Annotated in this window: 50 protein-coding genes and 1 tRNA gene (1 of these 51 cut by a window edge); 36 read left to right on the top strand and 15 right to left on the bottom strand. The window is 54.8% G+C overall.

All coding sequences use genetic code 11. The features are described from left to right. From ABD920_RS20935 to cysK, 7 genes are all read left to right on the top strand, one after another. Positions 1–174 carry the end of a hypothetical protein gene (locus ABD920_RS20935; RefSeq protein ID WP_345161930.1) on the top strand. The gene continues 303 nt to the left of window position 1, outside the view, so the window shows 174 of its 477 coding nt (coding positions 304–477); its start codon lies beyond the left edge, outside the window; the stop codon is at positions 172–174. Positions 175–200: 26 nt separating this feature from the next. Further along, positions 201–701 (top strand): hypothetical protein, encoded by a 501-nt coding sequence (locus ABD920_RS20930; RefSeq protein WP_345161928.1) that lies wholly within the window; start codon positions 201–203, stop codon positions 699–701. A 308-nt stretch (positions 702–1009) separates the two neighbouring features. After that, positions 1010–1372 carry a hypothetical protein gene (locus tag ABD920_RS20925; protein WP_345161926.1) on the top strand — a complete coding sequence of 121 codons (363 nt, stop codon included), beginning with the start codon at positions 1010–1012 and terminating at the stop codon, positions 1370–1372. A gap of 334 nt (positions 1373–1706) precedes the next feature. Continuing rightward, positions 1707–2438 (top strand): MFS transporter, encoded by a 732-nt coding sequence (locus ABD920_RS20920; protein WP_345161924.1) that lies wholly within the window; start codon positions 1707–1709, stop codon positions 2436–2438. A gap of 33 nt (positions 2439–2471) precedes the next feature. Then, positions 2472–2882, top strand: a complete 411-nt coding sequence (locus ABD920_RS20915; RefSeq protein WP_345162381.1) for an MFS transporter — start codon at positions 2472–2474, stop codon at positions 2880–2882. 414 nt (positions 2883–3296) lie between these two features. Then, positions 3297–4130: a serine O-acetyltransferase EpsC gene (epsC, locus tag ABD920_RS20910; protein ID WP_345161922.1), complete on the top strand. Its 834-nt coding sequence runs from the start codon at positions 3297–3299 to the stop codon at positions 4128–4130. Between the two features lie 140 nt (positions 4131–4270). Continuing rightward, entirely contained in the window at positions 4271–5188 is a 918-nt protein-coding gene (cysK, locus tag ABD920_RS20905) for a cysteine synthase A (protein ID WP_345161920.1), read from the top strand. 71 nt (positions 5189–5259) lie between these two features. Here the strand turns inward: cysK and ABD920_RS20900 are convergent, their stop codons facing one another. From ABD920_RS20900 to ABD920_RS20885, 4 genes are all read right to left on the bottom strand, one after another. Next, the gene (locus ABD920_RS20900; RefSeq protein ID WP_345161918.1) at positions 5260–6036 is read right to left on the bottom strand and encodes a hypothetical protein; all 777 of its coding nucleotides are present in this window, start codon (positions 6034–6036) and stop codon (positions 5260–5262) included. A gap of 175 nt (positions 6037–6211) precedes the next feature. Continuing rightward, positions 6212–6285: transfer RNA gene (locus tag ABD920_RS20895), tRNA-Ala, on the bottom strand. Between the two features lie 124 nt (positions 6286–6409). Continuing rightward, positions 6410–9691: a TonB-dependent receptor gene (locus tag ABD920_RS20890; RefSeq protein ID WP_345161916.1), complete on the bottom strand. Its 3282-nt coding sequence runs from the start codon at positions 9689–9691 to the stop codon at positions 6410–6412. Between the two features lie 346 nt (positions 9692–10037). Further along, positions 10038–10679, bottom strand: a complete 642-nt coding sequence (locus ABD920_RS20885) for a C40 family peptidase (protein WP_345161913.1) — start codon at positions 10677–10679, stop codon at positions 10038–10040. 78 nt (positions 10680–10757) lie between these two features. On the opposite strand from ABD920_RS20885, the gene ABD920_RS20880 reads away from it, so the two are divergent. Further along, complete coding sequence (locus tag ABD920_RS20880) at positions 10758–12161, top strand: FAD-binding oxidoreductase (protein WP_345161911.1); 1404 nt, start codon at positions 10758–10760, stop codon at positions 12159–12161. A 60-nt stretch (positions 12162–12221) separates the two neighbouring features. On the opposite strand, the gene ABD920_RS20875 is transcribed toward ABD920_RS20880, so the two are convergent. Beyond that, positions 12222–12470, bottom strand: coding sequence for a hypothetical protein (locus tag ABD920_RS20875; RefSeq protein ID WP_345161909.1), 249 nt, complete (start codon positions 12468–12470; stop codon positions 12222–12224). Between the two features lie 12 nt (positions 12471–12482). Next, on the bottom strand, positions 12483–13379 hold the full coding sequence (locus ABD920_RS20870) for an alpha/beta fold hydrolase (RefSeq protein ID WP_345161907.1): 897 nt from the start codon (positions 13377–13379) through the stop codon (positions 12483–12485). A gap of 156 nt (positions 13380–13535) precedes the next feature. Here ABD920_RS20870 and asnB point away from each other — a divergent pair, with 156 nt between their 5' ends. From asnB to ABD920_RS20855, 3 genes are all read left to right on the top strand, one after another. Then, on the top strand, positions 13536–15440 hold the full coding sequence (gene asnB / locus ABD920_RS20865; RefSeq protein ID WP_345161905.1) for an asparagine synthase (glutamine-hydrolyzing): 1905 nt from the start codon (positions 13536–13538) through the stop codon (positions 15438–15440). A 92-nt stretch (positions 15441–15532) separates the two neighbouring features. Continuing rightward, positions 15533–16882 (top strand): UDP-glucose dehydrogenase family protein, encoded by a 1350-nt coding sequence (locus ABD920_RS20860; protein WP_345161903.1) that lies wholly within the window; start codon positions 15533–15535, stop codon positions 16880–16882. A gap of 3 nt (positions 16883–16885) precedes the next feature. Next, positions 16886–17848, top strand: a complete 963-nt coding sequence (locus ABD920_RS20855) for a UDP-glucuronic acid decarboxylase family protein (RefSeq protein WP_345161901.1) — start codon at positions 16886–16888, stop codon at positions 17846–17848. A 58-nt stretch (positions 17849–17906) separates the two neighbouring features. Here the strand turns inward: ABD920_RS20855 and ABD920_RS20850 are convergent, their stop codons facing one another. Further along, on the bottom strand, positions 17907–19142 hold the full coding sequence (locus ABD920_RS20850) for a polysialyltransferase family glycosyltransferase (RefSeq protein ID WP_345161899.1): 1236 nt from the start codon (positions 19140–19142) through the stop codon (positions 17907–17909). Between the two features lie 22 nt (positions 19143–19164). Between ABD920_RS20850 and ABD920_RS20845 the strand changes: the two genes are divergently transcribed. The 3 genes from ABD920_RS20845 to ABD920_RS20835 are packed head-to-tail and all read left to right on the top strand — an operon-like array spanning position 19165 to position 22516. Next, complete coding sequence (locus tag ABD920_RS20845) at positions 19165–20241, top strand: glycosyltransferase (RefSeq protein WP_345161897.1); 1077 nt, start codon at positions 19165–19167, stop codon at positions 20239–20241. Further along, positions 20238–21455, top strand: a complete 1218-nt coding sequence (locus tag ABD920_RS20840) for a glycosyltransferase family protein (protein ID WP_345161895.1) — start codon at positions 20238–20240, stop codon at positions 21453–21455. Before ABD920_RS20845 ends, ABD920_RS20840 begins: the two co-directional genes overlap by 4 nt. Next, a complete protein-coding gene (locus ABD920_RS20835; RefSeq protein ID WP_345161893.1) occupies positions 21452–22516 on the top strand; it encodes a glycosyltransferase in 1065 nt (354 codons plus the stop codon). Before ABD920_RS20840 ends, ABD920_RS20835 begins: the two co-directional genes overlap by 4 nt. On the opposite strand, the gene ABD920_RS20830 is transcribed toward ABD920_RS20835, so the two are convergent. Then, entirely contained in the window at positions 22500–23786 is a 1287-nt protein-coding gene (locus ABD920_RS20830; RefSeq protein WP_345161891.1) for a tetratricopeptide repeat protein, read from the bottom strand. The genes ABD920_RS20835 and ABD920_RS20830 overlap by 17 nt on opposite strands. Positions 23787–23898: 112 nt before the next feature. Here ABD920_RS20830 and ABD920_RS20825 point away from each other — a divergent pair, with 112 nt between their 5' ends. From ABD920_RS20825 to ABD920_RS20780, 10 genes are all read left to right on the top strand, one after another. Next, a complete protein-coding gene (locus ABD920_RS20825) occupies positions 23899–24813 on the top strand; it encodes a M20/M25/M40 family metallo-hydrolase (protein ID WP_345161889.1) in 915 nt (304 codons plus the stop codon). Positions 24814–25401: 588 nt separating this feature from the next. Next, positions 25402–27666: a sodium-translocating pyrophosphatase gene (locus tag ABD920_RS20820; protein WP_345161887.1), complete on the top strand. Its 2265-nt coding sequence runs from the start codon at positions 25402–25404 to the stop codon at positions 27664–27666. Between the two features lie 159 nt (positions 27667–27825). Further along, complete coding sequence (gene hpt, locus ABD920_RS20815) at positions 27826–28368, top strand: hypoxanthine phosphoribosyltransferase (protein WP_345161884.1); 543 nt, start codon at positions 27826–27828, stop codon at positions 28366–28368. A gap of 119 nt (positions 28369–28487) precedes the next feature. Next, positions 28488–29084, top strand: coding sequence for an adenylate kinase (locus ABD920_RS20810; protein ID WP_345161882.1), 597 nt, complete (start codon positions 28488–28490; stop codon positions 29082–29084). A gap of 21 nt (positions 29085–29105) precedes the next feature. Further along, positions 29106–30104 carry a GTPase ObgE gene (gene obgE / locus ABD920_RS20805; protein WP_345161880.1) on the top strand — a complete coding sequence of 333 codons (999 nt, stop codon included), beginning with the start codon at positions 29106–29108 and terminating at the stop codon, positions 30102–30104. 250 nt (positions 30105–30354) lie between these two features. Beyond that, positions 30355–30915 (top strand): nucleotide exchange factor GrpE, encoded by a 561-nt coding sequence (locus ABD920_RS20800; RefSeq protein ID WP_345161878.1) that lies wholly within the window; start codon positions 30355–30357, stop codon positions 30913–30915. A 3-nt stretch (positions 30916–30918) separates the two neighbouring features. Then, entirely contained in the window at positions 30919–32067 is a 1149-nt protein-coding gene (gene dnaJ, locus ABD920_RS20795) for a molecular chaperone DnaJ (protein WP_345161876.1), read from the top strand. A gap of 501 nt (positions 32068–32568) precedes the next feature. Further along, entirely contained in the window at positions 32569–33480 is a 912-nt protein-coding gene (locus ABD920_RS20790) for an ABC transporter ATP-binding protein (RefSeq protein WP_345161873.1), read from the top strand. After that, complete coding sequence (locus ABD920_RS20785) at positions 33473–34834, top strand: ABC transporter permease (protein ID WP_345161871.1); 1362 nt, start codon at positions 33473–33475, stop codon at positions 34832–34834. Before ABD920_RS20790 ends, ABD920_RS20785 begins: the two co-directional genes overlap by 8 nt. Positions 34835–34961: 127 nt before the next feature. Next, a complete protein-coding gene (locus ABD920_RS20780) occupies positions 34962–35804 on the top strand; it encodes a ChaN family lipoprotein (RefSeq protein ID WP_345161869.1) in 843 nt (280 codons plus the stop codon). Positions 35805–36080: 276 nt separating this feature from the next. Here the strand turns inward: ABD920_RS20780 and ABD920_RS20775 are convergent, their stop codons facing one another. Next, positions 36081–36428: a HesB/IscA family protein gene (locus tag ABD920_RS20775; protein ID WP_345161867.1), complete on the bottom strand. Its 348-nt coding sequence runs from the start codon at positions 36426–36428 to the stop codon at positions 36081–36083. A gap of 159 nt (positions 36429–36587) precedes the next feature. Between ABD920_RS20775 and ABD920_RS20770 the strand changes: the two genes are divergently transcribed. Continuing rightward, entirely contained in the window at positions 36588–37121 is a 534-nt protein-coding gene (locus ABD920_RS20770; RefSeq protein WP_345161865.1) for a DUF7935 family protein, read from the top strand. Positions 37122–37230: 109 nt separating this feature from the next. Here the strand turns inward: ABD920_RS20770 and ABD920_RS20765 are convergent, their stop codons facing one another. The 4 genes from ABD920_RS20765 to ABD920_RS20750 all read right to left on the bottom strand — a co-directional run bounded on the left by ABD920_RS20765 (position 37231) and on the right by ABD920_RS20750 (position 44559). After that, complete coding sequence (locus ABD920_RS20765) at positions 37231–38319, bottom strand: aminotransferase class V-fold PLP-dependent enzyme (protein ID WP_345161863.1); 1089 nt, start codon at positions 38317–38319, stop codon at positions 37231–37233. A gap of 109 nt (positions 38320–38428) precedes the next feature. Next, positions 38429–40321 carry a phosphoglycerate dehydrogenase gene (serA, locus tag ABD920_RS20760; protein WP_345161861.1) on the bottom strand — a complete coding sequence of 631 codons (1893 nt, stop codon included), beginning with the start codon at positions 40319–40321 and terminating at the stop codon, positions 38429–38431. Between the two features lie 137 nt (positions 40322–40458). After that, on the bottom strand, positions 40459–41595 hold the full coding sequence (gene bshA / locus ABD920_RS20755) for an N-acetyl-alpha-D-glucosaminyl L-malate synthase BshA (RefSeq protein ID WP_345161860.1): 1137 nt from the start codon (positions 41593–41595) through the stop codon (positions 40459–40461). Positions 41596–41667: 72 nt separating this feature from the next. Then, positions 41668–44559 (bottom strand): serine hydrolase domain-containing protein, encoded by a 2892-nt coding sequence (locus tag ABD920_RS20750; RefSeq protein ID WP_345161858.1) that lies wholly within the window; start codon positions 44557–44559, stop codon positions 41668–41670. Between the two features lie 488 nt (positions 44560–45047). Here ABD920_RS20750 and mutL point away from each other — a divergent pair, with 488 nt between their 5' ends. From mutL to ABD920_RS20730, 4 genes are all read left to right on the top strand, one after another. Then, positions 45048–46904 (top strand): DNA mismatch repair endonuclease MutL, encoded by a 1857-nt coding sequence (mutL, locus tag ABD920_RS20745; protein ID WP_345161856.1) that lies wholly within the window; start codon positions 45048–45050, stop codon positions 46902–46904. A gap of 139 nt (positions 46905–47043) precedes the next feature. Next, a complete protein-coding gene (locus tag ABD920_RS20740; RefSeq protein WP_345161854.1) occupies positions 47044–47826 on the top strand; it encodes a rhomboid family intramembrane serine protease in 783 nt (260 codons plus the stop codon). A 6-nt stretch (positions 47827–47832) separates the two neighbouring features. After that, entirely contained in the window at positions 47833–48744 is a 912-nt protein-coding gene (locus ABD920_RS20735; RefSeq protein WP_345161852.1) for a rhomboid family intramembrane serine protease, read from the top strand. Positions 48745–48751: 7 nt separating this feature from the next. Further along, positions 48752–49249, top strand: a complete 498-nt coding sequence (locus tag ABD920_RS20730) for a barstar family protein (protein WP_345161850.1) — start codon at positions 48752–48754, stop codon at positions 49247–49249. Positions 49250–49525: 276 nt separating this feature from the next. Here the strand turns inward: ABD920_RS20730 and mdh are convergent, their stop codons facing one another. Beyond that, positions 49526–50464 (bottom strand): malate dehydrogenase, encoded by a 939-nt coding sequence (gene mdh, locus ABD920_RS20725; RefSeq protein WP_345161848.1) that lies wholly within the window; start codon positions 50462–50464, stop codon positions 49526–49528. An 87-nt stretch (positions 50465–50551) separates the two neighbouring features. Further along, entirely contained in the window at positions 50552–51886 is a 1335-nt protein-coding gene (gene tilS, locus ABD920_RS20720) for a tRNA lysidine(34) synthetase TilS (protein WP_345161846.1), read from the bottom strand. Between the two features lie 163 nt (positions 51887–52049). On the opposite strand from tilS, the gene ABD920_RS20715 reads away from it, so the two are divergent. The 7 genes from ABD920_RS20715 to ABD920_RS20685 all read left to right on the top strand — a co-directional run bounded on the left by ABD920_RS20715 (position 52050) and on the right by ABD920_RS20685 (position 57538). After that, positions 52050–53876 (top strand): OstA-like protein, encoded by a 1827-nt coding sequence (locus ABD920_RS20715; protein WP_345161843.1) that lies wholly within the window; start codon positions 52050–52052, stop codon positions 53874–53876. A gap of 76 nt (positions 53877–53952) precedes the next feature. Beyond that, positions 53953–54777 (top strand): outer membrane protein assembly factor BamD, encoded by an 825-nt coding sequence (locus ABD920_RS20710; RefSeq protein WP_345161841.1) that lies wholly within the window; start codon positions 53953–53955, stop codon positions 54775–54777. 12 nt (positions 54778–54789) lie between these two features. Further along, positions 54790–55122, top strand: a complete 333-nt coding sequence (locus ABD920_RS20705) for a DNA-directed RNA polymerase subunit omega (RefSeq protein WP_345161839.1) — start codon at positions 54790–54792, stop codon at positions 55120–55122. 9 nt (positions 55123–55131) lie between these two features. Continuing rightward, complete coding sequence (locus tag ABD920_RS20700) at positions 55132–55692, top strand: flavoprotein (protein WP_345161837.1); 561 nt, start codon at positions 55132–55134, stop codon at positions 55690–55692. Beyond that, on the top strand, positions 55673–56335 hold the full coding sequence (gene coaBC, locus ABD920_RS20695; protein WP_345161835.1) for a bifunctional phosphopantothenoylcysteine decarboxylase/phosphopantothenate--cysteine ligase CoaBC: 663 nt from the start codon (positions 55673–55675) through the stop codon (positions 56333–56335). The genes ABD920_RS20700 and coaBC overlap by 20 nt, the downstream gene beginning before the upstream one ends. After that, the gene (gene porD / locus ABD920_RS20690; protein ID WP_345161833.1) at positions 56328–57233 is read left to right on the top strand and encodes a type IX secretion system protein PorD; all 906 of its coding nucleotides are present in this window, start codon (positions 56328–56330) and stop codon (positions 57231–57233) included. The genes coaBC and porD overlap by 8 nt, the downstream gene beginning before the upstream one ends. A gap of 74 nt (positions 57234–57307) precedes the next feature. Continuing rightward, complete coding sequence (locus ABD920_RS20685) at positions 57308–57538, top strand: hypothetical protein (RefSeq protein ID WP_345161831.1); 231 nt, start codon at positions 57308–57310, stop codon at positions 57536–57538. The last annotated feature ends 133 nt before the right edge of the window (positions 57539–57671 follow it).

Raw genomic sequence — 57671 nt, 5'->3', positions numbered from 1 at the left:
GACTGGGAGGAGGTGGATGCCGTGCACATCGGGTTGTACCATGTGGTGTTTGTCCTGAAGAACGAGGAGGAGCATTATATAAACCTGGAGCGCATCCAGAATGAAGAAGTACTCGAGCAGGTAAAAGAGCAGATAAGGGAGATGGTGCAGCAGAAGGAAATTATGCTCCGATAATAATCAGTGTACCCAACACAACCTATATGTACATCAACCTTTACCCTAACAAGCACCTGAACGCTACTAAAAAATCTGTGCTTGCCATGGGGCTGTTCCTGGCTGCAGGGGGCGCATACGCGCTTTTGCGGGAGCTCTTCTGGCGCACTGACTTCCAATCGGGGTGGGCGATGGCCAGCGCCGGGGTCACCCTTATAGGCTTCCTGTCCATTGTGGTGGCGATGGACAAGATCAGGGTGAAAGACGCCTACCTCTCCATCACCCCCGAGCGCCTGATGTACCGCCTCAGCGTGATGGGCCGAGAACAGCTACTACCCTGGGAGAGTATCAGGGCGCTGCAGGTAACAGAGCATGTGGTGGTGTTCGAGCAGGAGCAGGGCACCGTCACCAAATTGCGCCTCGGGCTCATACAGCAGCCGGAGATAGCCCGGCACGTGTCGCGGAGCATCCTGCTGGCTGCCATGGAAAAAGGCATTCCTGTCAACGGTGTTGCGGCCGTCCCCCGGAAACCCTCCTTACAGGAGTAACACGGTTTATGGGGTTTATATAGCGCCTGTGGCAGTTCTCATGGCTGGCTCCGCTCGCAACTTCCTCCGGTATACGCCTTATATGGCGCTGCAGGCTGCAGGGTTTGTGCTCCACACTTCGGGGACGCGTTCCACAACCTGTGGAGTGTCTCCCCAACAGGTCCGTTATATCTTGTTTTTCCTCTTTTTCAGGTCTTAACCTTTAAATTGTTGCCCTGTAAGCGATTAAGGGGCTTTTGGTTCGTTTTGGCACGGTTCTGATATATGCCGGATTGTAAAACAATTTTAAATCAATCAGAACCGAATTTATGAAAAAGATAACTTTTGTAGCAGCAGCAATCGCATTTGTAGGATTCTTCTCGAACGAGGCAAGCGCCCAGACCACTACCCAGCCACAACAGGAGCAGACGCAGATGCAGGAGCAGGCTCAGCCAGCGCAGCAGGAAGGCACCAAAGAGGCCGTAACCCAGGATCAGCTTCCTGAGCCTGTGAAGACTACGCTTGCAAGCGAGGTGTACAAAGACTGGAAAGTGGGCGAGATCTACAAAGTTTCTCCGCCGGCAGGGGCAGCGGATGCCAAAGTCGTATATGAAGTGACCATGACAAACGCCCAGGGCCAGACCGGCTCTGTGATGTTGGACGAAGCAGGTAAGGACGCTTCCGCGAAGTAACAGGAAGTTCTTAAAGCCTTGAAAAAGGGCCGCCACCTTAAGCAGGTGGCGGCCCTTTTTGTTTGTGGAGCTAAGATATATATAGCCGCTCCTGGTATCACGCATGGCCTGGTAAGCGTATCTGCATGTTGCAACGGTTCGTGTTTGCATAGGAAAGCCCACAGAAATTTGCCGCCTGTTTTATTTTATGCCCGGGATAAGGGGATGATTGCGTGGCCAATTACTTCTGATGTGGGTTTAGCCGGCTTATATAGAGGGGCGGGGTGAAATTTACCGAAGTGCGGGTGGCGCGGCAGCAGAACGTTTGCCACCTTTGCAACCTCAAACAAAGGACATGGCAGAACAGGTAACGCGGGTGTATGGGGTGCAGTTCGGATTGCTTTGCCTGAGCTCCTTTCTCTTCTTCTCGAGCTTCAACATGATCATTCCGGAGCTGCCCGACTACCTGAGCAGCCTGGGCGGGGCCGAGTACAAAGGCCTGATCATCTCCCTCTTCACCCTCACCGCCGGCCTGTCCAGGCCTTTCAGCGGCAAACTGGCAGACAAGGTCGGGCGGATACCGGTGATGGTGGTGGGCGGTGCGGTCTGTATAATTGCCGGGTTCATGTACCCGCTCACCGCCACCGTGTCTGCTTTTCTGCTGCTGCGCCTGCTGCATGGTTTCTCCACAGGCTTTACGCCCACTGGCACCGCGGCCTATGTGGCGGATGTGGTGCCGGTCGGGCGGCGTGGCGAGGCAATGGGGCTCATCGGGCTGTCCGGCAGCCTAGGGATGGCCGCCGGGCCTGCCGTGGGCGGCGCTATCGCCAACCAGTTCTCCGTGGATGCGATGTTCTACGTGTCTTCGCTGGCCGCATTCTTATCCGTGGGGGTGCTGGCGCGGATGCACGAGACGCTGGATACGCCGCACCGCTTCCGGATGGGGCTGCTGAAAATCTCGCGGAGCGAGCTGTTCGAGCCGCGGGTGCTGGCGCCGTGCATCGTCATGCTTTTCTCCACTTTCGCCTACGGCACCATCCTCACCATCATCCCCGACTTCAGCGAGCACCTCGGCATCCGGAACTAGGGCCTTTTCTTCACCAGCTTCACGCTCTCCTCCCTGGCTATCCGGTTCCTCGCCGGCCGGGCCTCCGACAGGTATGGCCGTGTAAACGTGCTGCGCGTCAGCACCAGCCTGCTCACTATTGCCATGGTGCTGATCGGGCTGGTGTCGTCGCCAACGGAGCTGTTGCTGGCTGGGGTGCTGTTTGGCGTGGCCCAGGGCATGAACTCGCCCACTATTTATGCCTGGACCATTGACCTGGCGCACGAGGCGCACCGCGGAAGAGCCATGGCGACCATGTACATCGCTTTGGAGGCAGGCATTGGCATGGGCGCTTTTTTCTCAGGCTGGCTGTATCAAAATAAAACCGGCAATTTTACGCTCGTCTTCTGGCTGTCGGCCGCATTTGCGCTGGTGTCGTTCCTGTACCTGGTGCTGTTCGTCGGAAGCCGCCGGCAACCTGCATGAGTGGTGCAGGAAAGGGCACAGAATGTTCGGATTTGTGTAGGACGCTATATAGGATGGCTTTGGGTTTCGGATCTTTAAGAACGGCATGCTTGGCCCTCGTGCATATACCTTACACGACAGGCCGGTTGCTGACTGAACTTCCATGCATCCGGGCACGGAAAGCTGAAGCATATATAGATTTGAGATGTTCCTGCCTATATATAATAGCCCGGTGCTCAAACCATTTATAACTTAAAATCACCTTGGTGGGATTTTTTCAAACCTCCTATAGTGCTATCTTGCTTAAGATGCAAACCGATATAGACATGCCAGGGACGGCGCAAAGCATGTGAAGAGAATGGGGAGAAGTGAACAAGTGCCCTGTTTTTTTGTTAAATTCAACGCAATACCCACGCAATACGTTGATAAATCAGAATGAATAGTCAGTTTATAAACGCGCTCTTCCGGGATCACCAGGAGGCAAGGCACCAGGTGCCGGCTTCGGCCATCTGCCACCTCGCAGAAGGCGTGCTTCATTTGCTTTTCCCGGCTCTGGCCGATGAGCGCTTCGAGACGGTGCGGGAGCTGGAGGAATATGCCAGCAGCCTGCAGCAGAACCTGATGCGCGTGCTCTCCGGTATGGAGCAGCAGTTGCCCATGCCGGCAGAGGAGGTGGCGCGGCAGATGATGCAGCACCTGCCCCAGATACACCAGCTGCTGCTCTACGACGCAGAGGCCATTGCCGCCGGCGACCCAGCGGCGCAGAGCGTGGAGGAAGTGATCAGGACTTACCCGGGCTTCAAGGCGGTGGCCGTTCACCGGATGGCCCACGAGCTGTACCGGCTGCAGGTGCCGCTGCTGCCGCGTGTGCTGGCGGAATATGCCCACGCCCGGACGGGCATCGACATTCACCCCGGCGCCCAGATCGGCACGCACTTCTGCATCGACCACGGCACCGGCATCGTGATCGGGGAGACTTCCATCATCGGAGACTATGTGAAGGTATACCAGGGCGTGACGCTGGGTGCCCTGAGCGTGGACAAAGCCATGGCCAACATCAAGCGCCATCCTACCATTGAGCACCATGTGGTGATCTACGCAGGGGCCACCATTCTGGGTGGAAACACCGTTGTGGGCGCTTATAGCACGATTGGGGGTAACGTGTGGCTGACGGAGAGCGTACCTGCCTATTCGCGGGTGTACCACCAGCCACAGATAAATGTGCGCCGTTCCGCCGACCCGGCAGACGTTGTGAACTTCTCTATCTAAACCGGGAAAGGAACATCAACAGCAGTTAACATGGCACAGGGTTTCCTTTGTGCGGCATGCGCTGTGAGACACCTGAACGACAATGACTGTGGCAACATATTAAATTTATCTCAGACAAACGATATAAAACAGGATAAAACATGAAAGCCAAATCAATACTCGAAGTAATCGGTAACACGCCGCATGTGCGCATCAACAAGCTCTTCGGCGATAACATGGAAGTGTGGATGAAGCAGGAGCGGAGCAACCCCGGCGGCAGCATCAAAGACCGTATCGCGCTGGCCATGATTGAAGACGCAGAGCGCAAAGGCCTGCTAAAAGAAGATAGTGTGATTGTGGAGCCCACCTCCGGCAACACCGGTGTAGGGCTGGCGATGGTGGCTGCCGTAAAAGGATACCAGGTAGTGCTGGTGATGCCGGAGTCGATGTCGATTGAACGCCGCCGCCTGATGGCCGCTTACGGTGCCAAACTGGAGCTGACGCCGCGCGAAAAAGGCATGAAAGGATCTATCGCGCGCGCGCAGGAGATCCTTCAGGAAAATGAGAAGGCTTGGATGCCGATGCAGTTCGATAATGAGGCCAACACGCAGATCCATATCGATACCACCGCCCAGGAGATACTCGATGACTTTCCGGAGGGACTCGATTACGTGATTACCGGCGTAGGCACCGGAGGGCATATAACCGCGGTTGCAAAAGTGCTGAAGGGGCAGTTCCCGAACCTGAAGGTGTTTGCGGTGGAGCCCTCCGCCTCGCCCGTGCTAAGCGGTGGCCAGCCCGGCCCGCACCCGATACAGGGCGTCGGCGCCGGCTTCATCCCGAAGATCATGGATACCACCCTGCTGGACGGCGTGATTCAGGTGGAGGCCGAGGAAGCCTTTAACTACGCCCGCCGCGCAGCCCGCGAAGAAGGCCTGTTTGTGGGGATATCCTCGGGGGCTTCGCTGGCCGCCGTTGCCAAAAAGCTTGAAGAGGGGATTCCGGACGGCTCCAGGATACTCACCTTCTGCTACGACACCGGCGAGCGTTACCTGTCGGTGGAAGGCCTTTTTGTGTAGCGCCTACGCAATTTTATATATAAACCGCCTCCTGTTGTATAGCACACTCTATATAGCAGGAGGCGGTGTTGTTAGTCGCCCGCCACGAGCGCCGTCATGTGCCACTTCCCCTGCGCATTCCGGTTGAAGAGGGCACGGTACCCCACAGGGCTATAGAGGTCGGCATGGCTGAGGTAGCCGCTCAGTTTCCCCTCAGGCGTTTGCACATACCACCACTCCTTTCTGGCGGTGTTATCGCCCTGCGGGTATGATCTGGCGTAATCCGTTTGCAGGATGATACGATCGAGGGTGCAGATGCCGGTGGCATTGGCGGCGGGCTGCTCCCGCAGGATAGCCCCGGGTTTGGTTACAGCCATATGCGAGAACGCATCCAGGGAATCAGGCCAGTTGCTGTACACATACGGGAGGGCGTATGCTGCCGGGTTTCCGTCGGCCATATAGTCGCCGCCCAGGCGCAGCAGGTTGTCGAGCAGCAGCCATATCTCCGAGCTTGTGTTTTCAGGGCGCCACTGCCTGCTGAAGGCCTCCCAGCCGCCACTGCCGTCGAAGCCCGTCCGGATGTTGGGGTCGAGGAGGGTTTGCAGTTGCTGCGCGTCCTGTGCCTGCACCGCTGCTTGCAGGCTTTCCAGGTACTGGCGCAGGGTGGCGTCGGTAATAGCTTGATCTGGCGGGAGCAGGAGCGGAGCCTTTGCCGTGCAGGCGGGCACAGGCGCGGTGGCCTGCGCCGTGGAATCAGGAAGTTCGGTCGGGTTTCCGGTACCGGCAGTGCTGCCCAGGTCAGACCGCTGCTCGTTGCAGGCAGCCAGGCAGCAGAAGCCGGCACAAAGGGCAAGCATCAGTTTTGTCATAAGGTATGGTCAAATATAAAAGGCGTTACTTTCGAAAGTTGCCTTGCACCAATTTCTACCTCAACGTAAAACTGAGACTTGAGAATGCCTTTGCCTCATTTGGCATTTCGAGGAAAGGATTTATATATAGAAGTGCGCAAAATAAAAAAGGCAATCCTGTAGGATTGCCTTTTAGTGGAGAATATCGGAGTCGAACCGATGACCTCTTGCATGCCATGCAAGCGCTCTAGCCAGCTGAGCTAATCCCCCGTTGTAGTGGCACAAAAATAGGAGAAATATTTTAGAAGCAAAACATCCATCTAAAAAATTGTGCAAAAGAAAAGGGGCAGCGCAAGCTGCCCCTCTCTGTAGGTGGTGTTTATATATACTTCGGTTAGTTGAAGATATAGCGCAAGCCTAACTGCATGCTCCAGGTGCTCGAAGTGCTGAACCTGTTACGGAAAGGTGTTTCCGGCAGGACTGTAGCACCATCTGTATTCCTGATGGTGGCCATCTGGAAAGTAGGCACACCGTCTTCGCTTACCTTATTCACTCTCAGCAAGCCATAGTTGTACAAAGACCCGGTGTTCAGCTCCTCGTAAACTCCCCAGTCAGAGCTGATCAGGTTGCTGAGGTTTTTCACATCCACACTAAACTGAAGCGTGTTGCGCGTTTTGCCGACATTGGCATATACGTCCTGCAGCAGTCTCAGGTCGAAACGGTTAAACCATGGCAGCAGCCCGTTGTTACGCTCCACATAACCGCCTCTGCTGTCTTTCAACGCATCTACATTGTCCACAAAACGGTCGAACGCCTCGCGCTGCTGCTCTGCTGAGAACAATACATTACCATCGCTCACGATCGGGGCGAAAGTAAGGTCTGCAGAGTTTTGGGGGATGTACAGCAGGTCGTTGCTTACACCGTCCGCGTTCACATCACCATTATAGGTATAGGCGAAGCGGCCCTGGTTGGCACCCTCGTAGAACAGGGAGATGGTCGTAGCCAGGTGGCTGATATACTCTTTGCGGTAAGAAACATTGGCTACCACGCGGTGAGGGGTCTCGAACTGGGAAATGCCTAACAGCAGCTCGTTCGGATCGTTAACAGAGTAATTGTTAGACCAAGCAGAGCCTGCACTGGAACCCGGGTTGCCCGTCACGTCTCTGGAACGGGTATAGGTATAGAACACGGATCCGTAAAACCCATGCTGGGCATTCAGCGTCAGGCCTCCGGTCAGGGCCAGTGAGTTTCCTTTGCTGGTGTTGCTCAGTACAGTGGCGGTCCCGCTCAGGTCTTTGTTGTACTGTGTTTTGTTTCTGCCATTCCAGAAATCACGGTCGTCGCCAGAGTAGTTGAGTTGTCCGGGGGCTGCCACTCTGTTTGCGTTGAACTGATAAACGCCCTGGATGTCTTTGGTGTACAACAGGTCTACGGTGGCTACCAGCGGTGTGTTAGGGATAGTATAATCCGCTGCAATGCTGCTTCTCCACACCTGCGGCATTTTAAAGTTGCGGTCTACCAGGGCAAAGGACCCTGGCGCTCCACCACTAGGCGATTTGATGAAAACATCTGATGGGCCATTGTTTACCCAGTACATCGGATCCGGGTTGAAAGTGATGCCCTCCAGCGCCTCGTCAGGAACCGGTTCCAGCGTGTTCTGGATTACACCAGCGTTGGTTGGCATGTTCGTGAGCCAAACAAAAGGTATGCGGCCAGAGAAAATGCCTGTACCGCCGCGCAATTGTAAGGATCCGTCCCCAAAGGCATCGTAGTTAAAGCCAATTCTTGGAGAAAGCATCACGCGGGACTTAGGCCATTCGCCACTGGAGTAAGTGGTTGCGTTGCCGTCCGTGTCAGACAGAACCAGCGCATCAATGGACGGGTTAGGCGTAAGGTCGTTCAGGTAAAGCGGCAGCTCGGCACGCAGGCCTACTGTCAGGTCAAGCTGCTCGTTCACGTTAATCTTGTCCTGTAAATACAAACCGGCTGTGGCGAAGTTCACGCGGGCAACAGGGTCCTGGCCCTCGTAAGGATACGTGATGCCGTATGAGATGGGGGTAGCATTGTTTACGAAGTCATCTACGGATGCATACCGGTAATAAGAAGTAGCCATACGCTGGTAGCTGTTCCCGAACTTCAGCAACTCGAAGCTGGCCCCGGCGGTGAAGGTATGGTTTCCGGCAAGGTAAGAGAGGTTGTTTGTGAACGAGTAGTTATCGTTGAGCACCTCGTTGCCTTTGCTGAACAACTCTGTTCCGAAGGAGATATACTGATCACCTTCTTTCCAGATGTCTACAAACGGGAAGTCTGCCCCTGGCGTAGTACGCGTGTCCTGTATGCGGCTGAAAGTGGCCAGGAACTGGTTGGAGATTTTGTCTGTAAAAGAGCTGTTCAATTCCGCAGTAAGGGAGCGAACTACGTTCTTGAACGAGTAATTCGCGTTTTCGAACGCGATGGCACTTGAACTCACGCGGCTCGAAGACGCGCGTGGGTTAGGGCCTGAGTTGTTGTTTACGATCTGGTCGCTTGTGCCTTCTACCTGGTTGTAGCGGATGGTAAACGTGTGGTTGTTGGTGATGTTCCAGTCCAGGCGAACCAGGAATTTCTTGCTCTCATTTGCGAACTCATTTGCGTAGTTCTCATAAGCGCCCGGATTGTAGTTGTAGTTATTGATCAGGTAGTTGCGAACCAGCTCCAGGTCGTCTGCCGTTGTTCTGGCTACGTTCGGCCCGGTGAGACCGGGGCGGGTAGCCACCCAGGTAATGCCCGGGAAAGTTTCTTCCTCCTGCTCGTAGTTGGCAAAGAAAAACAGTTTGTTTTTGATGATCGGGCCTCCCAGGCGGGCGCCGAAAGTCTTTGTTTCGCTCTTCGCCTGCTCCGGAAGCTCCTGATCCCCGATCTTCGTTCCGTTAAAGTCCTGGTTGCGGTAAAAGGTGTAAGCAGAGCCGGAGAAAGTGTTCGTACCACTGCGCGTAACAGCGTTTATACCGGCACCTGTAAAGCCCGACTGGCGCACATCATATGGGGCTATGTTCACCTGGATCTGCTCGATGGCATCCAGGGAGATAGGCTGTGAGCTTCCGCCTGGCAGCGCGTTCGAGCTTAAGCCAAAAGCGTTGTTGAAGTTGGCGCCGTCGATCTGGAGGTTGTTGTAGCGGGCGTCTCTACCGGCAAAACCGTTTCCGTTTGCCTGCGGCGTCAAGCGCGTAAAGTCCGTGACACTCCTCGAAATGGTAGGTAACGTGTTGATTTGCTCAGTGGTAACGTTTGTGGCAGCGCCTGTCTTGTTTGCGTTGAAAACAGAGCTTTGGTCTGCCGTAACCACTACTTCCTGCAGGTCAGTGCCTGATTCAGACAAAGTTGCCTCCAACTGGTACGGCACCCCTAATCCGAGCGTGATGTCGCTGTATGTCTTTGGCTGAAAGCCAACATAGCTAACCTCCACCACATAAGGTCCGCCAACCCGCATGTTCTGGATGTTGAAGCGGCCTTCTACGTTCGTAGCAGTACCGTACGTTGTGCCTGAGGGTTGGTGCGTCGCTTTCACTGTTGCTCCAATCAAAGGCTCACCATTAGAATCCTTTACAGATCCGTTGATGCTACTCGTCGTTACCTGTGCATGAAGCCCTGTTATACTGAGTAACATGAGAAGCGTCGCAAGTAAATACTTCTTCATAAAAAAAGGGTTGGGTAGGTTGGTTGTTAATCTTTGCCTCCTGCCGCGCCTGCCCTCTGGCACAGCTGACGGAGCACTGTAAAAGTTGTTCATAAAAACGGGTTGGTTGAATTTGGCGCAAAGGTAAGGCCGTCAGCGGTATTTCTCATAACATCCGTATTATTTAAATGTTAAAAAAACTACGTGTGAGGGAGTTAGACCAGGAAGGCGGCATAAGGCCTTTTAGACTCCTGAAATGGCACAAATAAAAAAAGCACAGGGTAGCCTGTGCTTTTGAAAAAGAATCATATCCGGGCAGCACTGTGAGGTTTTTGTGCTATATATAACCGCCCGCTGTTAATCCGCTTTAGAATACCGGTGGCCGCACGGCCTTCAGGAAGATCTTCTGAAAATGATCGGCATATAAATTGTTCTCCACCACACCCAGGGAGGAGGAGGCATGGATGAAGCGGACCTCGTCGTTGCTGATCACCTCTGTCACCATTCCCACGTGCGTCACGTCGCGGCTGAACCTGTTGGCCCCGAAAAACACCAGGTCACCCTCTTTTACGTTCTTTAGCTTTACCTTTGTGCCGTAGCGGCTCTGCTCGTCGGAGGTACGGGGCAGCGCCACGTCTATGCTCTGGAAGGAGGTGCAGAGCAGGCCGGAGCAGTCCATGCCCACGCGGGTGGTGCCGCCCCACTTATAGGGGGTGCCGGTATAGGAGCGGGCCGCCTCAATCACGGTGGCCACGTCGCGGTCCAGGTTGCGCGAGCGCACGCGGGTGCGGCTGGTGCGGTCCTTGGAGGTGGCGATGCGCTCGCCGGAGTTGCCGCTCTTGCGGGCTATCTTTCCGGAGCGGCGCTCCTGGCGCCGTTCCTCGGCTATCTCGCGGGCCGATTTATAGGGCTCGCCGGGCTTGCTGAACCTGGGCGGCGTGGTCTGGCAGGCGGCCATCAGCAGCAGCAAAAAGATTATGAGGGCGGAAGAAGTAAAATGTGTTTTCAAAGCGTATTTTAGCAAGCGTAAGTTTAACAAGGACGATTATCCAAAGGCTAAAATACTGATTAGCCTCCCATTTTAAAAATGAAATTCAATACTATCACGCCAGAATTTGTCGAATCCCTCTCCGCCATCGTTGGCCGGGAGCACGTTCTGCTGCCTGCCGCCGCTGACGATATGCTGCGCTATACCCACGACGAAACCGAGGATCTGCGCTTTGAGCCGGAAGTGGTGCTTAAACCTGCTAACGCCGCCGAGATCAGCCTTATTATGAAGTTCTGCCACGAAAATTTAATCCCGGTAACGCCGCGCGGCGCAGGCACCGGGCTCAGCGGCGGGGCCCTCGCTATTCATAAAGGTGTGATCCTGTCCACGGAGCGGCTTGATAAGATTTTACATATAGACGAACGCAACCTGCAGGCCACCGTCGAGCCGGGCGTCATCACGCAGGTGTTCCAGGAGGCCGTGATCGAGCGGGGGCTGTTTTACCCGCCCGACCCCTCCAGCCGGGGCAGCTGCTTTCTGGGCGGCAACCTGAGCCAGTCCAGCGGCGGGCCAAGGGCGGTGAAGTACGGCGTCACCAAAGACTATGTGCTGAACATGGAGGTGGTGCTGCCCACGGGCGAAATCACCTGGACCGGGGCCAATGTGCTGAAGAACGCCACGGGCTATAACCTGACGCAGCTGATGGTCGGGAGCGAGGGGACATTGGGCATCATCACCAAAATCGTATTCCGGCTCATCCCGTACCCGACGCAGAACCTGGTGCTGCTGGTGCCCTTCCGGAAGGAGGAGGAGGCCTGCGAGGTAGTGTCAAGGATATTCATGGCGGGCATCGTGCCTTCGGCGCTGGAGTTCATGGAGCGCGAGGCCATCGAGTGGGCCGACCGCTACCTCGGCTTTGCCACAGAAAGGCCGGCCGACGAGCGGGCGCACCTGCTGATCGAGCTGGATGGCAACGACATGGACCTGCTGTACAAGGATGCCGAGCGGCTGTATGAGGTGCTGGAAAAATTTGACGTGGGCGACATACTGGTGGCCGACAACGAGAAGCAGAAAAACGAGCTGTGGCAGCTGCGCCGCAACGTGGCCCACGCCGTGAAAAGCAACTCTATATATAAGGAGGAAGACACGGTGGTGCCAAGGGCGGAGCTGCCCGCGCTGCTGAAAGGCGTGAAGGAGATCGGGGCCCGGTACAATTTCAAATCCGTCTGCTACGGCCACGCCGGCGACGGCAACCTGCACGTGAACATTGTGAAGGCCGATATGAGCGACGACGACTGGAACAACAAGCTGCCGGAAGGCATTAAAGAAATATTCAGGCTGTGCGTGCGGCTGGGCGGTACCATTTCCGGGGAGCACGGCATTGGTCTTGTGCAGCGGCAGTATATAGACATCGCGCTGAACGAGGTGCAACTGCGCCTCATGCGTGGCATCAAAGACCTCTTCGATCCGCACGGCATCCTGAACCCAGGCAAGATTTTCTGAAGGCAGAAAAGGCGCAGACCATATGGTCTGCGCCTTTTAGCATATATGATTCGTTGGCCTTTAGGCTTGCTCTTCGTCCAGTCCGCCCAGCCGGCTCTCGGCCAGCTTGCACTCCAGCCCGCGCAGGTTCATCCACGATTGCATCAGGTTTATGTGTGACTCGTTCAGCGGCGCCTGGTGTGTGTTGTGCTCATACGTCTGCTGTTTGGGAGTCGCCATCGAGAACAGCATGTCCTGTGGCTGGTTTACCTTTTCTGTTGATTGGTGTGATCTGAGTATAGCTTCGTTTAGTGATTTTCTCGTTTCCATGGTATATATAGTTTAATAATGGTGAACTAACTCTCTCTTCTTGATTTCCTCCTGCACAAAGTTGCTCACGTAGTTGGCAATCTCTTCGGCGCTCTCTTCCTGTAGAAAATGCCCGCTATTTTCAAACGGGATCACATAGCTCTCATGGAAAAACTTTTTCCAGCACTGGAGCGCTTCTATATGGATGAGTTTGTCCCGTTCGCCCCAGAGAATGAGCGTTGGGATGTCCTGTATTTTGCGGCGCTCTTTCCAGAGTTCGTCGTACCAGCGCGTTACGCCCACCAGCTCGCGGGCGCAGGCCAATGTACTCACACGGTCGTTGGGGCTGCCGAGGGCTTTTATATAGTGCTGCCGGATCGGCTCTGGTAGCTGCTCCTCGTCCTCAAAAAGGTCTTGTATGAGCGTGTCAGCCGAAACGTTGAGTTTGGAATGCAGGAACTTCCCCAGCGGCCCCACCAGGTACTTGCTAGTGGCCGAAAAGCTCTGATGCTTCGACAGTGACCACGTCCAGGAGTTGAGCATCACGATGCTCCTTACCTTTTCCGGGTGCCGGATCGCATAAGCAAACCCAATGGGTGCCCCGAAATCATGCACCAGCAGCGTCACATCCTCCAGTTGCAGGTGCTCCATCAGCTGCTCGAAGTTGGCGGCGTGGGCGCGGGGCTTGTAGCTCCAGCCCTCCGGCTTGTCCGACAGGCCGAAGCCAATCATATCCATCGCGATGCAACGGTACTTCTTGCGCAGTATCTTGATCAGGTTGCGGTACAGGAAAGACCAGACAGGGGTGCCGTGTATCATCACAATCGGCGGGCCCTCTCCCTCGTCCACGTAATGCATCCTTCCCGCCTCTAACTGTAAGTATTTGGATTTGAAAGGATACTCCTTCCTGTCCAGCCAGTCTGGTTTCATAGAAATTCAGGGTGAATTGTCTTCTTAATATACTTTATATACGGAGGCAAGTTGTTGGATGGGGCTAAAAAAGAAGGCCGGCCGGGATTAAATTTAGGCACCGTAATGCGACAGGCAGGCAAGGGTAAATTTTATGGTTTACCTTTACGGCCAGGTATGTGTGGGATAACAGGAGTATATGCATTTACGGAAGCCGGCCGGGGCGCGCTGGAGCGGCTGCCAGCGGCTGTGGCCTCGCTGCAGCACCGCGGCCCGGACGCCGGCGGCGTGTATCTCCACGGCCCCCTGGGGCTCGGCCACCGCAGGCTTTCCCTGATTGCGCCCACCGCATCCGCCGACCAGCCTTTCACGAGCGCCGACGGGCGCTACACTCTCGTCTTCAACGGCGAGATATTTAACTACGGCAAGCTCCGGAAGGAGCTGGAGGCTAAAGGCGCCTCCTTCCGCACAGACTCTGATACCGAAGTGCTGCTGCACCTGTATGCGCGCGCTGGCCAGGAATGCCTGAAAAAGCTGACGGGCTTCTTCGCGCTGGCCATATATGATGCCGTGGAGGAGAGCCTGTTCCTGGCCCGCGACCGCTACGGCGAAAAGCCGCTGCTCTATTACAAAGACGCGGACAGGTTCCTGTTTGGGTCAGAACTCATCGCCCTGCTGCGACTAGGCGTTCCACGTGAATTGGATTACACCTCGCTTTACCAATACCTGCAACTGACATATGTGCCGGCGCCTGCCTCCATGCTGCAGGGGGTGAAAAAGCTCCAGGCCGGGCAGTCGTTATATATCAGGCATCAGCGGGTGCAGGAGAATGTGTGGTACCGGTTGCCCTTCGACGGGGAGAAGGTGGCGCATAATCCGCTTTCCTATATACAGCAGCAGGCCAAGCTCAGGAAGCTGTTGCAGCAGGCCGTCTCCGACAGGCTCGTAGCCGACGTGCCCGTAGGCGCTTTCCTGAGCGGCGGCATCGACTCCTCGGTGGTTGTCGCGCTGGCAGCGCAGCAGGTTCCGAGGCTCAAAACCTACGCCGTCGGTTTCCCGGACCAGCCCTTCTTCGACGAGACCCGCTACGCCCGGCTCGTGGCGGACAAGCACGGCACCGACCACACCGAACTGCGCCTTTCGAACGCTGAGCTGTATCAAAACCTATCCGGCATGTTAGACAGCCTGAGCGAACCCTTTGCGGATTCTTCGGCGCTGGCGGTATTTGCCCTGAGCAGGCACGTAGGGCAGGAGGTAAAGGCCGTGCTAAGCGGCGACGGCGCTGATGAGCTTTTTGCCGGGTATAACAAGCACCGGGCAGAGTTTAAGGTGTTACAGGGGGGCTTTAAGGCGAGCACCGTAGAAAAGCTCAAGTTTATATGGGACGTGCTGCCGAAGTCCAGAAACTCGTTTGCGGCAAATAAGGTGCGGCAGTTGCAGCGCTTTGCCGCCGGGGCCCGGCTGCCACCGGCGGAACGCTATTGGCTGTGGGCCTCCTGGCAGCAGGAAGATGAGGCGCTGGCCCTGCTTGCCCCCCTGAACCGGCAGGCGGCGCAGAGCCGGCTGTACCGTGCCCGTAAAAGCCGGTTATTGGACTATATCAATAAAAACCTTTATGATATCAATAACGTACTTTGTGCGGACTGGCGGATGGTGCTTGCAAACGACATGCTCCCGAAGATAGACCTGATGGGAATGGCACACGGCCTTGAAATTCGCAGCCCGTACCTGGACCACCGGCTGGTAAAGTTTGCCTTTTCGTTGCCGGTTTCGTCTAAAATAGATGAGCGCCAACAGAAGAAAATTCTGCGCGACACGTTTAAGGACCTGCTGCCGAACGAGGTACACAGGCGCCCGAAGCAGGGCTTTGAAATCCCACTACGTGCCTTTTTACAGTCGGAGGGGAGGTGCCTGGTAAACGACCTACTTTCAGAGGAGTTCGTCAGGGCGCAGGGCGTTTTCGATGTGCAGCAGGTGCAGCAGATACGCTGCCTCCTGGGCTCCGAAAAGGCGGGGCTTGTGCAGCATACGGCATGGATGCTGCTTGTCTTTCAGCGGTGGTGGCAAAAGTATATGTCCTGATAGTGTGCGGGTTAGTTAAAAATCGACCTTGCTAATAGATAGCTTTAGTAGAATAGATTTATATTTGTAGCCATATTAAGATTGAATTATCTATGAGAATCGCTGTAGTTGGTACTGGATATGTAGGCCTGGTGACAGGAACATGCTTTGCTGAGGTCGGGATTGATGTAACATGCATCGACATCGACCTGAAGAAAATTGAAAACCTGAAAAAAGGCATCCTGCCGATATATGAGCCGGGTTTAGAGGAAATGGTCATCCGCAATACCCAAAAGGAGCGCCTTTCATTCGCCAGCGAACTGTCGACAAGCATCCATGGCTGCGATGTGGCTTTCATTGCGGTGGGCACCCCTCCGGGCGAGGACGGCAGCGCTGACCTGAAGTACGTGCTGGCGGTTGCCAGAAGCATCGGGCAGCACATGAACGACTACATTGTAGTGGTTACCAAGAGCACGGTTCCGGTCGGCACGGCCAACAAGGTGCGCGCCGCCATTGAGGAGGAACTGGAGGCGCGCGGCGTAGACATTCCGTTTGATGTGGCCTCGAACCCTGAGTTCCTGAAGGAGGGAGCCGCCATCGAGGACTTCCTGAAGCCAGACCGCATCGTGGTGGGCGTGGCCTCCGAAAGAGGGCAGGAAGTGATGAAGAAGCTCTACAAGCCTTTCCTGATGAACGGCCACCCGCTCATTTTCATGGATATTCCCTCTGCCGAGATGACCAAGTATGCCGCCAACGCCATGCTGGCCACTAAGATCAGCTTCATGAACGACATCGCCAATCTCTGCGAGATCATGGGCGCCGACGTGAATATGGTGCGCAAAGGCATCGGCAGCGATGTGCGCATCGGCAACAAATTTATATACCCGGGCATCGGCTACGGCGGTTCCTGCTTCCCGAAGGATGTGAAAGCCCTGATCAAAACGGCCTCTGAGAACGGCTATGAGATGAAGGTGCTGAAGTCCGTGGAAGACGTGAACGAGAACCAAAAGTCCGTGCTGTACAATAAAATCTACAACCACTTCGGCGGAAGCCTCGCGGGCAAGACGTTTGCCATCTGGGGCCTGTCCTTTAAGCCGAAGACAGACGATATGCGCGAGGCGCCTTCTTTGGTGATTATCCAGAAGTTGCTGGAACAGGGCGCCAAAGTACGTGCTTACGACCCGGTGGCTATGAAAGAGGCCGAGCATATGCTGGGAGACTCCATTGAGTACGGTAAGGATGAGTACGAGGCCCTGATCGACGCAGACGCCCTGCTGCTGGTGACGGAGTGGCCGGAGTTCCGCTCTCCGAACTTTAACGTGGTGAGCAAACTGATGAAAGACAAAGTGGTGTTCGACGGTAGGAATATCTACGAGGCTGCTGATATGATGGAAAAAGGGTTTACCTACTATGGCATCGGCGTGAAGCAGCAGGTGCCCCAGCAGTTAGACGCTACCCTATAGAATATGACAGGAAAAAGAGTATTGATTACAGGCGGAGCCGGCTTTCTGGGCTCTCACCTTTGCGACAGGTTTATCAAAGAGGGCTACCATGTGGTGGCGATGGACAACCTGATCACAGGGAGCCTCGACAACATTGAGCATTTGTTTAAGCTGCCGAATTTCGAGTTCTACCACCATGACGTGTCGAAGTTCGTGCACGTGGCGGGCAAGCTGGATTATATTCTGCACTTTGCCTCCCCGGCAAGCCCGATTGATTACCTGAAGATCCCGATCCAGACACTGAAGGTGGGGTCGCTGGGAACGCACAACTTGCTCGGCCTGACCAAGGCCAAAGGCGCGCGCATGCTGATCGCCTCTACCTCGGAGGTATATGGCGACCCGCTGGTGCACCCGCAGCAGGAGGACTACTGGGGAAATGTGAACCCGGTGGGTCCGCGCGGCTGCTACGATGAGGCGAAGCGCTTCCAGGAGGCCATGACCATGGCCTACCACATGCACCACGGGCTGGAGACGCGCATTGTGCGCATCTTCAACACCTATGGCCCGCGCATGCGCCTGGACGATGGACGTGTGCTGCCAGCCTTCCTGAGCCAGGCATTGCGGGGCGAACCGCTCAGCATTTTCGGGGACGGTAGCCAGACGCGCTCTTTCTGCTATGTCGATGACTTGGTAGAAGGTATTTACCGCCTGCTGCTCAGCGACTATCACCTGCCGGTGAACGTGGGCAACCCCTCTGAGATCACCATTAAGGAATTTGCGGAGGAAATCTGTAAACTGACAGGCGTGGAACTGAAGTTAGAGTACCAGCCGCTGCCGAAAGACGACCCGCAGAAGCGCCAGCCAGACATCACCAAAGCAAGGGAGATACTGGGGTGGGAACCAAAAGTGGACCGTGCCGAAGGCCTGAAGCGCACACTGGAGTACTTCAAGGATAAAATCCAGCTTCCTGCCTCGCACGAAGCGTAATGTTCAACATATCAACATAGTAAAACAGAAGAGGCTGCCTGACGCAGCCTCTTCTGTTTTACAACGCATCGCTCAGCAGAATGTCCCGAAGGCGCTCCCCCGCTTTCCCGTCAAATTTGTACATCCACTCTTCGGTGAATTTAGCCTTGTGCGGCAACTGCTTCTGGTGCAGTGCCTTCAGGTTCTGCAGGATGCTGTGCAGCTCTTCCAGGTCATATATGGGCTGGGCCACGCCGGCCTCTGTAAATGGCTTGGATACTAAAAAATTACCTGCAGGATGATCTTCATAAGTGACAACGGTTGTATGTGCAAAGGCGGCAAATGGCATCAAAAGCGTTGAATAGAACCCTAAAATAAGCGGTATAGCGGGTGCAAGAGCCAAAAGCTGCTCATCATTGATTATTTCAACTTCCTGTTGGCGCTGCTGCCACAATAATATATTTTGATCAGGGTGTGGTTTCACATAAAGTTTATAATGATTATTAGAGCACACCTGGGTTAAAGTTTGGATGAACTGTCGTTTTTTTTGTACCGTCCAATTGAGCAGGGAATGCTCTGCCAATGGCTGATCGATTAAAAGCACAGCCCTTATTGGTGTAGCAGGAATAATGGAGGCTAATTTATCAAAGTATGGAATGCCTATATAGTAAACTTTCTGTTGATCAGAAAGGACATCATACTCCTGATGGGTGCAGAATATTTTCTCACTGAAAGAAATATAAAAAGCTGGCTGCCTTTCGTGTGATTTAATGTAAACAGCGGTGTCTAAGAAATTATGCTTAGATCTTATTTTTATGAACTCCTTTATGAATTCTGCTTCAGGTGGAGGAAATCTTTTGATGCTGTTCAGTAAAAATAATCTTGTTTTCCATCTATCTTTAAAATTAAGAAGTATGTTTAAAGAGTTCAGTAGTTGCAAATGCGTATCGGGTGGTGTGCTTTGTATGCGTTCTGAACCTAAGCTAAGCGTATAATCCGCTCTTAAGCCATGCTCCAAATGGAAGGTTGGAATGCTGACAAGTTTGCAGGCTGTATTTAATGCAACGTGGTTATAAGCTTCAATAAAAAGAAAGAGAACTTTAGCCGGTTTTATTTTATCTAATAGATCAAAAGCGTCACGGTAATCTTTCCAGAAGATGCACTTGCCATAGGTTTTAAAATAATGGTTCTTAACTTCTTTGGGGGAAGAAAATTCGAGAAAAAAGAAATTGAATTCGTTTTTGCTCTTGAGCAACAAATCGACATAGTCTCTCCTGTTATAATTGCCAACAAACAAGATGTTAGGCTTTTTCATGTGATAAGTTAAAATATATTTAATGCCTACGATATTACATGTAGTTGAAACTTTGGGCAGAGGTGGAGCTGAAATAATGTTTATTAACTATATAAATTCTCTTCCTCCTGTTTTTAAAAACATTGTTGTTTACCTGCAAGAACCTGCGACTTTGGAGAAGGAATTAAACAATGTTCTATATGTTAAGTGTCTGGGGCTTCGAAAAAAAAACGGCATACCCCTAATCAGCCTTAGGTTATACAGAATAATCAAAAAGCATAAGGTTAACCTAATCCATTCTCATCTTTTTTGGCCAACAGTTGTGTCCAGATTAGCCAACATAGAACAGCTGCCACATATATTCAGTGTGCATACTATTATGACTGATGATGCATTTAAGCCAAATAGGCTGAGTAAATATCTTGAAAAGTTAACGTATTCAACACATCAGCATGCTCTTTTTGTATCTAATGCAGCATTTTCTGATTATAATGCTCATATAAATTTATCAGGCAAAGCATCTGTATTATATAATTTTATTCGAGAGGAGTATTACAAGGCTGTAGCACAGAAGGCGAATTTTGGGGGAGATAAATTTAAGCTGGTCTCTGTCGGTAATCTTAGGCCTCAAAAGGGATACTTGTTCCTGATTAAGTGTCTTAAAGCTCTTGATGGGTATAATATTTCTTTAGATATATATGGGGAGGGAAGTCAGAGAGGGGAGTTGGAAACATACATCGAAGTGAACGGAGTCAAAAATGTCAGGTTGATGGGAAGCCATCCTCAACCCTGGATGATCCTGAAAGAATATGATGCTTTTGTTTTGGCTACACAATACGAAGGTTTCTGCCTGGCCATGGCTGAAGCGATGGCGGTAGGTTTACCCTGTATTGTGCCTGCTATAGATGCTTTAGTAGAGATATCAGGCAATAAACAACTTTACTTTGATCTTAATGACCACCAGGACTGTATAGAAAAAATTATGGAACTCTACCAACAGGAAATGCAAGTAAAGCATTACTCAAAGTTAGCTTACCAACATGCTACAAGATTTTCAAAGGCAGTGCATATAGAGCAGTTAGTAGGTTTTTATGAGGCAGAGTTAAAGGCTGCAAAGTGACAATTCTGATTCTCAATTACTGGAGCCTGCATGACGGCCTGACGCAGGGGGCGACGCTGACGCATTTAAACAGGATTATAGCATTTAACCATTTTCACAAAGTGCTGCTTGTCACGCTGGAGCGTGAGGTGAATCCTCTATCTATTCCCGTTTCTTCATTACAGCTTCCTGAGAAAGTAAAGCACTGCCCGATCTATCTGAGACCGCATCGCATCAACCTGCTCTCCAAGATTACTGATTTCCTGATCTTGCCAAAGCAACTGATCAAACTGATACAGGATGAGCATGTACAGCAGCTAGTTGCTATAGGAACCTTGTCGGGCTCCTTAGCCTATTTGGTTTCACTAAAAATCAACATTCCTTTTTTTGTCGCATTCTGCGAGCCGCATGCAGCATATATGCTTGATAACAAGGTGTGGAATATGTATGATCCAAGGTATGTATACCAAAAAAAATGGGAGAAGGAACAGGTCAGAAGGGCGCAGGGGGTATTGGTTGTCTCAGAAGCCTACAAGAAGAAACTGATGCATCAGAAACTGATTGCTGCTTCTAAAATCTTTGTAAATCGGAATACAGTGGATTTCAAATTGTTTGCTTTTGCTGGAATTGACAGAATATCTTTAAGGCATCAACTAAGCATCCCTGAGGAAGCAACTATTGGCATCTACGTCGGCAAATACGGGGGGCTGTACTATCAGCAGGAAGCTTTCCGGATATATGGACGCTGCTTTGAAACCATTCCTAATTTCAGGCTGATCATCCTGTCGCCACAGCCGGAGCATGAGATAAGGCAGTACCTTGGGCAGAGCAATATAGATCCGGCGAAGGTGTATATAGCCTCTGTCCCGCATGCTGAGGTGCCGGCTTACCTTTCTGCCGCCGACTTTGCTTTCGCAACCATCAAGTCGTACCCCTCCGCCCGGTACTGTTCCCCCGTCAAGGTCGGGGAATATTGGGCCAGCGGCCTGCCGGTGCTGCTGACAGAGGGAGTAGGCGACGACAGTGATATCATTAAAAGGGAAGGCGGGGGCGCTGTGTTCTGCCTGGAGGAGGAAGGGAGCCTGGAGAGGGCCCTGCAGCAGGTGCAGCAGATCATAAACGACCCAAACCACCGGCGGGAGATCCCGAAACTGGCCCGGAAATACAGGTCGCCGGAGCGGATACGGGAGGCATATGAATATTTCTTCGGGCAAAGCGGGGAGCAGCAGCGGTGAGGGTGCTGTTCGTGGTACCTTACCCGGTGGGGCAGGCAGCCTCACAACGCTACCGGGTAGAGCAGTGGCTGCCGCTGCTGCAGGAGCGGGGAATCATATATAAACTGGCGCCGTTCTGGAGCCAAAGTGCCTGGGGGATTCTATATAAGTCGGGCTATATTCTGCAGAAAACGTTTGGGCTGCTGTTTGGGTTGCTGCGTCGCTTGCTGCTGCTGGCCCGGCTGCCTACGTACGACTATGTGTTCATACACCGCGAAGCCACGCCCGTGGGGCCGCCCTGGTTTGAGTGGGTGGCGGCGAAAGTCTTCCGGAAAAAAATCATATATGACTTTGATGATGCCATTTGGCTGCCAAGCACCACCAGAGAAAACAGTTGGGTTGCAAAGCTCAGGTGGCCCCGGAAAACCGCAGCTATCTGCCGGTGGAGTGCCAAGGTAAGTTGCGGGAACGGCTTCCTCCAAAACTATGCCCGGCGGTATAACCCGGCGGCGGTACTGTTGCCAAGCGTGCTCGATACGGAAAAGGGATATATAGAACAGAAACAACAGCAGACAGCGGAGGTGGTGATCGGCTGGATCGGCTCACACTCCACGCTGCCTTATCTGCAACTGATAGCGCCGGCGCTGCAGCGGCTGGAGCAAAAGTACAGCTTCAAGCTATATATCATTGCGGACCGGCCCCCTCAGTTAAATATGCAGGCTACGGTATTCAAAAAGTGGCGGCGGGAGACGGAAATCCCTGATTTGCTGCAGCTGAACATCGGGCTGATGCCGCTGCCGGACACGGAGTGGGCCCGGGGCAAATGCGCTTTCAAGGCCTTGCAGTATATGGCGCTGGGCATTCCGGCGGTGGTTTCCGGGGTGGGTGCCAACAAAGAGGCGGTGAGGGACGGCGCCACCGGTTATATATGTAACACAGAGCAGGAGTGGTACGAGCGCCTGGAGCAACTCATTCTTTCCGCTGAGGCGCGCGCCGAAATGGGAGCGGCCGGCAAGGCGTGGGTGCAGGCGCGCTATTCGCTGCAGGCGCACCGGCAAACCTTTCTCAGCCTTTTTTCCTAGCCTTCTTGCGCTGCTCTTTTTTCATTTTTTTCTTCAGCTCTTTCAGGTAGGTCTTTGCCTCCTTGTAGCTGTCCGATTTCTTCTCGCTTATCTGCATCACCACGCCATAATAATGCCTGGCGGCAGCCGGGTCCTTCTGCAGCTTTGCGATGCGGGCCAGGTTAAGGTAAGAGTTGATGAAGTAGCCGGAGTCCCGCTCATTCGTCATCTCCGCGAACATAATGGAGTTTTTGTAATACTGCTCCGCTTTGTCAAAGTTGCGGTACTTGTGCTGGTTGATGTACGCCAGGATATATGAGGCATAGCGCCCGCTCACCCCCTCGTACCCGGGCATCTTCTGGTCCAGTTTGGCCAGGATGTCCAGCGACACCTGCTCGGCCTTCGTGAAGTAGCCCTGCACAAACAGCAGGCGGGCATAAAAGCGCTGAAAGTAAGCGTTATCGGGGTATTTCAGGGCGAGGCTCTGGGACAACTGCAAGGCCTCCTCCATCTTGTTTTCCTCGTTGGCATATATCTTCATCAGGAAGAACTTTGACTCGGTGCCGGTATAGAAGCCGGTGTTGGCCACATAGGCCAGTTGCTTCAGCCCGAGCCGCTTGTCGCCGTTGGGGAAGAAGACCAGCACCGGGCGCAGCATCGGGTAGTTCTCATGAATCCAGATGGAGTAGTAGTTGAAGAGGGCCTCACCGAAGAGAAACTCAGGGCTGAGGCCATTGCCGGCCTTGGCTTTCTCCATAAAATCGAGCGAGCGCTTGCTGGCGATGGTGGCTTTCCGCCAGTTGCTGCGCTCCGAGTGCAGGCGGGCGGTAAAGCCGTAGGCGGCGGCCAGGAAGAAGGAAGCCTCGAAGTCTTTCTCGTTTTCGTCGTACATCTCCTCTGCCTTCTGGATCGTGGTGTCCATATAGGCAAAGAAAAGATCGTCGTACTGCAGCGCCTGGATGTTGGTCGGCACAATTTTCCACCACTGGCTCAGCCCCATCAGGAAGTAAGGCAGCGGGTGCTCCGGGTAGCGGCGGCGCATTGACTTGAACTGCTTCTCGGCACGTTCGTACTTAAAATTGTACATATTGTCTACGGCACCCTCTAACTCATACTGGATATCCTTGTCAAGCAGCAGCATGCCCTTCACCTTGCCGGCCTCCGGAATCACCTCGATCGACTCGATGGTGACCTGGCGCATGGCAGTCGTGTCGGTGGGGGCTGCCGTGTTCTGTGCTACAGCCAAAGCCGGTACAACAAAACTGAAGATGATAAAGAATAACTTCTTCATGAATAAATCAAAATAATCTGGGTTTAACAGAGCCTTTTGCAAGGGTAGGGGCCGTTGATTCTAAAAGTACAACATATCTCCTAAATTTGAATTCCATAAAAAGAAAATAATTATGAAACTTCTGGAGCAGCTCTGTAAAATCCATGCCCCATCGGGCAACGAGCAAAACATGGCCGAATTTCTTCTAAGCTATATAAACGAGCACAAAAGCAGCTGGAAACAGCAGCCTGAGGTGCTCCGCGGCGATGCCTTCCAGGATTGCATCCTGCTGGTGTTCGGTACACCCCGGAGTGCAATTTTCGCGCACATGGACTCCATCGGATTCACGGTACGCTACGGCCGGCAACTGGTCAAGATCGGCGGCCCCGCCATCGAAAACGGCTACCGGTTGACGGGTGAGGACGCGCAGGGCAAGATCGAGTGCTCGCTGGTATATAACGAAGAAGCAGAGGAACTTCAGTATATATATGAGCGGGAAATTGAGCGCGGCACCGAGCTCGTGTTCAAGTGCGACTTCCGGGAGACCGACGAGACCGTACAGAGCTGCAACCTGGACAACCGCCTCGGCGTCTGGAGCGCCCTGCAGGTGGCCGAGACGCTGGAGAATGGCATCATCGCATTCAGCTCCTGGGAAGAGCACGGCGGCGGCTCTGTGTCTTACCTCTCCCGGTATATCCACGAGCAGTACGGCGTGAAACAGGCCCTGGTGTCCGACATCACCTGGGTGACGGAGGGCGTGCTGGCAGGGAAGGGCGTGGCTATCTCCATGCGCGACAGCCTGATCCCGCGCCGCGCCTATGTGCAGCGGATCATACAGATTGCCAAGGCGTCAGGCATTTCCTTTCAGTTGGAGGTGGAGGGGGCCGGCGGCAGCGATGCCAAGGAACTGCAGCGCAGCGACTATCCCTGGGACTGGTGCTTTATCGGCGCCCCGGAAGACAACGTGCACACCCCGCATGAGATCGTGCACAAAAAAGACATCGAGAGCATGGTGGCGCTATATAAAGTGCTGATGGAGAAACTGTAGCGATATGCCCACGGGAACACGAGGTGCCGCCATGTCCTCCCAAAGCTTTATCCATAGAAGCAGGTTATCTCCTTCCAATAGAGAAGCGGCTTATATGAAGTTGCTGCAAATGGAAGTGCGGCAACTCAAACGGGTTTTGCTGGCTGCACGGCAGATTCGGTGTGTGTAGGCGAGAGCAGGGGCAGGATTAGCTGAAGCGGCATCTCAGCCGCCTTAAACAACAAATGGTCTGAAAATATTTCAACAGCGCCTCTCGCAGGGTGCACGGCAGGGAAGCAGCTGAAGAATCTTAAAACTGCGCGTGTTGATTCTGAGGGAGGCAGGTGCTGGTTATTTTGTAAGCTGTTATATATCTGGGGTATAGATCGGTAAGAAGGCCTGCCGCTTTTGCGCTGAGGAACAATTCTCTTTTCCAGGGATGCGTTGGAACGCACAATTATAGGTGTTGATGTTGTAACTTATTCTGAAGGAGGCGCCTAGCCTGCGGGTGGCGGCGAAGGAATGGGTAGGAAGTGTTTGGAAAAGTCTTCGGAATCACTTTTCTTTAATAACTATATATTACTATCCTTAAAACCCTAAACGCTATATATGGAAAGTATCCTTTACGCAATTCCCGGTTTCGGATTAGCGGCGCTCCTGTACACCTGGTTCAGGTCGGCATGGGTCACAAAGCAGCCCTCCGGTAACAAACGCATGAGTACCATTGCCCGCTATATATCGGACGGCGCGATGGCTTTCTTGAAGGCAGAGTACAAGGTGATGGCCTATTTTGTCGTGATCGCTTCCATGTTCCTGTTTTACCTAGGCTATACGGGCGAGCGCTCTCACCCGCTGATCGTGGTTGCCTTTATCATCGGCGCCTTCCTGTCGGCCCTGGCGGGCTTCATCGGCATGCGGATTGCCACAAAGGCGAACGTGCGCACAGCCGAAGCGGCCCGTACCAGCCTGTCAAAGGCGTTGGAGGTGTCTTTTGCAGGCGGCTCTGTGATGGGCATGGGCGTGGCCGGCCTGGCCGTGCTAGGCCTGGGCTCGTTGTTTATCACCTTCTACTATATGTTCGTGTACAGCACCGGCGCCGATGTGAACGGAATAGAGATGGAGCGTGCGCTGGAAGTGCTGACCGGTTTTTCGCTCGGTGCGGAGAGTATAGCGCTTTTTGCCCGCGTGGGCGGTGGTATATACACCAAGGCCGCCGACGTTGGCGCTGACTTGGTGGGTAAAGTAGAGGCTGGCATCCCGGAGGATGACCCCCGCAACCCCGCCACCATCGCCGACAACGTGGGCGACAACGTGGGTGATGTGGCCGGTATGGGCGCTGACCTCTTCGGCTCGTATGTGGCCACCATCCTGGCTACCATGGTGCTGGGCCGCGAGGTAGAGGTGCAGGACAACTTCAGCGGCATCTCGCCGGTGATACTCCCCATGCTGATCGCCGGCCTGGGCATTATCTTCTCCCTGATCGGGATGCTGTTTGTGCGTGTAAAGGAAGGCGGCGATGTGCAGGCGGCCCTGAACCGCGGCAACTGGATCTCGGTGGCGCTGACGGCCGTCGTCTCCTATTTTGTTATCCAGTGGCTGCTGCCCGAAAACCTGAATCTGCGCAACTTCGACTTTACCGCAAACGGCGTGTATATGGCGGTGCTGGTGGGCCTGGTGGTGGGTTCCCTGATGAGTATCATCACGGAGTACTATACTGCAATGGGGAAGAAGCCGGTTAATTCTATCGTGCAGCAGTCCTCCACCGGACACGCCACCAATATCATCGCTGGTTTGGCCGTGGGCATGCACTCTACGGTGCTTCCAATCATCGTGCTGGCGGCCGGCATCGTGTTTTCATATGCAGCGGCAGGTTTATATGGCGTAGCCATCGCGGCGGCGGGGATGATGGCCACCACGGCCATGCAGCTTGCCATCGACGCTTTCGGGCCTATTGCCGACAACGCCGGCGGTATTGCCGAAATGAGCGAACTGCCGAGTGAGGTGCGCGGACGCACCGATATACTGGATGCGGTGGGCAACACCACGGCGGCCACGGGCAAAGGCTTTGCCATTGCCTCGGCTGCCCTGACCTCGCTTGCCCTGTTTGCCGCTTTCGTGGGCATTGCCGGCATTTCGAGCATCGACCTGTACAAAGCGCCGGTATTGGCGGGCCTTTTCATTGGGGCTATGATTCCGTTTGTATTCTCGGCGCTGGCGATAGCCGCCGTGGGCCGGGCGGCCATGGCGATGGTGCACGAAGTGCGCCGGCAGTTCCGCGAGATCCCGGGCATCATGGAAGGAACGGGCAAGCCGGAGTACGAGAAATGCGTGGCCATCTCAACACAGGCGGCTATCCGCGAGATGATGCTGCCGGGCGCCATCGCCCTGACGGTTCCGCTTATCGTGGGCTTTGGTTTTAAAGGCGTGTTTCCGGACACATCCTCGGCTGAGGTGCTGGGCGGCTTGCTGGCCGGCGTAACGGTGTCGGGCGTGTTGATGGCCATGTTCCAGTCGAATGCCGGCGGTGCCTGGGACAACGCTAAGAAATCGTTTGAGAAAGGCGTGGAGATCAACGGCGTGATCGAGTACAAAGGCTCGGACGCGCACAAAGCCTCCGTTACCGGCGATACCGTCGGGGATCCTTTCAAAGACACTTCCGGCCCATCCATGAACATCCTCATCAAGCTGATGTCGATCGTGTCGCTGGTGATCGCGCCGCATATCGCCCTGGAGCAGGAGCCGGCCATCCCGGAGGCGCCCATCGAACTGGAGCCGATTAACCTGGATGTGAAAGAGCTTTACCCGGAAACAGCAAAGGTGGGGGCCAACGCCGAAAACACTGTGGTGCTGACGTCCTTGCCAGTGAAATTATAGCGCCATACCGCACCGGGGGCAATATTTATATATCCCCCGGATGTTTCGCAGCGCGAGAATACAGAGCTGCAGAGCGCATAGTTTGCATAAGCCCAACCATTGTGTTGGGCTTATTTTTTAATTATACTTATCTTTGTACAGGCACCTAACAAACAGCACATGGATCCGCGTACCATTCAACTACACGATTGCGAGTTTAAAACCTATATTTTCGAGGAAGAAATCATTGCCCGCATCGTAATGCTGGCCGAGCAGCTGGACAAGGAGTATGCCGGCAAGCAACCCCTGTTCCTGGCGGTGCTCAACGGTTCGTTCATGTTTACCGCGGATCTGCTGAAGCGCGTCACCATTCCCTGCGAAGTCTCCTTTATCCGCCTCTCGAGCTACCAGGATACCAAAAGCACGGGCAGGGTGAAAGAGGTGCTGGGGCTGAACGAGGACATACAGAACCGGCATGTGATCGTGCTGGAAGACATCGTGGACACCGGGCATACGGTGCACGGCCTGCTGCAGCAGCTGCGGGAGCGCCACCCGGCCTCGGTGGAGGTGGCCACGCTGCTGCTGAAGCCAGACTGCCTGCAGCACCCCCTGGATATAAAATACGTGGCCAAGCCGATCCCAAATGACTTCGTGGTGGGCTATGGCCTGGATTACAATGGGCTGGGCCGCAACCTGCGCGACATATATAAGATCGTTCCGTAACCCTGCAGGCCGGTTGCCGCGTTAGCAGGCTTTTGAGGCGCCTGCAATGGCCTGCCCCGCCCATGAATTAGAAAGAACATATATAAACCATACATTTGCCCCCGTTATTTAGCTAAGATATGCTCAACATCGTTTTGTTCGGACCTCCGGGTGCCGGTAAAGGTACTCAAAGCCAGAAACTGATAGAAAAATACAACCTGATTCACCTCTCTACCGGTGATCTGCTTCGCTCAGAGATTGCCGCCGGCACTAGATTGGGGCTGGAGGCAAAAAAACAGATGGACAACGGCCTGCTGGTTCCAGACGAGGTGGTGATTGGCATGATCGATAACAAAGTGAAGGAGCACCGCCATGCGGCCGGCTTTATATTCGACGGTTTCCCGCGCACCGTGCCGCAGGCCCAGAGCCTCGACAAGCTGCTGCAGGAAAACGGCACCGAGATTTCGTGCATGATCGCCCTGCGCGTGGATGATGAGGAACTGACCACGCGCCTGCTGTTGCGGGGCCAGACCTCCGGGCGCCCCGATGACCAGAACGAGGCACTGATCCGCAAGCGCGTTATGGAATACAACACCAAGACAGCGCCCGTGGCAGACTATTACGCCGGGCAGGGCAAATTCAGGGCCGTGGATGGCATCGGCGAGATCGAAGACATCTTCAACGACCTGTGCCAGCAGATAGATGCGATAAAAGACAGACAGGAAAATAAGAAATAAGCATACCTAGGCCTACCCAATTTGGCATCAAGCAACTTTATTGACTACGTTAAGATTTGTTCGCGCTCCGGCCACGGCGGTGCCGGCTCGTCTCATTTGCACCGTGATAAGCTCACCTCGAAAGGCGGGCCGGACGGGGGAGACGGTGGCCGCGGCGGGCATATCATCCTGCGCGGCAACGCCCAGCTCTGGACGCTGCTGCACCTGCAGTACCGTAAGCACATTATTGCCGAGAACGGCCATAATGGCGGCCCGAACCACTCCTTCGGGGCACAGGGCAAAGACGACGTGCTGGAGGTGCCTTTGGGCACCATTGCCCGCGACTCCGAAACCGGGGAGGTCAAATGTGAGATCACCGAGGACGGGCAGGAAATCATTCTGACACCGGGCGGGCGCGGTGGCCTCGGCAACGCGCACTTTAAATCCCCGACGAACCAGACGCCGCGGTATTCGCAGCCCGGGGAGCCCGGTATTGAGGAATGGGTGATCCTGGAGCTGAAACTGCTGGCCGATGTGGGCCTGGTGGGCTTCCCGAACGCGGGTAAATCCACGCTGCTTTCGGTGGTGTCGGCGGCCAAGCCGAAGATCGCCAATTACCCATTCACCACGCTGGAGCCTAACCTGGGCGTGGTGGCCTACCGCGACTTCAAATCCTTTGTAATAGCCGACATCCCGGGCATTATCGAGGGGGCCTCTGAGGGCAAAGGCCTGGGGCTTCGCTTCCTGCGCCACATCGAGCGGAACTCGATGCTGCTCTTCATGGTTTCCTGCGAGAGCGCCGACATTGCGGAAGAATACCGGGTGCTGCTGAACGAGCTGGAGAAATTCAACCCGGAGCTGCTGGACAAGAAGCGCATCCTCGCCGTCACCAAGTCTGATATGCTGGATGAGGAACTGGAGGAGGAGATGCGTAAAACGCTTCCGTCTGATCTGCCTGCCGTGTTCATCTCGAGCATCTCGGGCAAGAACATCATGCAACTGAAGGATATGATCTGGGAGGCGCTCAACAGCCGGCCTTAGACTGATTGCACATATGGCAAAGATCGGTAGCAGCCTGCGAAGCTGTCTACCGATTTTTTATTCCTACTGTAGGAAATTTAAAGGCACAGGGTGGTGGAATGGAATCCTGAAGACCGCAGGCAGGATCGTTGTGTGAATACAGGATGCATGAAGCCAGAACTAAAAACGGTGCCAGATTGTCACACGGGTGCGTTTGGCAAGTTAATTGCCAAGTCAAAGAAGACTTATCAACCTAATTTTTAAAGGCATTATGTCAGATAAAAATACAAAGCGAGAGCAGGAGAACGAAGAAATAAACGACACCACTGCCAGTGCTGAAGCAGAAGCGCAGGAAGCGGATGCAAACGAGGCGGAAGCCCAAACAGAGATTGCTCCGGCTGCAGAATTGGCAGAGATGAAAGATAAATATATCCGCTTGATGGCTGAGTTTGAGAATTTCAGGCGCAGAACAGCCAAAGAACGCATTGACCTTTCCAAGACAGCCACCCAGGACCTGATGGTGGAGCTCATTCCGGTGATTGACGATATGGAGCGCGCGCGCCAGTCGATGGAGGCCACCAAAGACGTGGATGCCATGCTGCAGGGGCTGGAGCTGGTGTTTCACAAACTGAAGCACGTAACGCAGCAAAAAGGCCTGAAGCCAATGGCGATACACGCCGGTGACGATTTCGACAGCGACATGCACGAAGCCGTGACCCAGATACCTGCCCCGTCGGAGGAGCTGAAGGGCAAGATTGTAGATGTAATTGAGAAGGGATATACTTTGAATGACAAGGTGATTCGCTTTGCGAAAGTAATAATAGGAGCGTAAGGTATGGCTAAGAGAGATTATTATGAGGTTTTGGGGTTAAGCAAAGGAGCCGCTCCGGAGGAAATCAAAAAAGCTTACCGCAAGATCGCCATCAAATTCCACCCCGATAAAAACCCAGACGACCCGACGGCAGAGGATAAGTTTAAAGAGGCTGCGGAGGCGTATGAGGTGCTCAGCGACCAGCAAAAACGCCAGCGCTATGACCAGTTCGGCCACCAGGGCATGAACGGCGGCTTTGGCGGCGGCATGAACATGGAGGATATCTTCTCGCAGTTCGGGGATATCTTCGGTGGCGGCGGCGGCAGCCCGTTCGAGAGCTTCTTCGGCGGCGGCGGGCAAACCAGGGGCGGCCGGCGCACGCGCAAAGGCAGCAACCTGCGCATCAAGCTGAAGCTGAACCTGGAGGAGATCGCCAACGGCGTGGAGAAGAAGATAAAGGTGAAGCGCTACGTGGCCTGCGCCACCTGCGGCGGCAACGGCGCGAAGAACGGCACCGATATGCAGACCTGTAACTCCTGCCAGGGATCCGGCCAGGTGCGCAAGGTGGTGAATACCATGCTCGGCCAGATGGTGTCTACAGCGACGTGCCCCACCTGTAACGGCGAAGGCCGCATCGTGACGCATAACTGTGAGACCTGCCACGGAAGCGGCCGGGAGTTGCAGGAGGAGGTGATTACGATCAACGTTCCGGCCGGTGTAATGGATGGCATGCAGCTGTCGATGAGCGGCAAAGGCAACGTGCCGGAGCGCGGCGGCGTGCCCGGCGACCTGCTGATCCAGATTGAGGAGGAAGCACACCCGACGCTGAAGCGCGATGGCAACAACGTGATCTTCGACCAGTACATCAGCTTTGTGGATGCCGCCCTGGGCGCTGAGATTGAAGTGCCGACGATCTCGGGAAAGGTTAAAATCACCATCAAGCCAGGTACGCAAAGCGGAGAGATCTTCCGGCTGCGTGGCAAGGGGGTGCAGGATATAAACGGCTATGGCAAAGGCGATCAGCTGATCCACATCAACGTCTGGACGCCGAAATCGCTGAGCAGCGAGGAGCGTGCCGTGCTGGAAGGCCTGCGTGCCTCCAGTAACTTTGCACCGCACCCGGGCAAGAACGAGAAAGGATTCTTTGATAAGGTGAAAGACTACTTTCAATAAGTAGCTGCGCTGTATGGTTTCTGCAGGCCCTGTTTTTCTGAATGAGAAACAGGGCCTTTGCTATATATGGATTTCCGCAGACTGCCTTAGCCGCGCACAGGAACTTCACAGTCGCTGCCTGCAGCGTCTAATCCGTCTCGGCTGGTGTATGAGCAAGTGCCAGGCAGCCATATAGTAAAGCGTACCAAGAACTTTTGCCTGTGCGATCCAAATACTGCAACACCATCAGCCGGTAGACCTCGCAGTGTACAGAGGTCCCGCGAGCGTCTGATAGACGAAGCGATAGCCTTTGCTGCCGGAGAATCGCAGGAGCTGCTAGTGTATATGCGTAGTATATATAAGCGGCGCCTTAGCATCTATCCCCTGTCTCCTGGCAAACCGAAGCCATGGTTTGATCTGGTTATTCACTGCCTTTGTCGATTTATATAAGGGCGGGCGCATATACTGTTGCTGCATACCATTAATAAAGGTATTTTTGATTAAATCAAAACAAGACTGGCTTTGAGCATTCTTAAAATTGACGGTGTTACCAAAACGTACGCCAACCACACCGCCCTGGACAACGTGAGCTTTGAGATTCCGAAGGGCTGTATCTTCGGCTTGCTGGGCCCAAACGGCGCCGGAAAAACGTCCCTTATCCGCATTATTACCCAGATTACGGGTGCCGACAGCGGCCATATATATTTCAAGGGCGAGCGCCTGAAGCCTGCGCATACCAAAGACATTGGCTATCTGCCCGAGGAGCGCGGCCTGTACAAGAAAATGAAGGTGGGCGAGCAGCTGCTGTACCTGACGCAGCTCAAGGGCCTGAGCAAAGAGGACGCCAAGGCGCGCATCAAAACCTGGGTAGACCGGTTTGAGATACGCGACTGGCTGGGCAAGAACATCGAAGACCTTTCGAAAGGAATGCAGCAGAAGGTGCAGTTTGTGGCCACGGTGCTGCACGAGCCGGCGCTTATTATCCTGGATGAGCCTTTCTCAGGCTTCGACCCGATCAACGCCAACCTGATCAAAGACGAGATACTTCGGCTGCGCGACAACGGGGCCACAATCATCTTCTCAACGCACCGCATGGAGTCGGTGGAGGAGCTCTGCGACAACATAGCCCTCATCAACCGGGCGCAGAAGGTGCTGGATGGGCCTGTGAAGGAGGTGAAGGACGCCTACAAAACCGATACCTACCAGGTAATCGGCAACGGCAAATTACTGATTACCTCACCGGATTTCCATGTGGTGGAACAGCACGACAACCACGGCATTTTCCGGGCGCATATCAGGTTACTGAACAACACTTCGCCAAACGACCTGCTGCGCTACCTCATCCAGCGCGTGGAAGTGCACTCTTTTGTCGAACTGGTGCCCAGCATAAACGATATCTTCATCCAAAAAGTAACTGAAAAACACCATGTCTAAAATCTGGCTGATCATACAACGCGAATACCTGACACGCGTGCGTAAGAAGAGCTTTATCATCATGACGCTGCTGACGCCGTTGCTGCTGGCCGCCTTTATGGTTCTGCCGGGCCTGCTGATCACGATGTCGGGCGAGACGGAAACGGTGATGGTGCTGGACGAAAGCAGCCTCTTCGAAGGGAAACTGAAGGACGAGAAGGACCTGAAGTTTATCCCGCTGTCGGGCTCGCTGGAGCTGGCCAAAACCGTATACCAGGAAACGGACAACACGGCCCTGTTATATATACCGAAGATGTCCATAGACGATCCGAAGGGCATTACGGTATATGGCAAGAAAAACACCAGCCTGCAGACACAGGTGCGCCTGGAGAACGTGCTGGAGAAAGAGATTGAGAACCAGCGTTTCCTGGCCTCAGGCCTGGACCGCGCCACACTCGACAAAATAGAGGCGGAGGTAAGCTTGAACACCATTAACCTGAGCGACGGCGGGGAGAAAGATAATAACGCCATCGTCACCTCGATTGCGGGGGTGGCGGGCGCCGTGATCATATATTTCTTCATCTTCTTATATGGCGTGCAGATCATGCGCGGCGTGATAGAGGAGAAAACGAGCCGCATCGTGGAGGTAATGATATCGTCGGTGAAGCCTTTCCAGCTGATGATGGGCAAAATAATAGGCATCGCCGCAGTGGGCCTGACGCAGTTCCTGCTTTGGATCGTGCTGTCGTTTATAGCGGTTACGGCTGTCTCTGCGGCATTTGGAATCGATGCCGCCCCATCGCCGGCAGCGCAGTTTGCCGCCGGGCAGGCCGCCGCGCAGGGCGGGCAGGTGACAGAAGAGGAGGAGTCCGCAACAGTGGCCAATGCCGCCGCCGAGAACGAAGTGGCCAACACCATCACCGATGTGAAGCAGAGTTTTGCCAACCTCAACATCGCCCTGATCTTCGGCTGTTTCCTGTTCTACTTTCTGGGCGGCTACCTGCTATATGGCTCGCTGTTCGGGGCCATCGGCGCCGCCGTAGACAACGAGACCGATACGCAGCAGTTCATGATGCCGATCACCATCCCGCTCATCATCTCGTTTATCATGTCCTACTCCGTGGTGCTGAAAAACCCGGACGGGCCGGTAGCCTTCTGGATGTCGATCATCCCGTTCACCTCACCGATCGTGATGATGGTGCGCGTGCCATTCGGCGTCCCGGCCTGGGAACTGCTCCTGTCGATGGGGCTGCTGGTGGCCGGCTTTGTGTTCACCACTTGGATTGCGAGCCGCATCTACCGCGTCGGTATCCTGATGTACGGCAAAAAGATCAATTACAAAGAATTGTCGAAGTGGCTGTTTTACCGGGTGTAGACGAGCTGAGGCACGAAATCATATATAGCCGGCCCCTCCATAGGCCGGCTATTTTTTGTAAATTGGTTTGATGAAGTACCCATACATGAAAAGAATAGCTTTCCTTCTTCTGTTACTCCAGGTGATTATGACAGCAGCTTCGGCGCAAGACAAAGACAAGCCTGCCTACAGGCTCTTCAACAAGAAAGGCAGGCACATCGGCTACAGCAAAATGCTGAAGGAGCTGCGGGAAGCGGATGTGGTGTTGTTTGGGGAGCAGCACAACGACCCGATTGCCCACTGGCTGCAACTGGAGGTGGCAAAGGATTTAAACCAGGCAAGCCCAGGACGTTTTGTGATCGGAGCGGAGATGTTTGAAGCCGACGTGCAACTGGTGCTGAATGAGTATATGGCGGGCCAGGTGCCAGAGGCAAACTTTGAGCAGGAGTCGCGGCCGTGGCCCAATTACAAAACAGACTACAGGCCGGTGCTACGCTATGCCAGGGAAAAGAAGATACCGGTTGTGGCCACCAACGTGCCGCGCCGGTACGCCGCGATGGTGTCGGGGGGAGGCTTGAAGGCTTTAGATACCGTGTCAGAGGATGCGAAGCACTATATAGCGCCGCTCCCGATACAGGTGGATATGGAACTGCCGGGTTACAAAGGCATGCTCAGCATGTTCGGCAGCAGCACACACGGCAACACCAAAAGCGAGCATGTTGTGCAGGCGCAGGCCCTGAAAGACGCCACCATGGCGCACTTTATCCTGCAGCAGGTGGCGCAGGGCAAGCAGGTATTGCACCTAAACGGCGCCTACCATTCCGACAATTTCGAAGGCATCGGCTGGTACCTCAGGCAAGGCAAGCCCACCATCAGGACCCGCACCATCACTACCGTGCTGCAGGATGACCTGGAGAAGCTGGCACAGGACCACTGTGGCAAGGCCGATTATATTATCGTAGTACCTACCGGCATGACCCGAACGTTTTGACCTAAAGCCATAAATTATAATGGCTTCGCAGCGTGAGCAGCTCCTGCGATTCTCCGGCAGCAAAGGCTGTCGCTTCATCTTTCAGACGCTCGCGGGACCTCCGTACACCGCGAAGTCTACCGGCTGATGATGGTGTTGCACAATATAGAATGCGCAAGCAAAATCTGCGTAGCACCCGCGCGCGTCTGAGGCGGGCTGTCATATATATAGAAACAGCGAAGCCCGGCTGCATAGACGGGCTTCGCTTATCAAAAAGAAAGAAGGTATCTGGTGAAATTAGGCAGAGAAGGAGCTGCCGCAGCCGCAGGTGCTCTTCGCCTGTGGGTTGCTGAACGTAAAGCCGCGGGCGTTCAGGCCGTCCTGGAAATCAACCTGCATGCCCATTACGTACATGCCGTGCTTCTTGTCCATGATCAGCGTCAGACCGTCGATATCGTAGGTCTCGTCCGAGTCCTTCGGCTTGTCAAAGCCCAGCAGGTACGACATGCCGGAGCAGCCGCCGCCCTGCACGCCTACGCGCAAGCCGTATTCAGCCGGAACATTTTTCTCTTGCATTATATTTCTCGCCTCCGCTAAAGCTTTTTCAGTCAGCGTGATAGGTGCAGTTTTGGTTTCTGTTGCCATAGTGTATGCGCTTTTATTTGTAGCCACAAACTTACACAATTCTCCCGAATTATGCGCGTCCTGAGCCCGGTTGTACTTATTAAACAGCCAAATGGCCTGAATGATTCATGCGGCTTACGTTAATTTTTTGCGATATTTAGGCTTTCAACACCTAGCGACATGAACGAGTTTCTTATTTTTATCATAGACCTCCTGAAGATTGCGCTGCCGGCTATTATTGTGGCGGTGGCGATGTATTTCCTTGTGAAGAAGCACTACGAGCGGGACTATAAGGTGCGGCTGCTGGAACTTCGGCAGAAGAACTCGGAGGTGGTGTTGCCGATCCGGCTACAGGCTTACGAGCGCGTAGCGTTGCTGCTGGAACGCATCACGCCAAGCAACCTGCTGCTGCGCGTGGGCGGCACCGGCCACACGGCTGCTGATTATCACCGCGTGCTGCTCAATGAAATCCGCAACGAGTTCAACCACAACATGTCGCAGCAGGTGTATATGACGGAGCAGGCCTGGCAGCAGGTAAAGCATGCCCGGGAGGATGTGGTGAACCTGATCAACAAAACCTACAAGGAGCTGCCGGAGAATGCCCGCGGCACCGATTTAGCAAAGCGCATTCTGGAAACAGTGCTGAGTACGGAGCAGGACCCGACCACGCGCGCCCTGAGTTATGTGAAGCAGGAGATAGCGCAGGTGTTTTAAGCTAAGGAGTTTAGGAGTTAAAAAGGTAAGAGTTAAAAAGTCGGATATCCTTATACCCCTAACTTTTTAACTCTTACCTTTTTAACTCTCTAACTTTCTAACTCAGCGGTTATCCAAACAACTCTCTCAGTTTTGCGACCAGCGCCTCTACCTGTTGTGGGCTGTGCGCAGGGAAGTTTGCGATCCGGATCTGGCTTTCTTTGTATTTGCCGTAGCCGCTGCCGATGGCCATATCGAACGCAGCCAGCTGCTTGTTTACTTCGGAGGCTGGAACTGTGGTGTTGGCCACAAGCGTGGTAGGGGAGCGATGTGCCGGGTTTTTCACCGCCGGAGAGAAGGTTCTGCTCTGCTCCAGGTAGGCATATAGCAGATCAGCCTTCGCTTTTGTCTCTCTCCTGATCTGCTCCACGCCTTTGCTGTTCATATCCTCCAGCACTTTGCCCAGCAGGTATATCCCCAGCACATTCGGCGTTTCCACTGTTTGGTTTACCTTCGCCTTGCTTAACAACGAAGGCAGGCTGTGGTACGAGCCAATCACATGGCCGCTTTCGGCCAAAGCTTCGGCCCTGGCGATACAGCGTTTATTCAGGAGCCACACGCCTAGTCCGGCTGGCAGCCCAAAGCATTTTTGCACCGAAAAGTACACGGCATCCACTTTCTCAAAATCGAACGCAGGATAAGGCAGCGAAGAAACGGCATCCACATATAAAAGCGCATCGGCGCCGGCCTTTTCACGGAAACGGTTTATATCCTCCACAGGGATGCACGCCCCCGAACTGGTCTCGTTCTGGATAAGCGCCACCAACTCGGCGGTTTCAGGCACAGCGATGTCTTGCAATCTAAAGCCTTCGCCGAACGGCACCTCATGCTTCTGCGCCTTCATGCCCAACTCCAGCGCCGTCTCGAAAAACCTGTCCGAAAAAGAGCCGTTCACCAGGTGAAAACTCTCCTGCCGCACATTGTTCTGGATCGCCCGTTCCCATACCTCGGTCGCCGAGGCTAAAAACAGTACCTCATATGTGTCGGGCAGCTGCAGCAACTGGCGCAGCCCTGCAACGGCATGGGCGAAAATCTCCTGAAACTGCTTGCTGCGGTGCGAGATGCTGCCGATCTTCTCCTGCAGTGCCGTCTGCATGTGCTGCGGCACCGTAGGGTACAACTCCGAGGGGCCCGGGGTGAAGTATATTTTGTTATTCATGTTTGGTTCTTTCTACAGCAGTTGCTTAAAGCCGGTTATATCCATTCGGCAAAGGCGCATTTGAATGCAAAAAATACGCTGTTTGAGGAAACGGTTTAACAATCAGCAATTAATACAGCATCCTGAACTTAATCGTGTGCTGGATGTGGCGCATATCGTTTACCAGCTGCTTGTCGTATTTTTTGTTGATATCGGTGATCACGTAGCCCACGCGCTCGTTTGTCTTGAGGTACTGGCCCAGGATGTTCACCTGGTTCTTCGCCAGCACGTTGTTGATGTCGGCAAGCACGCCCGGTACGTTTTCGTGGATATGGATGAGGCGGTGCGCGTTCTTCAGTTCCGGCAGTTGGATGTTCGGGAAATTCACGCTCTGGTACGTGTTTCCTGAGTTGATATAATCCATGATGCGGTTGGGTACGAAGTTGGCGATGTTCACCTGCGCCTCCGAGGTGCTGCCGCCGATGTGCGGCGTCAGGATCACGTTGGGCAGCCCGCGCAGCTCACTCACGAACGGCTCGCTGTTCGTGGCAGGCTCCTGCGGGAACACGTCTACAGCGGCACCGCGCAGCTTTCCGGATATAAGGTTCTCCACGAGCGCGGCAATGTCCACAACATGCCCGCGGCTCAGGTTCAGGAAGATGGACCCGGGTTTCATGGCGGCAAACTCCGCTGCCCCGAACATGTTCTTATTGTCCGGCCGACCGTCTACGTGCAGCGATACAAAATCAGCTTTCTCCAGCAGCTCCTGTAGCGTGTCGCACTTGCGGGCGTTGCCCAGTTGCAGCTTCTCCACCACGTCATAATAATACACCACCATGCCCATGGCCTCTGCGAGCACCGACAGCTGTGCGCCGATGTTGCCGTAGCCCACGATGCCCAGTTTTTTGTCGCGTACCTCAAAGCTGCCGGCGGCCGACTTGTCCCAGATGCCCTGGTGCATTTTATTGCTCTTGTCCACAATGCCACGGCTCAGCATGATGATCTGGCCTATAGCCATTTCCACCACGCTGCGGGTGTTGCTGTAGGGGGCGTTGAATACCGTGATCCCGGCCTCGAGGCAGGCGTTCAGGTCTATCTGGTTGGTGCCGATGCAGAAGGCGCCAACGCTCATCAGGCGGTTGGCGTGCTCCAGCACCTTGCGCGTCACGTGCGTCTTGCTTCGGATGCCCAGTATCGACACGTTCTGGATCTTCTCGCAAAGCTCTTCTTCGCTCAGGGCGCCGGATATCGTCTCCACCTGATAGCCTTCGCGCCGGAACAACTCTACCGCCTTCGGGTGGATGTTCTCCAGCAACAGCACACTGATCCTGTTTTTGGGGTAGGAGATGGCCATCGGAAGCTTGTTCTGGTACAGGAACTCGTCGAGGCTCGGGGCTATATGCTCTGCTTTCGCCACCACACTGTCGCGCGTCACGTTCTCGGTAAAGGCGTAGAATTTGTTTGCCAGGCCAGCCTCTTTGATCTCATAGTCGGTGTAACCGTCGCCGATCACATATACATCCCCCGAGAGGGCCAGCTGTTCCAGCAGTTTTATTTTCCCCTTGTCAAAGCTGAGCACGTTGTCCTCATCAAACCCGGTGATGTTGCCGTTTTCGTCCAGCTTAAACGTGTTGGCGTAGATATTTTCTTCTTTGATGCCGTACTCCGTCACGATGGGCGTGATGAACTCCTTAAACCCGCTTGACACAATAAAAATCTGGTCTGAGTACTCTGTCAGGAATTCCTTGTTCCGGCGGATAGACTCCGATACTTTGTCCTGCAGCCTGTTTATGAGATGGGGCAGGTGGCGCTCATGTGCTTTCAGCAGGGCCAGCCGCTTGCGAAGGCCGTCGGCAAACGAGCTTTCCCCGGCCATGGCGCTGTCCGTCAGTTGTTTTACCTGCTGCAGCACACGCTCTTTCTCGGGATGTCCTTCTAACGACAGCTCGCCCAGTTCGTCGAGGGCCTCTACTTTGGTGAAAGTGCTATCAAAATCAATAATGAAGTACTTGTCTTTGCTCATGACTGTTTATGAAATTGGGCCGCACTTCTCGCAAAAGCACAACCATGGGAATGAAGGCCCAAAAATAAACAAAAGAACCGGAAACATATAGTGCACCGGTTCTTTTTGGATAGAAGCTATTATAAAATCAAATAAAATTATAGCAATGCCAATTGAGCATTAATCGTTTTTTGATAAAAATCCTCGTAAATGGGCACGATTTTGTCAACATCGAAATCGGTGGCGCGCTGCAGGGCGTTGGCTTTGAAGCGTGGCAGGTTCTCATCGTCGAGGATATAGAGCGCCTTCTCCACCATCTCGTCTACGGCACCCACCGGGCACGTAAACCCTGTTACGCCATCAATATTGAGTTCCGGTATGCCGCCTGCATTGGAAGACACCACCGGCACCTCACAGGCCATCGCCTCCAACGCCGCCAACCCGAAGCTTTCCTTCTCAGAGGGCATCAGGAACAGGTCGGCAATGGAGAGCACTTCCTCCACGGCATCAAGTTTCCCTAAAAAGCGCACATCGTTGCAGATGCCCAGTTCGCGGCAAAGCTTCTCCATCTTCGGCCGGTCTGGCCCGTCGCCCACCAGCAGCAGCTTGCTTGGGATCTGCTGACGCACCTTCGCGAAAATCCGGATCACGTCATCCACACGCTTCACCGCTCTGAAGTTGGAGGTGTGCACCAGCAGTTTCTCGTTGTTTGGGCCGATGGCCAACCGAAAGTGCTCTTTCTTCTGGCGCTTGAACTTTTCGAGGTTGATGAAGTTCGGGATCACCTGGATGTCTTTCTCTATCTGGAAGTAGTCGTAGGTTTCGGCGCGGAGGCTGTCGGAAACCGCCGTCACCCCATCCGACTGGTTGATGCTGAAGGTAACCACCGGCTCAAAGGAGGCGTCCTTGCCCACCAGCGTAATGTCGGTGCCGTGCAGGGTGGTGATCACGGGAATGCTGATACCCTTGGTGCGGAGAATCTGCTTGGCCATATAGGCCGCCGAGGCGTGCGGGATGGCGTAATGCACGTGCAGCACATCCAGTTTCTCAAAGCGCACGATGTCCACCATCTTGCTTGCCAGCGCCAGCTCGTAGGGCGGGTACTGGAAGAGCGGGTAAGACGGTATATAGACTTCGTGGTAAAAAAGGTTCTCGTTAAAAAGGTCGAGGCGGGCGGGTTGGCTATAGGTTATAAAGTGCACCTGGTGGCCCTTCAGCGCCAGTGCCTTGCCTAGTTCTGTGGCTACTACGCCGCTACCCCCAAAGGTCGGGTAACAAACAATACCGATTCTCATTATGCTTTATATATAAAAACAAAAGTGCAGCGAATCATCGTTCGCTGCACCTGCTAAACTACCAATTATAAATTATGTTTTAGGTATGATGGCTTTATAGATAACATCGTGTATCCTGGTGCGGATGTTATACTTCACCAGCTTGTTGTTGCCGGCGTCCGGGAACACCCTGTTGGACAGGAACACATAGATCAGCTTGTTTTCAGGATCCACCCAGGCGCCTGTGCCGGTAAAACCGGTGTGTCCGAAGGTGCTCATTGGGGCCATATCTGAGGTGGGGCCGTTGCCCTCCGGCTCGGGCTTGTCCCAGCCAAGGCCGCGGCGGCTGTCGTTGGTCTGCTTTTTCGAGAACTCCGGCACCACGTTGGTGTTGAAGTAATCCTGCCCGCCGTATTTGCCGTTCTGCAGGTTCATCTGCAGCAAAATGGCCAGGTCGTTGGCGTTGGAGAACAAGCCGGCATGGCCTGCCACGCCGCCCAGCATGGCCGCTCCCTGGTCGTGCACGCTGCCCCAGATCAGGTTGTTGCGGAAATAGCGGTCGTCCTCGGTGGGCGCAATCACATCGCGCGAGTGTTTCAGCAGGGGCTTGTAGGTCATGGTGCTCAGGCCAAGCGGTGCGTAGAAGTTCTGGTCCATGAACTCGTCGAGCGGCTGGTTCAGCAGCTTCTCGGCCACGCGCTTCAGCACGTAAAAGTCAAGGTCGCTGTACCGGTAGTCATAGCCTTTGCCGGTTTTGCTCCGCGGCAGCATTCTGGAGGTCACCGTCCAGGCCCACAGCGAGTCCTCCATTGTTTTGATGGAGTAAAAGCCCGGTGTCACCTCGTTGGGGTAAGTATCGGTCTGGATGCTGGCATAGAACATCTGCTTGGTCTCCATCGAGGCGAGCGTTTTCTGCCAGTGCGGCAGTACCGGCAGCAGCCCGGCTTGGTGCGTCAGCACGTCGCGCATCACCATGGCCTCCTTGTTAGTCCCTTTCAACTCCGGCAGGTACGTGGAGACGCGCGCATCGAGGCTGATTTTGCCCCGGTCCTTCAGGAACATGATCGCCTGCAGCGTCGCCGCCACCTTGGTGATAGAGGCCACATCGTATACCGTGTTTTTGGTAACCGGCTTCACCTTCTCATAGGTGTTGTAGCCGTAAGCCTTGTCATATATCACGGTGCCGTCCTTCACCACCAGCACCTGCGCGCCAGGGGTGGCGGCATAGGCAACGGCTTCCAGCGCAATGTTATCGATCTGCTGCAGTACCTCTGAATTCATGCCCACGCTTTCGGGGGGGCCGTACTTCAGGCGGCCAATGGCCTGTGTGGGTACCCCGGTGCCTGCTTTCAGCTTTGCCGACGCGGTGACCGGCAGCCTGCCTTTGGCCGGCCGTGCCCCGAACAGCATTTGCGGCACCAGCGCCTGGGCCATTGGGTTGTCCTCGTAGCCGCATACCAGCCAGTCCGATCCCTCAAAGAACTTGAGGCTATAGGCGTTGCCCATCACCACCACCACTACTTTCTTGTTGGTACGCTCCTGCAGGTACTGGATAAAGGCTCGCGTGCCCACCCCCACGCCAAAATCCTTGGCCGGGGTAATGTTCATGTTGTGGATGCTCACTACCACCAGGTCGCTGTCCTTCAGCTTCGGGATCACCTTGGTGAAGGCCGAGTCCGGTGCAAAGCGGTTGGGGATGGTGAAGCGGTTGATGGGGGCATAGTTGCCGAGTGTTTGCTGGAACACATTGTCTGCCGGTGCACCGATTGCCACGGAGGCGATGCTCAGGGTGTCGAGGTTGCGGAACGGCAGCAGCCCGCCTTTGTTCCGGGCCACCGTGACTGAGTGCTCGAACAGCTGCTCCTGTACCACCGTGCTGATGGGCCTGTCCATTTCAGCCTGCAGGTTCTCCAGCACCACCGGCTTCAGGTTATTCAGGCCGGCCCAGTACTTGGCGTGCAGGATCTTGCGCACGTGCAGGTCCACTTCCTCCTGTGTTAGCTGCCCTGCGGTGATGGCTCCTTTTATTTTTCTGACTGCCATGGGCACGTCCTCCGGGAAAAGCAGCACGTCGTTGCCGGCAAGCAGGGCTTTCAGGTCCACTTCACCCGGTTTGTAGTAGCTGCTCACGCCTTTCATGTTCAAGGCATCCGTGAAAACAAGCCCTTTGTATTTCATTTTTCCCTTTAGGAGCCCGGTAACCAGGGCGGGGGAGAGGGTAGTGGCCAGGTTGCGGGTGGAGTCGATGCTGGGCATATATAAATGCGCCACCATCACGCCCATCACACCGGCCTCAAAAGCCTTGTTGAACGGGTAAAGCTCCACCTCGGTCAGGCGCTTCATGTCGTGGGGGATGACAGGCAGCGAGTGGTGCGAATCCGTGTCGGTGTCGCCGTGGCCAGGGAAATGCTTGGCCACCGCCATCACGCCGTGGTCCTGCAGCCCTTTGATGTAGGCGATGCCGCGGCGCGTTACCTCCTCTTTCGACTCGCCGAAGGAGCGGCTGCCGATCACGGGGTTGGCGGGGTTCACGTTCACGTCCATCACCGGCGAGAAACTCACGTTCACGCCCAGTCGCTTCATCTTCAGGGCGATCTCACGGCCCATCAGGTAGATGTACTTCTCGTCGTCAAGGGCCCCCAGGGTCATCTGGCGGGCAAAGTGCATGCTGCTGTCCAGGCGCATGTTCAGGCCCCACTCGGCATCCATAGCGATGAGCAGGGGCACCCGCGCCAGGCGCTGAAAGCGGTTGGTGAGCACCGCCTGGCGCACCGGGCCGCCCTGCATAAACATGATGCCCCCCACGCCATAGCGGCTCACGAGGGTGTCGATCTCACGGAAATGCTTTTTGTCTTTGTTCGAGTAGGCGGCCACCATAAAAAGCTGGCCGATGCGCTGATCAGGAGAGAGCGTCGTCATCAGGCTGTCGACCCATTGTTTCTCTTTTGGATTAACGACCACCTCTTCCGATGACTTTAATGACATCAGTGGTCCCATGGCAAGAAAAACAAGTATCAACAACCCTAAACTAAAACTCTTCAACATCCTTTAGTACTTTTTTATAATTGGAACAAGTCAAAATTAAGCCTAATTTTGCAATAGGCGGTTCAGAAAACAGACTAAATTTCAGCAGTGACACCGGATTTGCCTTTCATCGCATGTAAAAGGGAGGCGAAGAGCCTGAAGCCTGCCCGCGAGCGCATATGGCAAAAAGGTAGCCTTCGTAGTGCTAACGCCACCAGCTCCTGTACCGGCACCTGCACCCTCGCCTATATTTAAGACGTGGATTATATGCAAATCGTTAGATGTTTTCCAACCTCTGTTTAACAATCGGTCTGTAAATTAATAATAAATTTAATTCTGAATAAGTTCTGTTTTTACATATTATAATAGTAAAAACAAATATTTGGCCGGGATTGCCTTCAGGGGCTGGTTGAGATAAAAAAAATATTAACAAGGAGCTAAAGAACCGGATGCCCGACATCATACACTTATTGCCTGACTTCCTGGCCAACCAGATTGCCGCCGGCGAGGTAGTGCAACGCCCCGCCTCGGTGGTGAAGGAGCTGCTGGAGAACGCCGTGGATGCGCGTGCCACCAGCATCCAGGTCATCGTGAAGGAGGCGGGCAAGCAGTTGGTGCAGGTGGTGGACAATGGCATCGGCATGTCTGAGACGGATGCCCGCATGTGCTTCGAGCGCCACGCCACCTCCAAGATCAGCACCACAGAAGACCTGTTCCGCATCCGGACGATGGGGTTCCGGGGCGAGGCCATGGCCTCCATCGGCGCTGTGGCGCAGGTAGAACTCAAGACCAGGACGCATGGTGCTGAAGCCGGCACAAAGCTGGTGGTGGAAGGCTCTGCCATCGTGCTGCAGGAACCTGCGGTAGCGGCGGCGGGCACCTCCATCGCCGTGAAAAACCTGTTTTTCAACGTGCCCGCCCGGCGTAACTTCCTCAAGACCAATGCCGTGGAGATGCGCCATGTCCTGGACGAGTTTCAGCGGGTGGCGCTGGCTTACCCGGAGGTGGCCTTTACCCTCCACCACAACGACACCGAGGTGTTCAACCTGCCGGCGGGGAAGCTAAGCCAGCGCATCGTGAGCATCTTTGGCAGCAACTACAAAGAGCAGATGGCCTACTGCGAGGAAGACACCACCTTCCTGACGGTAAAGGGCTATATAGGCAAACCGGAGCATGCCAGAAAAACGCGCGGGGAGCAGTTCTTTTTCGTGAACAACCGTTTTGTGAAGAGCGGCTACCTGAACCACGCGGTGATGACGGCCTTCGAAGGGCTGGTATCCAAGGAGAACCACCCCTTTTATGTGCTGTTCATCGAGCTGGATCCGGAGAAGATCGACATCAACGTGCACCCGACCAAAACCGAGATCAAGTTTGAGGACGAAAAAACGGTGTATGCCATTGTGCACGCCGCCGTGAAGAAAGCCCTTGGCGCCTACAACATCGCGCCCTCGCTGGACTTTGAAGGGGATGTGAACTTTGCCCCGCTGCAGCCGATCCGGGTGCAGGGCGGTTACAACGAGTTTGACCCCGGCAACAACAGGCCCGGAAGCGGGGGCAGCACGGCCTTCCCGGGTTTTACGCCGCCCGCCTCTTCCCGTAGGGCAACCTCTAAAGGATGGGAGCAGCTGTATGAGCCCCTGCGGGAGCAGCCGGCGCAGGAGGGCACCACCACCTCGGCCACATCGGGCATGGGGCTGCTCGACAGTGCCTTTGCCGCACCGGAGGTGCCCGCCACGTATGCAAACAAGGCCATCCAGATACACCAGAAGTACCTGCTGGTGCAGGTGAAGTCGGGGGTGCTGATCATCGACCAGCAGGCGGCGCAGGAGCGCATCCTGTATGAGAAGTACAGTGTGCTGCTGCAGAAGAAAACAGGGGCCTCGCAGGCGCTGCTTTTCCCGCAGACGCTGCAGCTCTCGCCAGCCGATGCGGCGCTGGTGCACGAGCTGGCGGGGGAGTTCAAGGATATAGGCTTCCTGTTTGAGGACTTTGGCGGCAACACCATCATCCTGAACGGCATACCGGCCGATGTGCATGCGGCCAACGAGAAGGAACTGCTGGAGGAGTTAATAGAGCAGTACAAAAACAATTCGGCCACGTTAAAGCTTGATAAACGGGAGAATCTGGCCCGTGCCATGGCCCGTCGCATCGCCTCGCGGTCGGTGGCGCGCATGTCGGACCTGGAGATGAACTCGCTCGTGGACAAGCTTTTTGCGTGCCAGGTGCCGCATTATGCGCCCGGCGGGCAGAAGACACTCGTGATCATGGAGCTTGGCCAGCTGCATGAGCTGTTCCAGAAAGGCTAAGGCTGACCGGCTGATTTTTTTACTGTTGATTTGATTGCGGCGGATCGCCGTGATCACCCTGAACCTATTTATAATTAGAACAAGCACCCGCTGTAGCCCATGACCGGGGCGGGGCTTATACTTTAAAAGGCAAAATCGCATGTTCAATATCACCCCCATGGTCCGGAATCTCCTGATCATCAACGTGGTTGTGTTTTTATTGCAGAATGGTGGCATTGTAACGATGGAGACTTTTGCGCTGCATTACTTTGGCTCCGATTACTTCAGGCCGGTGCAGCTGTTTACGCACATGTTCATGCACGGCAGCTGGGGGCACCTCTTCAGCAACATGTTCAGTCTGTTCATCTTCGGGCCCATGCTGGAGCGTTTCTGGGGGCCGCAGCGCTTCCTGGTCTTTTACCTGATCACGGGACTGGGCGCCAGCCTGCTGTACACCGGCGTGCGCGCCTTTGAGCTCAACAACCTGGAGGAGGAGACCGCCATCTATATGGAGAACCCCAGCCCGGTGGCTTTCGACAACTACATGGACGAGCATATACGGCCCGGCGCCGGAAGGGAGCTTGCCGTGGCTTACCTGCGCAACCCCGACAACCCGGAATACATAGAGGCTAGCCGCGAGATGGTAGGCCAGGTATATAACGCCGTCTTCAACAGCCCGCTTGTGGGTGCCTCTGGTGCAATTTTTGCTATACTCATGGCCTTTGGGCTGCTGTTCCCGAACCTGGAGCTCATGCTGCTTTTCCTGCCCGTCCCGATCAAGGCGAAGTACTTTGTGCTGTTCTACGGAGCCTACGAATTATACGCGGGCTTCAACCGGACACCGGGCGATAACGTAGCACATTTTGCGCACCTCGGAGGCATGCTGTTCGCGTATATACTGGTGAGAATGTGGCAGCGAAACGACTATCAGGATAACTTTTAAAGCATAATGAGCATCATCGAAGACATCAAGTACGCCTTCCGGCAGCCGAACAACACGTTGAAGCAGCTTATCCTGATCAACATCATCGTGTTTGTGGTGCTGATCGTGACGCGCACCATCCTGTACCTGACAAGCGCCTCGGGTATATATGGCCTGATCATGCAGTACCTGGCGCTCAACTCGTTTCCGCTCACCTTCATCACCCGCCCCTGGACGCTGATCACCTACTTTTTCACCCACGAGGGCTTCCTGCACATCATCTTCAACATGCTCAACCTGTACTGGTTCGGGCAACTGGTGCGCGAGTACCTGGGCGAGAAAAAACTGCTGAGCCTCTATATACTGGGGGGGATAGCGGGTGGGGTGCTGTACCTGCTGAGCTATAACTTTATCCCGTACTTTGCCGACCGGGCCGCCTACTCCATGATGATCGGGGCCTCTGCGAGCGTGCTGGCCATTGTGGTGGGCGCGGCCACGCTGCTGCCCAACTTTTCCTTCAACCTCATCCTCATCGGTCCGATCAAGATCAAGTACATCGCGGCGTTCCTGGTGCTGCTGTCTATTTCGGGGGCCGTGGGCGATAATGCGGGCGGCAACATCGCCCACATTGGCGGCGCTGTCATCGGTTGGGTCTTTGTAAAGCAACTGCAGCGCGGCAATGATATGGGCCGCCCCGTGCATGCCGTGATCGGGTTTTTCAGCAGGCTTTTCAGCCGCAGGCCCAAGCTGAAAGTGACCCACCGGAATACAGGCGCACCCACTACCGCATCCAGGGGCGGCGGGAGCGCGTTTGGCACCAGCGGCAAGCCCAGTCAGAACGAGATCGACCGCATCCTCGACAAAATATCCAGCTCCGGGTATGAGAGTCTTTCCAAGGAAGAAAAGCAGAAACTTTTCCAGGCGAGCCAGAAAGACTAAGCTATATATGGCAGTGTTCCGAAACGAACCCGAGGAGTGGCAACGGCTGGATTGGGCGATCCTGCAGAACGGCTACGCCTGCCTCTACTCACGCCAGGAATTCCTGCTCATCGACGTGATGTGGTTCCGGAAAGAGCGCTACCGCGTCATCGAGTTCGACTGCGCGAAATGGGCCAATGACGCGGCGATGCACGATGAGCTGAAGCAGAAGCTCCGCTTCAGGGATACGTACAAAAGCGATTTTGCCTCTCTGAAAGAAAGCCTCAGGGAAATAGACATAACCGGCAAAGGCACCGTGCTACTGCTCCACCACTTCGATTCAGTTGACAAGGAAACTGCCCAGATCCTGCTCGACATCCTGGCCCGCGCCTCGCAGTGGCACCTGTTAATGGGCGAGCGCCTGCTGACGCTGCTGCAGGTCGATAACCCTGACACCGCTTATGAACCGGTAGGGGCGAGGCCCGTGCTCTGGAACCCGCACGAGTGGCTTGGTTTGCCGGGGTAGTTGCTATGAGCAATCCAGCGTCGCCGTACTGAGCAGCGCATGCTGGTATATATTGGGTTGTGGAGCCTGATGATTTTTATGGAGGCTTTATCCTTTGAATCCCCTGCATCCCTTAATTCCTGATTCAGACAATAAGCCAGACGCTTGCGAGAGCTGCACTCACCGCGAGATATTTAAAGGCAACATAATGGTGCTATATATATAAACAGCGGCGGCGCCCCCGATCAGGAGCGCCGCCGCTGTTTATATATAGGAAGGGAATTAGGAAGGGAATGCTTAGGCGCTGGCAGACATTTTGTCCAGGGCGTCCATCACTTCCTTCACGTGGCCGCGGGATGTCTCCAGCAGTTGCTTCTCCTCGTCGTTGAGTTGCAGCTCGATCACTTTCTCGATGCCGTTCTTGCCCAGGATCACCGGCACGCCTAGATACACGCCGTCGATGCCGTACTCGCCCTCCAACTTCACGCAAACCGGGAACACACGGCGCTGGTCGCGCACGATGGCCTCCACCATTTGAGCCGCCGCCGAACCCGGCGCATACCAGGCGGAAGTACCCATCAGTTTCACCAGCTCGCCGCCGCCAGACTTGGTGCGCTCGATAATGGCGTTCAGCTTGTCTTCTGCGATCAGTTCCGTCACCGGGATGCCGCCTACGGTGGTGTAGCGCGGAAGCGGCACCATCGTATCGCCGTGGCCGCCCATCAGCACGGCCTGTATATCCTTCGGAGACACGTTCAGCTCCTCGGCAAGGAATGCGCGGTAACGGGCGGTATCCAGGATGCCGGCCATCCCCATCACGCGGTTGCGCGGGAATTTCGACGTCATGTGCGCCGCGTACGTCATTACGTCCAGCGGGTTAGACACCACGATGATGATGGCGTTGGGCGAGTATTTCACGATGTTCTCCGTCACCGACTTCACGATGCCCGCGTTGGTTGAGATCAGGTCGTCGCGCGTCATGCCCGGCTTGCGCGGCAGGCCGGAGGTGATCACCACCACGTCAGAATCAGCGGTGCGGGAATAGTCGTTGGTTACACCCACGGTGCGGGTGTCATATAAGTTGATGGGCGCTTTTTGCCAGATATCAAGCGCTTTGCCCTCAGCAAAACCTTCTTTAATATCCACTAAAACTACTTCGTTCGCGATTTCGCGGTAAGCCAGCACATCGGCGCATGTTGCCCCAACGTTACCTGCTCCTACTACAGTTACTTTCATTTCGGATATGCTTTATTTTGGTTTGAGATTCTGTTAAGCAGTAAATTTAGAAAGTTATTCCATTAATTGCTCTTTTCGCATTAAGTATCACGCAGGCTTCCGCTGCATCGTGATCTCCATCACCCGCGCTGTCTTGTCCGTCACCTTAAAGCGGTTGTCGGGGCGATGGCCCGCCACCCAGGCAATGGACTGTTCAGACACTAGTACCAGTGTTTGCGGCTTAAGGTTAGCCGGCACCTTTTTGTCGATCAGGAAATCGCTGATCTTTTTTTTGCCGTTCATGCCCAACGGCACAAACCAGTCGCCTTCCTGCCACGGGCGCAGCTTGAGCGGGAACTTCAGCTGGTCCGCGTCGAGCGCAGCCACGTGCGGTTTGGTGTTCAGTTTATAGAGGGCCGCATCCACGTAACGGATGCTAAAGCTCAGATTCCCTGCCTCCACCGCTGTGTCACCTTCCTGTATAGCCGTGCTGCCGAAGCTGCTGAGGTTGCGGGGCGTGAGCACCAACTGGTCGCGGTCCTTCACCAGCTTGTGGGTGGGGGAGTCGAACTGCTTGCCGGACAAGCCATCCAGCGCCTCCACCAGCTCCAGCACCACAGTGTAGCTGAAGTTGTAGGGGCGCAGCAGTTCGTGCAGCACCACGGGCAGACCGGTGGCGTTGCGCAGCGGCACCAGCGAGATATAAACGGCGTTGTCGGCCTCTTTCACGGTTTGCTCCCGCAGGTTTCCTATATAGGCTTCCACAATGGCTTCGGCGTGGCTCACGCGCTCGGCCGTGTGCCGCATCGTCTCCTCCAGGCTCGGGTTGATTTCCTTCAGCACCGGGATCACCTCGTGCCGGATCTTGTTGCGCTGGTACTTGGTGGTGTCGTTGGAGCTGTCCTCGCGCCAGATAATTTTCTCGGACGTCACGAAATCATATATGTCGTCTTTGGTGACCGATAGCAGCGGGCGGATGATGTGGCCGTTTTGGGGCGGGATGCCGTGCAGGCCCGCAATGCCGGTTCCCTTGGTGAGGTGCAGCAATATGGTCTCGGTTGTGTCGTTGCTATGGTGCGCGGTGGCGATATAGTCATATCCCTCCTGCCGGCGCACCTGCTCGAACCACTGGTAGCGCAGCGTGCGGGCGGCCATCTGGATCGAGAGCTTCTCCTGCTCGGCAAAGGCGCGGGTGCTGAAATTCTCCGTGAAATAAGGTACACCGTACTTTTTGGCCAGCTTTTTGACGAATACCTGATCGGCCTCGGCCTCCTCGGCCCGCAAGCCGAAGTTGCAGTGAGCGATCGCGAAGTCGTACTTTAACTGGTGCAGCACTTCGCAGAGCACCGTGGAGTCGATGCCGCCGCTTACCGCCGCCAGTATTCTGCTCTCCGGTTGGCAGAGGCGGTGAGATTGTATGAAACCTGAAACTTTCTGTAGCATAAAGCAGCGGCTGGTAATTTTTTCCTAATTTTGAAGTTGTTATAAGACACCGGAAATCAACTCTGAGGCAATGGGCTCTCTGCTGTTCTGAAAAAAAGCTTCGGGCTATATATAAACAGAAAGTCCGGCCTCTGGTGCCCTGTGTCTTGAATCCTGATTCTAAATGAAGTTTACAAAAATACTGTTTTCTCTTGTCTTTACCCTGCTTGGCCTGGCGGTTTTCGCACAGCAGCGGCCGCCCCAGCCGAAGGTGCAGCAAGGGCAACAGCAAGCCCCGGCACCAAAGCTGCAGCAACAGCGGCCGCCGGTACCCCAGCTGCCGCAGGGAGAGACAGATAAAGTGCAGCTCCTGCCGGGCACCGACTCCCTGGTGGGCGGCGTTTTTAACGGGCAGCGGATTGACAAGCTCTACGGCAAGGTAAAGTTCAAGCAGAAGGAAACCATCATGTCCGCCGACTCAGTGTACCGCTACAAGGAAACCGACCTGCTGGAAGCCTTCGGGAATGTGCGCATCAACCAGGCCGACACCGTGACCATTACGGGCAACCATGCCCTATACGATGGCAACAAACGCACCGCCAAAATGACCGGCAACGTGGTGATGAAGGACCCGCGCATGACCCTGACCACCCCCAGCCTCGACTACGACCTGAACGCCAAGACGGCGGTATATACCGAGGGCGGCGTGATTGTGGACCCGGAGAACCGCCTGCAGAGCAAGATCGGCTCCTACGACGTTACCTCCAAGATGTACTCCTTCCAGAAGGACGTGCGGGTGACCACCAAAGACTACAACATCACCTCCGAGAACCTGAAATACAACACGCTGAGCAAGATCGTGTACTTCCAGGGCCCTACCATTATAAAAGGACAGCAGGGGGATCTATATGCCGAAGAGGGCAATTACAACACGCTAACCAAAATCTCGAACTTCGGGCGCAACGCCTATATCCTCACCGACGAGTACCGGCTGGGAGGTGACAAGCTGTTTTATGACCAGAACACGGGCTACGGCTACGCTGAGAAGAACGTAACGCTGCGCTCCCTGAAGGATGATGTGACCATACGCGGCCAGATCGGGCGCTACTGGCGCGGGAGGGGCGAGGCGAAGGTATATGGCGGCGGCGCCATCATGGAAACCGTGCTCGACAACGATACGCTGTTTCTGGCGGCGGACACCCTGTACTCCCGGGAGGCAAAGGCACCGGACTCCGCGAGCATGGTGTTTGCCTACCCCAATGTGAAGATATATAAATCGGACCTGCAGGGGAAGGCCGACTCGCTGAGCTACAATCGCACCGACTCGGTGATGCACCTGAACGTGAAGCCGGTGCTCTGGAGCGAGGGGAGCCAGATGGCCTCCGATACCATCCATGTGCAGCTGCGCAACAAGACCATCGACCGGATGTACCTCTACAGCAACGCCTTTATCGCCTCCGAAGACACCCTGAAAAACTACAACCAGGTGAAGGGACGCGACATGACCGCCTTTTTCCAGGAAGGCGACCTGCGGCGCGTGAATGTGAACGGGAACGGCGAGAGCCTGTACTATGCCCTGCAAGGCGATACCTTGCTGACAGGGATGAACAAAGCCATCTGCAGCGACCTGGTGCTGCGGTTCGGGGACGACAAACTGAAGAATATCTCGTTCCTGGTGCAGCCCGATGCCAGCTTTATACCCCCGCACGAGCTGAAGGAGGAAGAAAAGCAGTTGGAGGGGTTTACCTGGATGTCGGAGCTGCGGCCTACCAAGCAGCAGGTGCTGGCCAGGCGCACCATTGCAAATGCCGGGCAGCCGAAACCAAAGCCTGGTGACACTGCTGAGATTGCTGACAATCTCAAGCCCGGCTCTGGCACTGCTGCCGGGGCCGCCGGCGCGCCGAAACCAAAGGGGGCAGCTACCGCCGCGGCCACTAGCCAGAAGAAGGAAACGCCTCCGGCCGAGGCTCCCCAAAAGAAGAAAAGGGGGCTCTTCAAAAAGAAAAACTAAGCTGTTTGAAAGATAAAACGGCCATTGTCAGTTCATTCTTGTAAATCATTCGGATATTCTATAATTTTGCCTGTTCATGAATAAAGGCTTTTTACACACCGCTGCGCTTTTCTGCCTGTTACTGCTCGTTAGTGGCTGTAGCAACTTTCAGAAGCTCCTGAAGAGTAACGACGTTACCAGGAAGTACGAGGCAGCACTCAAGTATTACGAGGAAGAGGAGTTTTACCGGGCCTCGCAGCTGCTGGACCAGATAACCCCGCTGCTGGCCGGTACCGATAAGGCGGAGAATGCCCAGTTCTACCAGGCGCAGGCGCACTACATGCAGGGCAACTACATCCTGAGCGATGCGTATTTCCGAACGTTCTACACCACGTACCCGCGCAGCCCGCTGGCAGAGCAGGCCACTTTTTTGCAGGCGCAGTCGCTGTACCAGCAGTCGCCGGGCTACCAGGAGGACCAGACGCCGACAATTACCGCGATCCAGGCCTTTGAGGAGTTTGTGATCCGCTACCCCGGCAGCGAGTATGTGCCGCAGGCGAACCAAGCCATCGAGGAGTTATATATAAAACTCGACAAGAAAGAATTTAACCAAGCGCGTCTGTATTACCAGCTGCGCCACTGGCGCTCGGCGGTGGTGGCCTTCAACAACTTCCAGCGCGAGCACGCTTCTTCCCCCTACAGCGAGGAGGCCGCTTTCCTGAAACTGGAGTCGCAGTACCGTTTTGCCCTGGAAAGCGTGCTGAGCAAGCAGGAAGAGCGTTTCAGCGAAGCCATCGATTATTTCCAGAGCTTTGTAGACCAGTACCCCGACAGCAGGTTCAAGCGCCAGGCAGAGCAGGTGTATGACCAGACGAGGTCGGAGCTCGAGAAAATAAGAAAGAACACAAACCAGAATTCATAAAGTATATATAAAATGGCAGCAGTTTCATCATCTATCGTTACCCGCAACATGGCCGATTTTGCAGAGCAAACCGGCAACGTATATATGTCTGTGGCAGTGATCTCCAAAAGAGCCAACCAGATTTCCGTGAAGCTGAAAGAGGAGCTGAGCTCCAAGCTGGCAGAATTCGCCACAACGGTTGACAACCTGGAGGAAGTGTTCGAAAACCGTGAGCAGATCGAGATCTCTAAATACTACGAGCGCCTGCCGAAGCCTACTAACCTGGCTATCGAGGAGTTCCTGGAGAAAAAGATCTATGTAAGAAACCCGAGCGAGGAAGAGACGCAGGAGGAAACCAGTCTGTAAGGCCGGCGAATGCTGCAGGGCAGAAAAATCATATTGGGAGTTTGCGGAAGCATCGCGGCCTACAAGGCGGCGCTGCTGGTGCGCCAGCTCATAAAGGCAGAAGCAGAAGTGCAGGTCATCATGACGGCTTCTGCTTCTGCTTTTATAACCCCCCTCACGCTGGCCACGCTTTCCAAAAGGCCCGTGCTCAGCCAGTTTGTGCGGGACGAGGCGGGCACCTGGAACAACCACGTGGACCTCGGGCTGTGGGCCGATGCCCTGGTCGTGGCCCCGGCAAGCGCCAACACCGTCGCCAAGCTCGCCAACGGCTTCTGCGACAACCTCCTGAGCGCCACCTACCTCTCAGCACGCTGCCCCGTGTTCGTGGCGCCTGCCATGGACGTGGATATGTACCGGCACCCGGCGGTGCAGAACAACTTCATAAAGCTGCAGGGCTATGGCAACCGCATCATAGAGGCCGGCTACGGCGAACTGGCCAGTGGGCTGGTGGGGCAAGGGCGCATGGCCGAGCCGGAGGAAATTGTACAGGTACTTCAGAACTTCTTTGGGGGTGACACAAAACTCGTTTAGGGGCAAGACCGTGCTGCTTACAGCTGGCCCAACACAGGAGCCCATCGACCCGGTGCGCTTTATCAGCAACCACTCCACCGGCAAAATGGGCTATGCCCTGGCAGAGGGTTTCGCCGAGCGCGGCGCCCTCGTGCAACTGGTGGCAGGGCCTACCAACCTTCAGGCCCGACACGAAAACATAAAGCTTACCAAGGTGACAACCGCCGACGAGATGCATGCCGCTGCGCTGCAACTGGCCGATGCTGCCGACGTGTGGGTGTTCGCCGCCGCCGTGTCCGATTACAGGCCGAGAACGGCGGCAGACAAAAAAATCAAAAAAACAGGGAACGAGCTGACGATTGAACTGGTTAAGAACGTTGATATAGCGGCGGTACTGGGCCAGCGCAAAAAGCCGGGGCAGTTTTCGGTGGGCTTCGCCCTCGAAACGCACGACGAGAGCACGAACGCCCGGGAGAAGCTGCGGAAGAAGAACCTGGATATGATCGTGCTGAACTCCCTGAACGACCCCGGCGCCGGTTTCAGCCACGACACCAACAAGGTGACCATACTGGAACAAGAAGCCACCACGGCCTTTGAGCTAAAGCAAAAGTCTGAAGTGGCGCAGGACATTATAAACTTAATCTGGGACAGACTACATGGCTAAGAGGGGATTTGTATTGCTGCTGCTGCTTTGCATGGCCTGGGTGGCCAGGGCGCAGGAACTGCAGTGCGATGTGGTGGTAAACAGCGAGCAGGTACAGTACACCGACCGGCAGCTGTTCGCGGACATGCAAAGCAGCATTTTCGAGTTTATGAACAACCGCCGCTGGACCGACCAGCCCTATGCCCCGGACGAGCGCATCAAGTGCCGCATGCTCATCAACCTGACGGCGATGCCTGAGATCGGGACCTTTCAAGCCGATGTACAGGTTGTTTCAGTGCGGCCGGCATATGGCACCGCTTACGAATCCACGCTTTTCTCTTTTATCGATAAAGACTGGACCTTCCAGTTCAGCACGGCCCAGCCACTTGATTTCGCTGAGAACAGCTATACCTCCAACCTCTCTTCCATGCTGGCTTTTTACGCCTACATGATTGTGGGGATGGACAACGACAGCTTTGGCCGTTTGGGCGGCGCGCCCGCCTTCGACAAGGCGCGGGGCATCCTGAACCTGGCCGCCTCGCAGGGCGCCAACTATCCGGGCTGGAAAGCCTTCGATAGCAACCGCAACCGCTACTGGCTGATCGACAACCTGCAGGACCCGCAGTTTCTGCCGTACCGCGAAGGCATTTACAACATGCACCGCCTGGGGCTGGACATTATGGCCGAGAACCCCGAGAAAGGCCGCGGAACAGTGCTGACCTTTTTAGAGAACCTGCAGAAGCTGCAGCGGCAAAAGCCCGGTTCTGCGATTATCCGCTCTTTCTTCGATGCCAAATCGGACGAACTGGTGAATATGTTCCAGACGGCTGCACCCGCCCAGAAGCAGCAGGCCTTCACCATCCTGTCGCAGGTAGACCCCACCAACAACACCAAGTACGAGACATTGCTAAAACGCTAATTTTTTTAGAATCTCACGAAATCCGCGTACCTTCACGGCATTGGCAGCTACTGCCTCACCTACACCTGTACCCCATGGGCAAGCGGCAGACACGCATCTTCAGAAAAGACATACAGCAGCATCTGCAGGAACTGCTGCAGCGCAGATCGGTGCAGGTCGTGCTGCGCTCTAAAGTGGTGCTGCACGGCGACATCCTCCGGCTGACAGCCGAGGAACTCGAACTGCAGGACCGCCGGTTCGGAAAGCACCTCTTCCCCATCGACCAGATCGAGGAAATCATATATGACATGGAGGCTGCATACTAAGTACAAAGCTTTTAGAGGTGATGCCGCAGCCAGTATCCGGACTTCATATTTTTAACCATACATTTCAACAGAATTTACGAACTTTAGCTTAGGCAAAAAGTCTTATACCTTATGTCTGTAGTCTTGAGTGCTC

The sequence above is a fragment of the Pontibacter saemangeumensis genome (assembly GCF_039541895.1).
Classification (GTDB): domain Bacteria; phylum Bacteroidota; class Bacteroidia; order Cytophagales; family Hymenobacteraceae; genus Pontibacter; species Pontibacter saemangeumensis.
This window is presented reverse-complemented; position numbering and strand designations above follow the sequence as displayed.

Bases quoted from the DNA above. Each gene is read 5' to 3' on its own strand.
- ABD920_RS20930 (WP_345161928.1), top strand. From the start codon at position 201: ATGTACATCAACCTTTACCCTAACAAGCACCTGAACGCTACTAAAAAA.
- ABD920_RS20925 (WP_345161926.1), top strand. From the start codon at position 1,010: ATGAAAAAGATAACTTTTGTAGCAGCAGCAATCGCATTTGTAGGATTC.
- ABD920_RS20920 (WP_345161924.1), top strand. From the start codon at position 1,707: ATGGCAGAACAGGTAACGCGGGTGTATGGGGTGCAGTTCGGATTGCTT.
- epsC (WP_345161922.1), top strand. From the start codon at position 3,297: ATGAATAGTCAGTTTATAAACGCGCTCTTCCGGGATCACCAGGAGGCA.
- cysK (WP_345161920.1), top strand. From the start codon at position 4,271: ATGAAAGCCAAATCAATACTCGAAGTAATCGGTAACACGCCGCATGTG.
- ABD920_RS20900 (WP_345161918.1), bottom strand. From the start codon at position 6,036: ATGACAAAACTGATGCTTGCCCTTTGTGCCGGCTTCTGCTGCCTGGCT.
- ABD920_RS20890 (WP_345161916.1), bottom strand. From the start codon at position 9,691: ATGAAGAAGTATTTACTTGCGACGCTTCTCATGTTACTCAGTATAACA.
- ABD920_RS20880 (WP_345161911.1), top strand. From the start codon at position 10,758: ATGAAATTCAATACTATCACGCCAGAATTTGTCGAATCCCTCTCCGCC.
- ABD920_RS20875 (WP_345161909.1), bottom strand. From the start codon at position 12,470: ATGGAAACGAGAAAATCACTAAACGAAGCTATACTCAGATCACACCAA.
- ABD920_RS20870 (WP_345161907.1), bottom strand. From the start codon at position 13,379: ATGAAACCAGACTGGCTGGACAGGAAGGAGTATCCTTTCAAATCCAAA.
- asnB (WP_345161905.1), top strand. From the start codon at position 13,536: ATGTGTGGGATAACAGGAGTATATGCATTTACGGAAGCCGGCCGGGGC.
- ABD920_RS20860 (WP_345161903.1), top strand. From the start codon at position 15,533: ATGAGAATCGCTGTAGTTGGTACTGGATATGTAGGCCTGGTGACAGGA.
- ABD920_RS20855 (WP_345161901.1), top strand. From the start codon at position 16,886: ATGACAGGAAAAAGAGTATTGATTACAGGCGGAGCCGGCTTTCTGGGC.
- ABD920_RS20850 (WP_345161899.1), bottom strand. From the start codon at position 19,142: ATGAAAAAGCCTAACATCTTGTTTGTTGGCAATTATAACAGGAGAGAC.
- ABD920_RS20845 (WP_345161897.1), top strand. From the start codon at position 19,165: ATGCCTACGATATTACATGTAGTTGAAACTTTGGGCAGAGGTGGAGCT.
- ABD920_RS20830 (WP_345161891.1), bottom strand. From the start codon at position 23,786: ATGAAGAAGTTATTCTTTATCATCTTCAGTTTTGTTGTACCGGCTTTG.
- ABD920_RS20825 (WP_345161889.1), top strand. From the start codon at position 23,899: ATGAAACTTCTGGAGCAGCTCTGTAAAATCCATGCCCCATCGGGCAAC.
- ABD920_RS20820 (WP_345161887.1), top strand. From the start codon at position 25,402: ATGGAAAGTATCCTTTACGCAATTCCCGGTTTCGGATTAGCGGCGCTC.
- hpt (WP_345161884.1), top strand. From the start codon at position 27,826: ATGGATCCGCGTACCATTCAACTACACGATTGCGAGTTTAAAACCTAT.
- ABD920_RS20810 (WP_345161882.1), top strand. From the start codon at position 28,488: ATGCTCAACATCGTTTTGTTCGGACCTCCGGGTGCCGGTAAAGGTACT.
- ABD920_RS20800 (WP_345161878.1), top strand. From the start codon at position 30,355: ATGTCAGATAAAAATACAAAGCGAGAGCAGGAGAACGAAGAAATAAAC.
- dnaJ (WP_345161876.1), top strand. From the start codon at position 30,919: ATGGCTAAGAGAGATTATTATGAGGTTTTGGGGTTAAGCAAAGGAGCC.
- ABD920_RS20785 (WP_345161871.1), top strand. From the start codon at position 33,473: ATGTCTAAAATCTGGCTGATCATACAACGCGAATACCTGACACGCGTG.
- ABD920_RS20780 (WP_345161869.1), top strand. From the start codon at position 34,962: ATGACAGCAGCTTCGGCGCAAGACAAAGACAAGCCTGCCTACAGGCTC.
- ABD920_RS20775 (WP_345161867.1), bottom strand. From the start codon at position 36,428: ATGGCAACAGAAACCAAAACTGCACCTATCACGCTGACTGAAAAAGCT.
- ABD920_RS20770 (WP_345161865.1), top strand. From the start codon at position 36,588: ATGAACGAGTTTCTTATTTTTATCATAGACCTCCTGAAGATTGCGCTG.
- ABD920_RS20765 (WP_345161863.1), bottom strand. From the start codon at position 38,319: ATGAATAACAAAATATACTTCACCCCGGGCCCCTCGGAGTTGTACCCT.
- serA (WP_345161861.1), bottom strand. From the start codon at position 40,321: ATGAGCAAAGACAAGTACTTCATTATTGATTTTGATAGCACTTTCACC.
- bshA (WP_345161860.1), bottom strand. From the start codon at position 41,595: ATGAGAATCGGTATTGTTTGTTACCCGACCTTTGGGGGTAGCGGCGTA.
- ABD920_RS20750 (WP_345161858.1), bottom strand. From the start codon at position 44,559: ATGTCATTAAAGTCATCGGAAGAGGTGGTCGTTAATCCAAAAGAGAAA.
- mutL (WP_345161856.1), top strand. From the start codon at position 45,048: ATGCCCGACATCATACACTTATTGCCTGACTTCCTGGCCAACCAGATT.
- ABD920_RS20740 (WP_345161854.1), top strand. From the start codon at position 47,044: ATGTTCAATATCACCCCCATGGTCCGGAATCTCCTGATCATCAACGTG.
- ABD920_RS20735 (WP_345161852.1), top strand. From the start codon at position 47,833: ATGAGCATCATCGAAGACATCAAGTACGCCTTCCGGCAGCCGAACAAC.
- ABD920_RS20730 (WP_345161850.1), top strand. From the start codon at position 48,752: ATGGCAGTGTTCCGAAACGAACCCGAGGAGTGGCAACGGCTGGATTGG.
- mdh (WP_345161848.1), bottom strand. From the start codon at position 50,464: ATGAAAGTAACTGTAGTAGGAGCAGGTAACGTTGGGGCAACATGCGCC.
- tilS (WP_345161846.1), bottom strand. From the start codon at position 51,886: ATGCTACAGAAAGTTTCAGGTTTCATACAATCTCACCGCCTCTGCCAA.
- ABD920_RS20715 (WP_345161843.1), top strand. From the start codon at position 52,050: ATGAAGTTTACAAAAATACTGTTTTCTCTTGTCTTTACCCTGCTTGGC.
- ABD920_RS20710 (WP_345161841.1), top strand. From the start codon at position 53,953: ATGAATAAAGGCTTTTTACACACCGCTGCGCTTTTCTGCCTGTTACTG.
- ABD920_RS20705 (WP_345161839.1), top strand. From the start codon at position 54,790: ATGGCAGCAGTTTCATCATCTATCGTTACCCGCAACATGGCCGATTTT.
- ABD920_RS20700 (WP_345161837.1), top strand. From the start codon at position 55,132: ATGCTGCAGGGCAGAAAAATCATATTGGGAGTTTGCGGAAGCATCGCG.
- porD (WP_345161833.1), top strand. From the start codon at position 56,328: ATGGCTAAGAGGGGATTTGTATTGCTGCTGCTGCTTTGCATGGCCTGG.
- ABD920_RS20685 (WP_345161831.1), top strand. From the start codon at position 57,308: ATGGGCAAGCGGCAGACACGCATCTTCAGAAAAGACATACAGCAGCAT.